General features: G+C 63.7%; 50 protein-coding genes and 2 pseudogenes (1 of these 52 running past the window's edge). 32 read left to right on the forward strand and 20 right to left on the reverse strand.

Annotation, left to right across the window (positions count from 1 at the left end):
- Positions 1 to 143: transposase (locus tag AB4074_RS11915; RefSeq protein WP_441413636.1), on the forward strand; the 143-nt coding region annotated here is incomplete at its 5' end.
- On the opposite strand, the gene AB4074_RS11920 is transcribed toward AB4074_RS11915, so the two are convergent.
- Positions 131 to 883: an acyltransferase family protein gene (locus tag AB4074_RS11920; protein WP_441413553.1), complete on the reverse strand. Its 753-nt coding sequence runs from the start codon at positions 881 to 883 to the stop codon at positions 131 to 133. The genes AB4074_RS11915 and AB4074_RS11920 overlap by 13 nt on opposite strands.
- Before the next feature lie 420 nt (positions 884 to 1303).
- Between AB4074_RS11920 and AB4074_RS11925 the strand changes: the two are divergent.
- A pseudogene (locus tag AB4074_RS11925) lies at positions 1304 to 2405 on the forward strand (ISL3 family transposase).
- A gap of 454 nt (positions 2406 to 2859) precedes the next feature.
- Here AB4074_RS11925 and AB4074_RS11930 read toward each other — a convergent pair.
- Positions 2860 to 3324 carry an Lrp/AsnC family transcriptional regulator gene (locus AB4074_RS11930; RefSeq protein WP_441413554.1) on the reverse strand — a complete coding sequence of 155 codons (465 nt, stop codon included), beginning with the start codon at positions 3322 to 3324 and terminating at the stop codon, positions 2860 to 2862.
- 171 nt (positions 3325 to 3495) lie between these two features.
- On the opposite strand from AB4074_RS11930, the gene AB4074_RS11935 reads away from it, so the two are divergent.
- The 4 genes from AB4074_RS11935 (at position 3496) to AB4074_RS11950 (ending at position 8409) form a co-directional block, all read left to right on the forward strand.
- Positions 3496 to 4728, forward strand: coding sequence for a thiamine pyrophosphate-dependent dehydrogenase E1 component subunit alpha (locus tag AB4074_RS11935; protein ID WP_441413555.1), 1233 nt, complete (start codon positions 3496 to 3498; stop codon positions 4726 to 4728).
- Entirely contained in the window at positions 4725 to 5852 is a 1128-nt protein-coding gene (locus AB4074_RS11940) for an alpha-ketoacid dehydrogenase subunit beta (protein ID WP_441413556.1), read from the forward strand. The genes AB4074_RS11935 and AB4074_RS11940 overlap by 4 nt, the downstream gene beginning before the upstream one ends.
- A 2-nt stretch (positions 5853 to 5854) precedes the next feature.
- Positions 5855 to 7285: a dihydrolipoamide acetyltransferase family protein gene (locus tag AB4074_RS11945; RefSeq protein WP_441413557.1), complete on the forward strand. Its 1431-nt coding sequence runs from the start codon at positions 5855 to 5857 to the stop codon at positions 7283 to 7285.
- 599 nt (positions 7286 to 7884) lie between these two features.
- Positions 7885 to 8409 (forward strand): phosphatase PAP2 family protein, encoded by a 525-nt coding sequence (locus AB4074_RS11950; RefSeq protein WP_441413558.1) that lies wholly within the window; start codon positions 7885 to 7887, stop codon positions 8407 to 8409.
- A gap of 78 nt (positions 8410 to 8487) precedes the next feature.
- On the opposite strand, the gene AB4074_RS11955 is transcribed toward AB4074_RS11950, so the two are convergent.
- Positions 8488 to 10272 carry a hypothetical protein gene (locus AB4074_RS11955; RefSeq protein ID WP_441413559.1) on the reverse strand — a complete coding sequence of 595 codons (1785 nt, stop codon included), beginning with the start codon at positions 10270 to 10272 and terminating at the stop codon, positions 8488 to 8490.
- Positions 10269 to 10928 (reverse strand): response regulator, encoded by a 660-nt coding sequence (locus AB4074_RS11960; protein ID WP_441413560.1) that lies wholly within the window; start codon positions 10926 to 10928, stop codon positions 10269 to 10271. The genes AB4074_RS11955 and AB4074_RS11960 overlap by 4 nt, the downstream gene beginning before the upstream one ends.
- 1054 nt (positions 10929 to 11982) lie before the next feature.
- Here AB4074_RS11960 and AB4074_RS11965 point away from each other — a divergent pair.
- Genes AB4074_RS11965 through AB4074_RS11985 form a run of 5 tightly spaced genes read left to right on the forward strand, consistent with a single transcriptional unit; the run spans position 11983 to position 19089 of the window.
- A complete protein-coding gene (locus AB4074_RS11965; RefSeq protein ID WP_441413561.1) occupies positions 11983 to 12411 on the forward strand; it encodes a hypothetical protein in 429 nt (142 codons plus the stop codon).
- 2 nt (positions 12412 to 12413) lie between these two features.
- Entirely contained in the window at positions 12414 to 13754 is a 1341-nt protein-coding gene (locus tag AB4074_RS11970) for a glycosyltransferase family 2 protein (protein WP_441413562.1), read from the forward strand.
- Positions 13744 to 15552 (forward strand): polysaccharide deacetylase family protein, encoded by a 1809-nt coding sequence (locus AB4074_RS11975; protein WP_441413563.1) that lies wholly within the window; start codon positions 13744 to 13746, stop codon positions 15550 to 15552. The genes AB4074_RS11970 and AB4074_RS11975 overlap by 11 nt, the downstream gene beginning before the upstream one ends.
- A gap of 58 nt (positions 15553 to 15610) precedes the next feature.
- Complete coding sequence (locus tag AB4074_RS11980) at positions 15611 to 17398, forward strand: polysaccharide deacetylase family protein (RefSeq protein ID WP_441413564.1); 1788 nt, start codon at positions 15611 to 15613, stop codon at positions 17396 to 17398.
- Positions 17398 to 19089, forward strand: a complete 1692-nt coding sequence (locus AB4074_RS11985; protein ID WP_441413565.1) for an endo-1,4-beta-xylanase — start codon at positions 17398 to 17400, stop codon at positions 19087 to 19089. Before AB4074_RS11980 ends, AB4074_RS11985 begins: the two co-directional genes overlap by 1 nt.
- 9 nt (positions 19090 to 19098) lie before the next feature.
- On the opposite strand, the gene AB4074_RS11990 is transcribed toward AB4074_RS11985, so the two are convergent.
- From AB4074_RS11990 to AB4074_RS12000, 3 genes are all read right to left on the reverse strand, one after another.
- Positions 19099 to 19305 carry a hypothetical protein gene (locus tag AB4074_RS11990; protein WP_441413566.1) on the reverse strand — a complete coding sequence of 69 codons (207 nt, stop codon included), beginning with the start codon at positions 19303 to 19305 and terminating at the stop codon, positions 19099 to 19101.
- Positions 19306 to 19535: 230 nt separating this feature from the next.
- Positions 19536 to 19829 (reverse strand): hypothetical protein, encoded by a 294-nt coding sequence (locus tag AB4074_RS11995; RefSeq protein WP_441413567.1) that lies wholly within the window; start codon positions 19827 to 19829, stop codon positions 19536 to 19538.
- Between the two features lie 587 nt (positions 19830 to 20416).
- On the reverse strand, positions 20417 to 21922 hold the full coding sequence (locus AB4074_RS12000; RefSeq protein ID WP_441413568.1) for an FAD-dependent oxidoreductase: 1506 nt from the start codon (positions 21920 to 21922) through the stop codon (positions 20417 to 20419).
- 245 nt (positions 21923 to 22167) lie between these two features.
- Between AB4074_RS12000 and AB4074_RS12005 the strand changes: the two genes are divergently transcribed.
- Positions 22168 to 22761, forward strand: a complete 594-nt coding sequence (locus AB4074_RS12005; RefSeq protein WP_441413637.1) for a TetR/AcrR family transcriptional regulator — start codon at positions 22168 to 22170, stop codon at positions 22759 to 22761.
- Between the two features lie 20 nt (positions 22762 to 22781).
- On the opposite strand, the gene AB4074_RS12010 is transcribed toward AB4074_RS12005, so the two are convergent.
- The 4 genes from AB4074_RS12010 to AB4074_RS12025 all read right to left on the reverse strand — a co-directional run bounded on the left by AB4074_RS12010 (position 22782) and on the right by AB4074_RS12025 (position 26799).
- The gene (locus tag AB4074_RS12010; RefSeq protein WP_441413569.1) at positions 22782 to 23879 is read right to left on the reverse strand and encodes an EAL domain-containing protein; all 1098 of its coding nucleotides are present in this window, start codon (positions 23877 to 23879) and stop codon (positions 22782 to 22784) included.
- Between the two features lie 139 nt (positions 23880 to 24018).
- Positions 24019 to 24837 (reverse strand): class I SAM-dependent methyltransferase, encoded by an 819-nt coding sequence (locus AB4074_RS12015; protein ID WP_441413570.1) that lies wholly within the window; start codon positions 24835 to 24837, stop codon positions 24019 to 24021.
- Between the two features lie 9 nt (positions 24838 to 24846).
- Positions 24847 to 26415: a putative bifunctional diguanylate cyclase/phosphodiesterase gene (locus AB4074_RS12020; protein ID WP_441413571.1), complete on the reverse strand. Its 1569-nt coding sequence runs from the start codon at positions 26413 to 26415 to the stop codon at positions 24847 to 24849.
- A gap of 9 nt (positions 26416 to 26424) precedes the next feature.
- Positions 26425 to 26799 carry a DUF7793 family protein gene (locus AB4074_RS12025; protein WP_441413638.1) on the reverse strand — a complete coding sequence of 125 codons (375 nt, stop codon included), beginning with the start codon at positions 26797 to 26799 and terminating at the stop codon, positions 26425 to 26427.
- A gap of 239 nt (positions 26800 to 27038) precedes the next feature.
- On the opposite strand from AB4074_RS12025, the gene AB4074_RS12030 reads away from it, so the two are divergent.
- Complete coding sequence (locus AB4074_RS12030) at positions 27039 to 27854, forward strand: MBL fold metallo-hydrolase (RefSeq protein ID WP_441413572.1); 816 nt, start codon at positions 27039 to 27041, stop codon at positions 27852 to 27854.
- Here AB4074_RS12030 and AB4074_RS12035 read toward each other — a convergent pair.
- From AB4074_RS12035 to AB4074_RS12045, 3 genes are read right to left on the reverse strand one after another with little or no spacing between them, the layout of a single operon-like run.
- A complete protein-coding gene (locus AB4074_RS12035) occupies positions 27851 to 28453 on the reverse strand; it encodes a cation transporter (protein ID WP_441413573.1) in 603 nt (200 codons plus the stop codon). The genes AB4074_RS12030 and AB4074_RS12035 overlap by 4 nt on opposite strands.
- Positions 28453 to 29406 (reverse strand): cation diffusion facilitator family transporter, encoded by a 954-nt coding sequence (locus AB4074_RS12040; RefSeq protein ID WP_441413574.1) that lies wholly within the window; start codon positions 29404 to 29406, stop codon positions 28453 to 28455. Before AB4074_RS12040 ends, AB4074_RS12035 begins: the two co-directional genes overlap by 1 nt.
- Positions 29403 to 29816: an ArsR/SmtB family transcription factor gene (locus AB4074_RS12045; protein ID WP_441413575.1), complete on the reverse strand. Its 414-nt coding sequence runs from the start codon at positions 29814 to 29816 to the stop codon at positions 29403 to 29405. Before AB4074_RS12045 ends, AB4074_RS12040 begins: the two co-directional genes overlap by 4 nt.
- 421 nt (positions 29817 to 30237) lie before the next feature.
- On the opposite strand from AB4074_RS12045, the gene AB4074_RS12050 reads away from it, so the two are divergent.
- Both AB4074_RS12050 and AB4074_RS12055 read left to right on the forward strand, forming a co-directional pair.
- The gene (locus AB4074_RS12050; RefSeq protein ID WP_441413576.1) at positions 30238 to 30495 is read left to right on the forward strand and encodes a hypothetical protein; all 258 of its coding nucleotides are present in this window, start codon (positions 30238 to 30240) and stop codon (positions 30493 to 30495) included.
- 497 nt (positions 30496 to 30992) lie between these two features.
- Positions 30993 to 31331, forward strand: a pseudogene (locus AB4074_RS12055) (GNAT family N-acetyltransferase); the annotation flags it as partial.
- Positions 31332 to 31434: 103 nt separating this feature from the next.
- On the opposite strand, the gene AB4074_RS12060 reads toward AB4074_RS12055, so the two are convergent.
- The gene (locus tag AB4074_RS12060; protein WP_441413577.1) at positions 31435 to 33000 is read right to left on the reverse strand and encodes a chitinase; all 1566 of its coding nucleotides are present in this window, start codon (positions 32998 to 33000) and stop codon (positions 31435 to 31437) included.
- Between the two features lie 217 nt (positions 33001 to 33217).
- Here AB4074_RS12060 and AB4074_RS12065 point away from each other — a divergent pair, with 217 nt between their 5' ends.
- The 12 genes from AB4074_RS12065 (at position 33218) to AB4074_RS12120 (ending at position 45750) form a co-directional block, all read left to right on the forward strand.
- Entirely contained in the window at positions 33218 to 35548 is a 2331-nt protein-coding gene (locus tag AB4074_RS12065; protein WP_441413578.1) for a glycosyltransferase family 2 protein, read from the forward strand.
- A gap of 75 nt (positions 35549 to 35623) precedes the next feature.
- The gene (locus tag AB4074_RS12070) at positions 35624 to 35974 is read left to right on the forward strand and encodes an ArsR/SmtB family transcription factor (RefSeq protein ID WP_437771197.1); all 351 of its coding nucleotides are present in this window, start codon (positions 35624 to 35626) and stop codon (positions 35972 to 35974) included.
- On the forward strand, positions 35971 to 36690 hold the full coding sequence (locus tag AB4074_RS12075; protein WP_441413579.1) for an aquaporin: 720 nt from the start codon (positions 35971 to 35973) through the stop codon (positions 36688 to 36690). Before AB4074_RS12070 ends, AB4074_RS12075 begins: the two co-directional genes overlap by 4 nt.
- Positions 36687 to 37106 carry an arsenate reductase ArsC gene (locus AB4074_RS12080; protein WP_441413580.1) on the forward strand — a complete coding sequence of 140 codons (420 nt, stop codon included), beginning with the start codon at positions 36687 to 36689 and terminating at the stop codon, positions 37104 to 37106. Before AB4074_RS12075 ends, AB4074_RS12080 begins: the two co-directional genes overlap by 4 nt.
- Positions 37107 to 37135: 29 nt before the next feature.
- Positions 37136 to 38512, forward strand: coding sequence for an NAD(P)-binding domain-containing protein (locus AB4074_RS12085; protein WP_441413581.1), 1377 nt, complete (start codon positions 37136 to 37138; stop codon positions 38510 to 38512).
- A gap of 49 nt (positions 38513 to 38561) precedes the next feature.
- A complete protein-coding gene (locus AB4074_RS12090; protein WP_441413582.1) occupies positions 38562 to 39239 on the forward strand; it encodes an arsenate reductase ArsC in 678 nt (225 codons plus the stop codon).
- The gene (locus AB4074_RS12095; protein WP_441413583.1) at positions 39236 to 39658 is read left to right on the forward strand and encodes an arsenate-mycothiol transferase ArsC; all 423 of its coding nucleotides are present in this window, start codon (positions 39236 to 39238) and stop codon (positions 39656 to 39658) included. Before AB4074_RS12090 ends, AB4074_RS12095 begins: the two co-directional genes overlap by 4 nt.
- A gap of 7 nt (positions 39659 to 39665) precedes the next feature.
- Positions 39666 to 40211, forward strand: coding sequence for a DinB family protein (locus AB4074_RS12100; protein ID WP_441413584.1), 546 nt, complete (start codon positions 39666 to 39668; stop codon positions 40209 to 40211).
- A 311-nt stretch (positions 40212 to 40522) separates the two neighbouring features.
- The gene (locus tag AB4074_RS12105; RefSeq protein WP_441413585.1) at positions 40523 to 41836 is read left to right on the forward strand and encodes a MinD/ParA family ATP-binding protein; all 1314 of its coding nucleotides are present in this window, start codon (positions 40523 to 40525) and stop codon (positions 41834 to 41836) included.
- Positions 41837 to 42204: 368 nt separating this feature from the next.
- On the forward strand, positions 42205 to 43077 hold the full coding sequence (locus AB4074_RS12110) for a hypothetical protein (RefSeq protein ID WP_441413586.1): 873 nt from the start codon (positions 42205 to 42207) through the stop codon (positions 43075 to 43077).
- Positions 43078 to 43121: 44 nt separating this feature from the next.
- On the forward strand, positions 43122 to 44342 hold the full coding sequence (locus tag AB4074_RS12115) for an MFS transporter (protein ID WP_441413587.1): 1221 nt from the start codon (positions 43122 to 43124) through the stop codon (positions 44340 to 44342).
- A 130-nt stretch (positions 44343 to 44472) separates the two neighbouring features.
- Entirely contained in the window at positions 44473 to 45750 is a 1278-nt protein-coding gene (locus AB4074_RS12120; protein ID WP_441413588.1) for an acyltransferase family protein, read from the forward strand.
- Positions 45751 to 45765: 15 nt separating this feature from the next.
- Here the strand turns inward: AB4074_RS12120 and AB4074_RS12125 are convergent, their stop codons facing one another.
- Positions 45766 to 46560 (reverse strand): alpha/beta fold hydrolase, encoded by a 795-nt coding sequence (locus tag AB4074_RS12125; RefSeq protein ID WP_441413589.1) that lies wholly within the window; start codon positions 46558 to 46560, stop codon positions 45766 to 45768.
- A 266-nt stretch (positions 46561 to 46826) separates the two neighbouring features.
- Here AB4074_RS12125 and AB4074_RS12130 point away from each other — a divergent pair, with 266 nt between their 5' ends.
- On the forward strand, positions 46827 to 47609 hold the full coding sequence (locus tag AB4074_RS12130) for a hypothetical protein (RefSeq protein ID WP_441413590.1): 783 nt from the start codon (positions 46827 to 46829) through the stop codon (positions 47607 to 47609).
- A 30-nt stretch (positions 47610 to 47639) separates the two neighbouring features.
- Here the strand turns inward: AB4074_RS12130 and AB4074_RS12135 are convergent, their stop codons facing one another.
- Genes AB4074_RS12135 through AB4074_RS12145 form a run of 3 tightly spaced genes read right to left on the reverse strand, consistent with a single transcriptional unit; the run spans position 47640 to position 51784 of the window.
- Positions 47640 to 48557, reverse strand: a complete 918-nt coding sequence (locus AB4074_RS12135; RefSeq protein ID WP_441413591.1) for a phosphatase PAP2 family protein — start codon at positions 48555 to 48557, stop codon at positions 47640 to 47642.
- 32 nt (positions 48558 to 48589) lie between these two features.
- Positions 48590 to 49612, reverse strand: a complete 1023-nt coding sequence (locus AB4074_RS12140; RefSeq protein ID WP_441413592.1) for a glycosyltransferase family 4 protein — start codon at positions 49610 to 49612, stop codon at positions 48590 to 48592.
- Positions 49613 to 51784 (reverse strand): amylo-alpha-1,6-glucosidase, encoded by a 2172-nt coding sequence (locus tag AB4074_RS12145; protein WP_441413593.1) that lies wholly within the window; start codon positions 51782 to 51784, stop codon positions 49613 to 49615.
- 293 nt (positions 51785 to 52077) lie between these two features.
- Here AB4074_RS12145 and AB4074_RS12150 point away from each other — a divergent pair, with 293 nt between their 5' ends.
- From AB4074_RS12150 to AB4074_RS12165, 4 genes are read left to right on the forward strand one after another with little or no spacing between them, the layout of a single operon-like run.
- Positions 52078 to 53496 (forward strand): ABC transporter substrate-binding protein, encoded by a 1419-nt coding sequence (locus tag AB4074_RS12150; RefSeq protein ID WP_441413594.1) that lies wholly within the window; start codon positions 52078 to 52080, stop codon positions 53494 to 53496.
- Positions 53493 to 54458, forward strand: a complete 966-nt coding sequence (locus AB4074_RS12155; protein WP_441413595.1) for a carbohydrate ABC transporter permease — start codon at positions 53493 to 53495, stop codon at positions 54456 to 54458. Before AB4074_RS12150 ends, AB4074_RS12155 begins: the two co-directional genes overlap by 4 nt.
- 8 nt (positions 54459 to 54466) lie before the next feature.
- A complete protein-coding gene (locus AB4074_RS12160; RefSeq protein WP_441413596.1) occupies positions 54467 to 55354 on the forward strand; it encodes a carbohydrate ABC transporter permease in 888 nt (295 codons plus the stop codon).
- 25 nt (positions 55355 to 55379) lie between these two features.
- Entirely contained in the window at positions 55380 to 56774 is a 1395-nt protein-coding gene (locus AB4074_RS12165; protein ID WP_441413597.1) for a glycoside hydrolase family 32 protein, read from the forward strand.
- A 117-nt stretch (positions 56775 to 56891) separates the two neighbouring features.
- On the opposite strand, the gene AB4074_RS12170 is transcribed toward AB4074_RS12165, so the two are convergent.
- Positions 56892 to 57671, reverse strand: the 3' portion of a protein-coding gene (locus tag AB4074_RS12170) for a LacI family DNA-binding transcriptional regulator (protein ID WP_441413598.1). It continues 291 nt past the right edge of the window; only the last 780 of its 1071 coding nucleotides appear in the window; its start codon lies beyond the right edge, outside the window; it ends in the stop codon at positions 56892 to 56894.

The following is a 57671-nucleotide window of genomic DNA, read 5'->3' on the forward strand; positions in this document are numbered from 1 at the left end:
ACGGCCCCACGGAAGCGCTCAATGGCAGGCTCGAACACCTCCGCGGCTCCGCCCTCGGCTTCCGGAACCTTGCCAACTACATCGCCCGATCACTCCTCGAGACCGGCGGATTCAGACCCCGGCTACACCCTCAAATGCGATGAGCCGGTTTCCAGAACGCCGAAATGACGACGATCATTGCTGCTCCGATGACCACGACTGGGCGGCTGGTGGGCTCCAAGAGTTTGTTGGTTGTGATAGGAAGGATCAGCCAGTAGGAACAGAACGCGAGCACTGCGACTCCGCCGATGCCGATCATGGATGCGCTGCCGTGCTTGCTTTGCGCGATCCTGCTTGTAGTCGCCTTGATTCGCTCAAGTTCGCTGGCGATGAGGACCCCTATCGCAAACATCGGCATGTAGAAGATAGCCGGATTACCTGCAAACGCGCCGGCCGTTATCACCGCCATGATCGCAGCAAGCTTCACCCAGAACCCTGACCGCCATTGGACGGCGGCCAGGACGAAAACCGGTAGCAGCAGGGAAAACCAAACTTCCCAACGCAGGGACCAAAGGACACCGAGAACCGAAGATATACCGAAAATTAGCGTGGCATCTTTCATGAATCCAGTAACAGTCAGAGCTGCGGTTTGAGACGCCGCCCACTCACTGATTCCGGGAAAGCCGTGTTGTGGCACGATAGCGAAGATAGTCATGGCTATAAGCACGGCGGCAATCACCGGGACGTAGAGCCGAACGAGACGTTTCGGATAATACGAAATCCATCGAAACTTTGTAGCTCTCAACACGGGCAGGGTCAGGACGATGCCACTGAGAATGAAGAAAATGTAGACAGCTTCCGGCCCTCCCAGAGGGCATGGAGGGGCGTGTGGATGAAAAGCCATGGAACGATGGGATCCAGGGGGACTGCTGAGCCGGTCGCATATGGCTCTCGCATCACCGAGGAAATGGACAGGGCATGGTGCACCAGAACTATCGCGGCAGCGAGACCCCGCAGCCCGTCTAAGGAAGCAATCCTTCGTATTGGTTCTAATCTGGATGGCACAGCCTCATTCTTCAAATTTCCCCCAAAAGGTCGCTCGCAAATCTGGAACTGTCCCAGTACCCGCTCAGTCTAATTGCAAGATCAAGAATCCCAACTTCAGGTGTGCAATCACCGCTGGACGCCAAGTCGTCACAATGGCTCGGCTTCGGGCTCATCGCATTTTGAGGGTGTAGCCGGGGTGGGCGCGTCGGTGGCCGGGTAGGTGTCGAGGTCTTCCGATGATGGAGGTTCCTACACTGCCCATCCGAAAGACCTCGACGTGGCCCACGCTACCTTCCTGCCTCCTGACCTGACCACGTTCTGCCGGCTTGATGAGCTTGGGCTCGAAGCTGCCGTGCAGCTTCTCGCCCCCTGGCCGGTCGCTGTTGGAATGCCGTACTGTAGATCCGGATGACTGGTGCCGTTCCTGTGGTGCTCGCGGCACCGTCACGCGGCCCCTCGCGCACGAACCATTGGGCTGGCGGCCCACGACGCTGCTGGTGAGGGTCCGCCGCTACAAGTGCATCAGGTGCGGTCGCCTGTGGCCGCAGGACATCTCCAAAGCCGCGCAGCCCCGGGCGCTGGAGGGCACCGTGTGCCAGCACCTCACCGTCGCCCGTGTCGCCGAAGGCTTGCGCGTGTCCTGGCATACCGCGAACAGCGCGATCCTTGCCGAGGGCAAGCGCGTGTTGATCGAGGACCCGGCCCGGTTCAACGGGGTGGCCGTGATCGGCGTCGATGAGCATGTCTCGCGGCACACCCGGCGCGGGGACAAGTACGTCACCGTGATTATCGACCTCACCCCGGTCCGCGACAGGACCGGCCCGGCACGGTTGCTGGACATGATCGAGGGCCGCTCGAAACAGGTCTTCAAAGCTTGGCTCGCCGGGAGGCCCAAGGCCTGGCGGGACGGGATCGAGGTCGTCGCGATGGACGGGTTCACCGGGTTCAAGACTGCAGCCGCCGAAGAGCTCCCGGACGCGGTCGAGGTCATGGACCCGTCTCGCGTCGTCTGGCTTGGGGGCGATGCCCTGGACAGGTGTCGTCGGCGCGTTCAGCAGCAGACCATTGGTCACCGTGGACCGTCCGGGGACCCGCTCTGCGCAGCCCGCCGGACCCTGCACACCGGGCACGATCTGCTCACCGACAAGCAGAAGGACAGGTTGGAAGCCCTGTTCGTTGCCGGCAAACAGGCAGAAGTCGAAGTGGCCTTGGGTATGCACCGGCACGGCACCAGCAACGGGCCCACAAAACCACTCAATGGCCGGCTCGAGCATCTCCGCGGCTCCGCCCTCGGCTTTAGGAACCTTGCCAACTTCATTGCCCGATCACTCTTCGAGACCGGCGGATTCCGACGCCGGCCAATCCCTCAAATGCGATGACCCGGCTTTCAATCGTCACGGACAGCCTCCCCCCGAATCGGGGGCGGCACGCGGGGAGACTGGCGTCATCAATTCCTCATAGCTGCTACCAAGGGCTTATTGCCTGCATGAGAAGTTCCGTGACATCGCCGTAGTCGCCACCCGATGGACTCATATAAGGCTCGTGGTCCAGTTCCGGGGTTGGATGCTTAGCGGGCAGCCTGCCCCGCACTCTGAGCACCGAAAATCACTCGACGAAAGACACTTAGATGCGCCGCAGTTAGTGCGAGGACACGCCGGCGGTGACCGCGAAGCAGCGGCCAGCCACGTCAATGTGCAGGGCTTCGGGAGCAAACCTCAATAGGCTGAGTGCTCGCGTCAGGAATGTGGCTGTGCAGTGACCATGAGGCCAGCCTACGATTTCAGTTCGACCTGGATAAGATTCACAGCCGCGCTGAACTTAGTGAGCCTTGCGTTACCGCGTATCCAGATCCTCGAACACCAGAAACGTCTGCGTGTCCTGCACACCTGGCATCGACTGCAGTTGATCGAAAATGACCCTGCGCAGGTGAATATTGTCGGTGGCGCGGACGAGTAGGATGACGTCGAAATCGCCACCCACCAGCGCAATGTGCTGCACCTCCGGAATGAGCCGAAGCTCTTCACGGAGCTCGCGCCAGGAATGCTGTTGCACCTTGAGCGTGACGTAGGCCGATGACTTCAAGCCGGCCTTGATGGGGTCCACCAGCGCAGTGAACTTGGTGAGCACCCCTTCGCCCGTCAGCCGAGAGATTCTCGAGTACGCGTGCGCCCGGCTGATGTGGACGTTTTCCGCCACCTGGGTCACCGACATCCGGCCGTCCCGCGTCAGCTCGGCAATGATGTCCCTGTCCACTTTGTCAAGAGGAACCTCTGCCTGATCCGCTTCGACTTCGGCCATTGCATCTCCAATTCGTCCACAGCGTGGGTCCGTTATCCAGCTCACATTTGCAATCTGTCTTCCAGACTAGAGGTTTCTGGCAAGCTTTTCCATGATTCTGGCCAGAGCTGGATACGAAACTTCTCCAGGGAACATACTGGTGACAAATAGTGGATACAGAAGGACGGACCAATGACGATCTCCGCGGACCATGAGGCCCAGGGTCTGGCTGACGCTCGGCCGGACGACACTGACGCAAACAACCAAGCTTCCGAAGTGCGGCGCAAGTTCGGGATCAGCGTGGAAGACTACATGCTGCCTGCCCGCCACCAGATCCAGATGATTGATCCCTCTGGCGTGCTCAAGCCCGAAGCTGAACAGGGTACTGAGCCCGGCCACGAATATCCCATCCCCGGCGATGCCGAACTCATGGCTGCTTACGAGCAGCTCGTTGTCGGGCGCCGCGTCAATGACCAGAACTCCGCCCTCGTCCGGCAGGGCCGCATGGCCGTTTACCCCTCCAGCCACGGCCAGGAAGCTTGCCAGGTAGCGGCCGCGCTGTGCCTGCGCGAAGGCGACTGGCTGTTCCCCACTTACCGCGACGCCGTAGCAGTCATGTCCCGGGGCGTCGACCCGGTAGAGACCATGACCATCTTCCGCGGCGACTGGCACGGCGGCTACGACCCCACCAAGCACAAGGTCGGTATCCAGTGCACGCCGCTGACCACCCAGCTGCTCCATGGCGTCGGAGTTGCCCATGCGGCCAAACTCCGCGGCGAAGACACCGTGGTGCTGGCCATGTGCGGCGACGGTGCCACGAGCGAAGGGGACTTCCACGAAGCCCTCAACTTCGCGGCTGTCTTCCACCTGCCAGTCATCTTCTTCGTACAGAACAACAAATACGCCATCTCGGTACCCCTGAGCCAACAGTCCGTGGCGCCGTCGCTGGCGCACAAGGCCGTCGGCTACGGCATGGCCGGCGAACGCGTTGATGGCAACGATCTGGTCGCTTTGCTCGCCGTGCTGGACCGCGCCGTGAAATTGGCCCGCGAAGGCTCCGGCCCGCTCCTCATCGAGGCCCACACTTACCGCATGCAGGCCCACACCAACGCCGACGACGCCACTCGCTACCGTGAGGACAGCGAAGTGGCCGAATGGACCGCCAAGGACCCCATCAGCCGCATGACGTCTTATCTCACGGGCCGTGGACTCCTCGACGACGACGGTTCCACACGAATCGCCGCAAAGGCTGAAGCCGTTGCGTCGCAGCTTCGCGAAGGCCTGGGTGAGGACGTCCCGGTAGATCCGCAGAATCTCTTCCGTTACGTCTTCTCCACACCCACGCCGCAACTGAAGGAGCAGTCCGCCCTGCTCGCCGACGAACTCGCCCGTGAGGCATCCAACCAGAAGGAGGCAGGCAAATGAGCCCCGCCGTTACCACATCCTCTGAGGCCACCGAGCGCGCCGCAACCGGTGACGTCAGCTCCGCCACCGCCAGTGCGGCAGCCAGCGCAGCAGCAGTCGCTGAAGCCTCCGGTCCGCAGACCATCACCATGGCCAAGGCGCTCAACACCGCGATGGCGGACGCCATGGAGGCCGATTCTTCCGTTCTGGTATTCGGCGAAGACGTTGGCCGCCTGGGTGGCGTCTTCCGGATCACCGACGGCCTCATGGCCAAATTCGGAGAGCAGCGGTGCTTCGACACCCCGTTGGCCGAGTCCGGCATCGTGGGCATGGCCGTCGGCATGGCGATGAATGGAATGCGTCCCGTGATTGAGATGCAGTTCGACGCCTTCGCTTACCCGGCCTTCGAACAGATCGTCAGCCACGTCGCCAAGATGCACAACCGGACCAAGGGTGCCGTCAAGCTGCCCATGGTCATCCGCGTCCCGTATGCCGGCGGGATCGGCGGCGTAGAGCACCACTGCGACTCGTCCGAGTCCTACTACGCCCACACCGCAGGCCTAAAGGTCTTCACGCCGGCGACCGTAGCGGACGGCTACCGCATGCTCCGCGAGGCCATCGATTCCGACGATCCCGTCATGTTCATGGAACCCAAGAAGCTCTACTGGTCAAAAGACCAAGTGGACCTGGGCGCCCTGCGGGCCGAGCACGCTACGAACGCTGCGACAGGATCCAGCAGCGAGGGGCGCGCCGCCGTCGCGCGCCCCGGCACCGACGCAACGCTCATCGCCTACGGCCCCTCGGTCCCGACCGCCCTAGCCGCCGCGGCCGCGGCCGCTGAAGAGGGTCGCAGCCTTGAGGTGATTGATGTCCGTTCGATCGTGCCCTTCGATGACGAGACCGTCTGCGCGTCAGTGCGCAAGACGGGGCGAGCGGTCGTCATTGCCGAGGCTCACGGATTCGCCTCCGTATCCTCCGAAATCGTGGCCCGGGTGCAGGAGCGCTGCTTCCATTACCTGGCCGCGCCCATCCGCCGCGTGACCGGCTTCGACGTCCCATACCCGGCTCCGAAGCTGGAGCACTACTACTTGCCAAGCGTTGACCGCATCCTCGACGCCGTTGACGACCTTCAATGGGAGAACTGACCATGAGCGCAGAAATGCAAGTGTTCCTGCTTCCGGACCTGGGCGAGGGCCTCACCGAGGCCGAACTCGTCAACTGGCTTGTTGCCGTGGGCGACGAGATCCGCGTGGACCAGCCGATCGCCGAGGTTGAGACCGCCAAGTCCATGGTGGAGGTGCCCTCGCCGTACGCGGGCATCGTCGCAGTGCTGCACGGCGAAGCCGGCCAGACACTCGACGTCGGGAAGCCGCTGATCTCAGTGGCCCCTGTTGGTGCTCCAGCTACTGCTGAGCCCGAGCCTTTGGAAGAAGAGGTCTCCGAGGCACCCGCGGTCGCCGCAGCTGCCGAGACCTACCGGACCGAAGAGAAAGCCGGATCCGGGAACGTCCTCATTGGCTACGGCACATCCGGCGGCGGCGAAGCTCGCCGCACCCGGCCGCGGAAGGTGTCTGCTGGTTCTGCCGTTGCTGTGACCTCGGAGCCCGACTTTGCCGAACTCTCCTTGTCCCGTACTCGGATTCCAGGGAAGCTCTCTGCCGTGATTTCCCCCTTGGTGCGGAAGATGGCCCGGGACCATGGGGTCTCGCTGGACGCCGTGCCTGGTTCGGGGGAGAGCGGGCTCATCCTTCGTCGCGATATTGAGGCCGCCATCGGAGGAGCCACACTCGAGACCGCCCCCGTTGAAGTGCCCGCCGTTGTCCAGCCTTCCACCGGAGTCCAGGATGCTCGTACAGGCTTGACCGTGGCTTCGCGCACTCCCGTCCGCGGAATACGGAAGGCTGTTGCGGCCAACATGACCCGCAGCCGGTCCGAGATCCCAGAGGCAACGGTCTGGGTAGACGTTGACGCCACCGCGCTGCTTGAGATGCGTGCAGAACTCAAGAAGCGCGATCCGCACGGCGCTCCCGGGCTGCTCGCGTTCATCGCTCGTTTTGTCACAAGCGGTCTGAAGAAATTCCCCGAGCTGAACACCCGGTTTGTCACAGCCGAGGATACGGCCGGCGGTGAAATGCAGGAAATCATCGCATTCGACGGCATCAACCTTGGCTTCGCCGCACAGACGGACCGCGGGCTCGTGGTTCCCTCAGTCCGCAATGCCCACCGGTTGAGCGCGCGCGAACTCGATGCCGAAATCCGCCGGCTGACCGCGGTTGCACGTGACGGCAAGGCAACACCGACCGAGTTGGCAAGCGGCACCTTCACCCTGAACAACTACGGTGTCTTCGGCGTCGACGGCTCCGCAGCGATCATCAACTACCCCGAGGTAGCGATGCTTGGCGTGGGCCGCATCATCGACAAGCCTTGGGTGGTGGATGGGCAACTTGCTGTCCGCAAAGTCACCGAGCTGACACTGGCGTTCGATCACCGGGTTTGTGATGGCGAAACGGCTGCCGGGTTCCTACGGTATGTTGCGGATGCGATCGAGAACCCTGGGACGGTACTGGCGGATTTGTAGGCCGATTCTCGTTGAGATGGTCTCAAACGCGACATCAAACGAAGCACAGAACAAGTACTCACCACTCTTAAGAAGCCTCTGGGAACGCCTCTAGCCTGACGTCATGAACAATGGGGGATACCCTTCGGGCTGGCGACGTAAGCGGCATCGGAGAACACGTCGGGATCTGTTCGTCTATCTGGGGCTCGCGGCGCTTTTCGCGCTCGCGGTCGTAGTGTCTACTATCGCGCTCACTCATTGACCTCGCGCCAGCCAAAAGGTAGCCTTCAACGGCTTAGCTGTGCGGGTGCTTCTAGAGACGCCGCGGTGTAACCAGCACTCTGGGTTCGCGCGGCAACCCTGGCGTAGCGGTTGACTTTTGCGCGACGCCTCGTTTCGCGTAATCGCCCGCAGTTGGGATGATGAACGATATGCAAACAGAGGCTCGCGCGGAGGGCACACTCGAACGGGGCACTGCGATAGCAGCTGTTGGACCGGGTTTTGTGTTGCGTCCCCAGCCGCGGCGCTGGATAGTCGGGCCCTTAGTCTGCGCCCTCGTCGTCCTGGCATTCGGATTGATGGTGAGGGAGTGGCCACAGTTCACGGCAACTGAGTATCGAGTGGATCATTTTCTTGCCCAGCGCCGTAGCGGTTTCCTCGACTGGCTCGCCTTGCTACTGAACGACCTCTTCGGCATCGCCTCCGGAACTTGGCTAGCGACGGGTGCGGGCTTGTTTTTGTTGGCCAGCCGGAAGGTCATGAGCGCCTTTGCCCTGGCGGCGAGTCTTCTTGCCGGTTGTGGGAGTTGCTGGGTGATGAAGCTGCTGGTTGCTCGACACAGCCCCACCACTGAGCCTCTTTGGATCAGTTACCCCAGTGGGCATGTCGCATTCGTGGCTTCGTTAGGGGTCGCGGCTTACTGGCTCTCCAACGAGACTCGGTGGCGCGGCCTCGTCTTGCTTGGAGGCGTGCTGATGGTTGCCGTAGTCGGTTGGTCGCGGCTCTATCTCGGGGTGCACTATCCGACAGATGTGCTCTCTGCTTCCGTATTGACTCTGGCGGCTACGGGTTTCGCGGCTGGCATGTGGAATAAGTACCTGCCGAAGCTGCTGCACCTGGTTCCGTGGCTCCGGCAGAGCCTTTAGTCGGATCGCATCGCTCCCGCCCAACTCCGGGGCAGCGTTCCCTCCAAAGTTCCAGCGCGGATGCCGCAGCGAGCCGGCTCATGCAAGCCTCACCCGGAGGACGACGTTGTCGCCATCCTCGCTGAGTGTTACTTCCTTCGACAGGGCCTGAAGCGTCGTCATCCCGAGGCTGGGGTGGATCTGGCGTCGGAGCCGGCCAGGGGAACTGATGGATATGTGAATAGCTCCGCTCCCCACCGCTCGTGCTGGGTGCGGCTCTTGGACAGACATTGTGACGCGGACATGATTTCGTTCGCCGTGGCGGATGGCGTTGGTGAAGCCTTCTGAGAGGACCTCGATGACTGCCTCGGCCCTGGCGGGATCCTCGTCGCATAGGGCCCACACTCCAGGGTCAATGTCGCATGCCAGCTCCAGCACGCGGCCCCAGGTACTCAGCAGGTCCTCGATACTCGATGCTGCGCTCCCTGTCCGCCCGGGCGGCTCCTCCAAGATCTCACTCTCCGCCGCAGCCACTGCACTCGTCAGGATATCCCTGACATGTTGCGGGGCCAGATCCTCGGCTGGGCGGTTCCCTCCGTGGGCAGTCAAGGCAAGGGCACTGGAGACCAGGTTTCCCTGGAGGCCGGTGTGCAGGATCCTGGCGACCCTACGGCGGGTGTGGAGCAGCTTTTGGTGCGCGCGGCCGGCAAGCTTGAGTTGCTCGTTGAGCGAGCGTGCCAGCCTGACTTCGTGCCGCCGTCGTTGGCGCTCGGCAGCTCGAAGAACCGCCACAGTGAGCGCAGTCAGCGGATAGGCCCAGATGGCGGCCCAATAGAAATACGGGACGTAGCCGAACGCCTCCTGCAGTAGGCAAGCCATCGACGCGCCAATTGCGGCCGTGCCCGCGTAGCAGAGGGCCATGGCGGAAATTCGCCATAGGGGACTGGCGATCCTCCGTACCGTACGGGCCGTCGCGGCGTTCCCCACGAGCAGGACGGCTCCGCCTGCAACCCATTGAACCAGCAGGAAGAGAACGTCGTATTCCGTCAGCAGACGCACTGAGATGAGTGATTCGAAGAGCAGCACAGACAATGCGAGCGGCGCAGCACGGATCAAATCCGTGAGTCGCTCCGTGCGTTCTGCACGGGAAGGCGGCCGCGGAGGGGCTGTCTCAGGCGGCAAAGGTGTGCGGTCGTGGAAGAGCTGGTGGCTCATCGGGCGGACGACGTCATCGGAGATCGTCCGCAGTAGGCGTGAGGCCTCGGCTCTGTCGAGGGCTGTCACCATCCGGGCAGAGAGGACTGTGTCAAGACGCTCGGACAGTTCGGTGACATAGTCGGAACGGATCGAGCGCAGACGGTTCTCATCGAATCCGAGCTGCGCCTCAATCGCAGACTGAGCAGCGCGGAGCCGGCGTTCGAGTACGGCGTGCCCGCGGATGGAGTCCGTCAGCATCGCGATCGCCGAGAGGAAGACCAGGGCCGCCCCGATGTTGATGAGGACGCGGGCCCAGAGATCTTCGCTGAGGTCCGCGATATTCAGGGCCTGCGCGGACCAGGCTACGAGGAGCGGGCGGCAGGCGCCCAGGAACGCGAAGGTGCCGAACGCCGTCGTGATTCTGCCCTTGAGGCCCGGCCGTGCCGTGATCAAGGGGCGAAGTAGTATCCCCAAAAGACCAAGGATGACGTGCACCAGAAACACGATCGCCGTGCCGGAACTTTCCGCAGCCGGCGTGATCGATACCGTCCCGGCGAGCGTGATCGATCCGGCGAACATGTTCATGACCGTCAGCGCCAAGGGCAAGGTCAGAAGCCACGACCAGAGGCTCAAGGCGTTGCTGCCGCCGATACCCCGCGCCCAGAGCTCAGGGGAGCGGCCGCTCATTGATCGCTATCGGCAGGGGCCGGCAATCCAAACGTGCGCACGTACAGCGTTGCCGCGGCAACCCGCGGATTGACGCCCGGATTGCGGTTCAGGCCAAGGGCCTCGAACGTGCGCGAAACGGCCTTCTCCACGGAGCGCATGCTGCTTCCCCGTTGTTTGGCGATTTCGGCGTTCGACCAGCCCTCCGCGATCATGCGCAGGATATCCAGCTGTACGCGGGTCAGGGCGCCGATCTTCGCTTCGTCCGATGCCACAGGGGGAGTCACGGTGACGGGAAGCTCCACGAGGGCCGAGTTGACCGCACTGATGAGGGCGTCCACCGAGTCAAGGGACGACTTGTTGACGAAGGTTGATCCCGGCGGCAACTCTGAAAAGGGAGCTTCCGACGGATAGTTGGTGAGGAAAACGATGGCGCACCCGGGGGAGAGCGATTTCACGACGTGCGCTAGTTCGACGCCGTTGGGCCGCATTCCCAGATCGATGTCAGTCACAAGAACATCGGGATCGACGGCGGCGAACATCGACAGCGCCTCGGACGCCGACGCGCAGTCATGCACTTCGAAGTCCGCGCCCCTCAAGGCATCAGCGACCAGCCCCCGCATGAATGGCTGATCTTCGACAACCAGCACCCGCCGAACCCACCCCATAGCCCCCATGGTTGAAGGCTATCCGAGCGCACCCTTCGATCGACCGGCATTGCCAGTTGTTACGGCTCAAGATGGATTACGACGGCGGCGCGCTCGGTACTCTACGCGACGCCGCCTGCCGGAGTGCTCGCCTCAGTGGCGGAGGGCAATCGTGACAACGAAAATCGTGGCGGCAGCCAACACCCCTAATCCAACATAGGACAGCTTCCGCTGAATCCTTCTCCGACGCTCGCGTCGTTGATCCCTGGCCAGATATCCCGTGCTGTAGTTCCCCATGTCGGGAGGATATCGCTGCTCTATGTCCGGTTGTGACCTGGGGTTCGGGTATTGCGACCGGATTCGAAAAGGTTCGGGTAGTAGTTAAGCACCCCTGTTTTTTCCACCCTGAAAAGACCAGTATCCGGCACTCGCACGCCACGCTGGGCGCCGGTCGTACGCTGGCCGTGGTTGTTGCCCCCTCTGGGGTATGCGGGGCAAGACACGGAGCAGATAGCGAAATCCGGCAATCTATAGGGGGTAGACGTGAATGCGACAATCGCCGCATTCGGATTTTTGAGACCGTAGTCGTAGACACCTTGGTCATCCGCAACAATTTGATGATCTTTTTCTCATTTCGGCCGTCGACGCCGTTTTGTTCGACTAGTTTCTCACTCATCCGTTAGCGCCCCCACGAGGGATCCATGATCGGTGCGAAAGAGAACCAGCAGCAGATGCAGCTCTGCTTGACGCGATCCCTCGGACGCATCGCCAGGGCCTGGAACCCGGGCGCATGCCGGAATCCAGTACGCGCAGCTTGGCCCCCAAATCGAGATGTCCACGTGGCGCACCGCTGCCCTGACGAACCTCTCTCCTCCACGAAAGAACCAAACTTCTTTCGCCCGAACGCCCCCCGACGATCTCCCCCTGAACCGGAAATCGTCATCCCCGCGCAACGGAGCGGAAGCCACACCCCAAAGCCAATGACGACATCTTGCCCTAGAGAGGGGAATGCGATGATGCAGCATTCAACCGGAACCGAAGACTGGACGGGCGGCACCGCCTCCGCGTCAGCGGAGAGCCTCCGATGACGCACCACGAGAGCGTCGTCGCGGCGGCACAGGCGACTTTTGGCCGGGACGCCGCGATGTTCGAGAGTTTGCTCGGCTTCGTGGCGCAACTGAGCGTGGTGCTGTGGAGCCTCGTGGTCCTTACCGCAGTTTTCCGCTTCGTTTGCATCCGGATCTATCGGCGCGGCTCCTCCCGCACGGCTCCCGCGGAGACCGTGGCGTCAAGCGCCGCCGTTCCGGCCATTACCGTTCCGACCACTACCGCTCCGATCATCACCATGACGGAAACAACGGTTCCGACCACCACAGCCGTGATGGACCTGGTCCAGCCGACCGCCGTCGCCCCGTCCTTGAATGTGCAGCTCCGCGCGACTCGCGGCCGGCGCGCCGAGCACCGGCAAGCCGCGCACGCGCAGGCATTTGCCTCCAACTCCACCGAGTCATGAGCATGGACATCGCGCTCATGATCTTCTGGCTGTTCGCCAGCGTCAGCATCCTCTACGTCTTGCACTTCGGCTTGTACCTGGTGGGCGCCAACTTCTACGACGTCTGGCAGCAGAGACGGAAGGGGATGCGGGGTGTCCGGCTCCCGGTCGGGTACGCGGCGGAGTGCGCGGCGACGGCCACCTGGACCCGCCGTGCCCTCCCCGAGGTGCCCGGGCTGGTCTCCATCGCCATCGCCGCCCACAACGAGGAGCCGGTGATCGTCCGGACGCTCGACTCCATCCGGCGCAGCACGTATCGCTCCTTCGAGGTCCTCGTCGCGGACGACGCGTCCGCCGACCTCACCGGTCGGCTTGTCCGCGACTACCAGGTGCGGCACCCCGAGATGGACTTGCGCATCGTCCGGATGCGCAAAAACGTGGGCAAGGGCGCGGCGCTCAACTCGGCGATTAGCCGCCACGCGCGCGGCCAGTTCGTGATGACGCTCGACGCCGATTCGATCATCGAGCCGGACGCCATCTCGAACGCGCTGTCCTACTTCGACGACCCGTACGTGGCCGGCGTCGCCGCCAACGTACAGATCCTGGAGGAGACGACGGTGCTCGGCCTCCTGCAGCGGTTCGAGCACATGATTGGTTACCGCTCGAAGAAGCTCTACTCGCTGCTGAACTGCGAGTTCGTGGTGGGCGGGGTGGCCTCCACCTATCGGATGCGTGTGCTGCGCAAGGTCGGTTTTTACGACACGGATACCCAGACCGAGGATATCGGCCTGAGCGCGAAGATCACCAGCCTGGGCAACCGGCGCTTCCGCATGATCTATGCCAGCGACGTGGTCGCGAAGACGGAGGGCGTGCTCACGCTCCGGGCACTGGTGAGGCAACGCTACCGCTGGAAGTACGGAAGCATCCAAAACCTCATCAAATACCGCCACATGGTGCTCAACCCGAGCCGCCGGTACACCAGCACGTTGACCTGCTACCGGATGCCGATGGCGCTGCTCAGCGAGTTCACGCTGCTCGTCTCGCCCCTGGCCCTGACGTACGCGGTCTACTGGTCGCTCGTCACGCGGACTCCTGGCCTGGTGCTCGGCGCGTACGCGACCATCACCGCCTATACGCTCCTGACGATCTGGATGGATGAGAACCTGACCGAGCGTGAACGCGCCCGGCTGTCCATGTACGCGCCGACTGCGTACTTCCTCTTCTACGTCATGGACCTGGTGCAGCTGACGGCTGCTTTTCGCTGCATCGCGAGCTCGCGCGGCCTGTTCCGGCGTCCCGAGACCAACACATGGAAGTCTCCGCAGCGGGCCGGCAGCGTGGTGGTGGTAGCTCATGCCGCATAAGCGCCGGCGGGTTTCCCGCGTGCTGCTGAATCCGCTCGTGGTCACCTCGGTGGTGGTCGTCATGCTCGCCGCCGGGTGGCTGCTGTACACCGGTGGGACGGGCAGCATCGCCCAGCCGCGGCCCGGCGCCAACTTGCTTCCCACGCTCGATCGGACTGCGGCCGGAGCTCTCTCGGCAGCGTCCGGCACGTCGGGAGCCGCCGGCTCCACGGGCGGCTGGAACGCCAGCCATAGCGGGGATGCCGGGACGTCTCTGGAGTTGGTGGACGGGCAGGTCAGCAGCAACCAGGCACTGAAGCTCGACATCACCCACTACGCCTCGGGCGATGTGACTCTGACGAGCCCGCGGGCGGATGTCAAACCCGGCAAGACCTACCTGTTCAAGGCGTTCGCCGCCAGTGACGCGGACTTCACGTTGCTCGCGCGCCAGTACCACGCCGACGGCAGCACGACTCTGGAGCAGTTACGGAACCCTCTCCAGAAGCCCGGCAATTCCCCGTTCACGGTGAGCGACGCGTTCACCAGCGGAAACACGACGACCGCAGTGGAGTACGTCTTCCGGCTGGCCTCGACGGGAACCCTCCGGGTCGAGGGCGCATACCTCGAGGAGGCGGACGACGTCCGGCTACAGCCGGGCGCGACGACGGTCCCCAACCTCGTCCCCAACCCGGGGCTCGCCGGTCCCCAGCCGGGCGCACCCGACTCATGGTCCCCGTACGCCTCCGGAGCCTTGGCCGCGGAGTCCGGGCGCGGAGCAGACAAGAACGGCAGCTTCCTCTGGACCCGTATCGCGAATTACCAGAGCGGCGAGGCGAAATGGCAGTACCCGCCGGTTCCTGTGACCACCGACCAGTCCTTCGAGTTCGGTGCGAGCTACCAGTCCGAGCGCGAAGTGGACGTCGTGGCCGAGTTCGAGCTCGCGGACGGCGGGCGCTTGTTCCACAACCTTGCGACCGTGCCCCCGGCGGGGGAATGGACGAACATAGGCGAGGCATTCCAGGTCCCTGGCGGTGCGAAGTCGGCAATGGTAACCCTGGTGTCCCACGGGAACGGCACGACGCGTGTCCGCGACTATTCACTCACCGACGTCACCAAGCCCGGCCCCCTCCGCTGGGCCCAGCCCATGGTCTCGATTACGTTCGACGACGGCTGGCAGTCGGTATATGACCGTGCCCTGCCTTTGTTGAACAAGCACCACTTCACGTCCACCCAGTACGTCAATGCCAGCACCATCGAGACGCCGAACTTCATGACGGCCGCCGAGGTTCAGCAGATGCACGAGGCCGGACATGAGATCGCCGCACACAGCTACGAACACGTCGATCTCACCTCGATCGGCGTCGACAAGCTGGACGAAGAGTTGCGCAAGAGTAAAGAGGCGCTGGCGGCTGCCGGCCTCAGTACCGCCGACCTGGCGCTCCCATACGGACGGCACGACCCGCAGGTTGACTGGTACGCGAACAAGTACTTCGACAGCGTGCGGGGGACGGACGATGGGATCAACACCCGGCAGAACCTCGAACCGCAAGACCTGAAGGTCTTCTACGTGACCGACGAGACCACCCCGAATCAGCTGGCGGAAGCGCTCGCCGAGACGTCCCGGGTGAACGGCTGGCTCATCCTCGTCTACCACCAGATCGCGGCCCCCGGATCGACGGTCACCGGGGGAGACACCATCGCGGGGGACCGGAGCACCATCACTAGCGCCGCCCTCGCCGCCCAGCTGCAGCTCGTCGACGAAAGCGGCATCAAAGTCCAACCGGTAGCGCAGGCGTTCGAGCAATTGCAGGGCCCATGACAACCGTTCGACGGTGTAACCCGGCACCGCCAGCCACCAGAAAAGAAATGAGAAACTCATGACCAGAACCAGATCCAGCTTGGCGCGGGGGCGCACCGGGCTCGCCACGATCGCGGTGGCAGCGGGGGCCATGGTTGCCGCGCTGCTGTCCCCTACGGCAGCGTACGCCGCCGTGATCAACCCCGCCGCAACTCCGCTGGTGTCCTTCACCTTCGACGATGGCCAGCAGAGCGCGCTGACGCAGGCTGCTCCCACGCTGCAGAAATACGGGCTCACGGGCACCAGCTACATCATCACCAACTGCGTCGGCATGACTACGGTGCCGAACACCTGCCGCGCCAACACTGATGTCCCGTACCTGACGTGGCCCCAGGTCACCCAGCTGCAGAACACTTACGGTTGGGAGATCGGCTCGCACACCGTCGATCATCAGTGCCTCGTGAGCGTCGGAGGCGATTGCCAGAACAACAAGCTGACGGCCGCTCAGGTGGATGCGGAGCTGGCCAACAGCAAGGCCGCGCTGGCGGCGAACGGCTTCAACGCGACCGCTTTCGCCCCGCCATACGGCGACTACGACATGTCGGCGCTCGCCCAGATCGCCAAGTACTACACCTCGATGCGCGGCTTCGCCGACACCGGGAACAACATCTGGCCGCTCGGTGACCTTCTCCTCCGGGACACCCCGGCCCAGGAGGTCACCACCCCTGTCGCTACTCTGAAGGCAAAGGTCGACGAGGCGATCGCCAACAAGACGTGGGCGGTGTTCACGTTCCACGACATCAGGCCGGCGCCGAGCCAGGTCCCCGACGATTACGAGTACGGCACCGCGGAGCTGGATCAGCTGGCAGCTTACGTGCAGACCAAGGTGGCGGCCGGCCAGATCAAGAACGTCAACATCAGCAATGGCCTCGTTACCGGCAGCCCCAACAAGCTCGCGAATCCGACGTTCAACAACGGAATCGGCGACGGATGGCGTACCGACGCCCCGACGACGATCACGGCCGACGCCGCGAACAACGGGAGCTTCCCCGACTCCGCCAAGTCGGTAAAGCTGGTTTCGGGCGCCACGACGGGCCACCTGTTTTCGCCGACAGTTCCCGTGTCGCCGGCGACGAACTACATGTTCAAGGCCTTCCTCAACGTGGCCGCAATCACAAGCGGTGAGGTCGGGTTCTACGTCGACGAGTACAACTCGGCCGGGCAGTGGATCTCCGGACAATACCGCAAGCGTGAGAATTCGCATTGGGTGGAGTCGATGAACTTCACCTACATGCCGAGCTCGAGCAGCGTGGCCTCGGCGAGCCTGCAGATCTGGGTGGTCGGCACCGGCATCACGGCCTACGTGGACAACGTGCAGATGCTGGCGCTCGGCGCGGAGACCCTCCCGCCGCCGCCGTCCAACCTCGTCGCCAACGGCACGTTCGACGCCGGCATCAGCTCGGGCTGGACCACCGACTCGGCAGCCACCATCGTGGCCGACGCCGCGAACCACGGGAGCCCGGCCAACCCGGTGAACTCGGTCAAGCTGACGGCCACCACGGCGAACAAGCACCTGTTCTCCCCGCAGATCGCGGTAACGGCCGGCACTTACGCTATCGCCAGCTACCTCAACGTCACGGCGCGAACCAGCGGTGAGGTGGGTTTCTACATCGACGAATACAACGCCGCCGGGCAATGGATCTCCGGGCAGTACAAACTTGGGGTAACGGCCGCCGGCGTGAGCAACGTCAATCTGACATACTCGCCCAGCACCACTGCGGTCGCCAAGGCGAGCCTGCAGGTCATCGTCCAAGGGAACTCGGGAATACAGGCGTACTTCGACGACGTCCGTTGGTGGCGGCCCTGATGGCCGGACGCCCGCGCCTACTGATCGTGCAGGCGTCCGCCCTCCTGCTCGCCCTCGCAGGCTGCTCCTCGAACGCCCCGCCGCCCGCACCCGACGTGGTGGTCGACCTGATCCATCAGGACTGGCAGAACACGCAGGGAGTGACGGTCCACGGCGACGGGCTTCAGGTCGCGACGACCGCGCGGAGCATCGTCAAGAAGGACGGCGGGGGAGGCCAGCCGAACCCGCCGCTCAACTTGGCCGGCACACACCTGGTGGTCGGCAGCGACTTCACACTGAGCGCGACCTTCGCCGATGTGACTGCGGACGCGTCCTTGGCGCTGTACGACCGGCCCCCGGTCATCGCGGATGAGTTCCGCCTTGAGCCGGCGGGCCTGCGGCTCACCCTCCAGGGCGCCAACCTGGAGATCGCCGTGTTCGACGGCGTGCAGAAGAGCGACGTGACGCAGCCAGTCCCTGTGCACGACGAGCATGTAACGGTGAGCGACCCGAGAGCTATGCTCACGGTGCACCGGTCCGGCGACACGCTGAAGATCGCCAGCGGCCCGGACACGCTCTCCTCGCTGCCCCTCGGGAAGGTGTTCTCGTCCGGGAAGCTTTGGCTCGGGTTGTCGAGTAACTCCGGAGCCTTCGACGTCACCTCCCTCAAGGCGGCGGCGCCGCAGGGCGCGGGCTTGAGCACGTCAGGGGCCGCGGTCATCGACGTCCAGCCGTCGGCCGATGGCCTTCAGAAACTGGCCGCCAGGACCCGTCCGGACTTCCGGGTCGGCACCGCCGTCGCGCTCGGCCCTCTGACCGGCGACCAGGACTACGCGCGGGAAGTGGCGTCCAACTTCGGCTCCGTCACGCCGGAGAACGCCATGAAGCCGCAGTCCCTCTCCCCGAAGCAGGGCGTCTACACCTTCGAAGAGGCGGACGCGATCATCGCCATCGCGAAGAGCAAGGGAATGGTTGTGCACGGCCACACGATCGCATTCAGCGAGGCCATGCCGCGCTGGATGCAGGACCTGCCCAGCGGCACGGACGCGGAACGCCAGTCCAGCGGCACCGCGCTGCTCGACTACGTCCGCACGGTGGTGACTCACTTCGAGGGAAAGCTCGATTCGCTGGACGTCGTCAACGAGCCGTTCGACGTCGACCAAGGGATCAGCTTCCAGCAGAACATCTGGTACCGCGTCTTCGGGCCCGGCTACCCGGCGGTCGTCTCCAAGGCCGTTCACGACGCCGATCCGGACGTCAAACAGTTCATCAACGAGAACGGGGCCGACGTGCCGGGGCCCCGCCAGGACGCCCTGCTCAAGCTCGCGCTCGACACCAACGCCCTGGGGGGCCACATCTACGGCGTTGGACTCCAGGCCCACGTCTACGACCTCAAGACCGACGCCATTCCGCAGGAAGAACTGACCAAGACCCTTGCCACCTTCGACGCGGCCGGTCTCCATGTGCGCATCTCGGAGAACGACGTCACCGACGGTCAGGGGACGGGCGCCCAGGCAGAGCAGTACGCCACGGTGCTGGCGACCTGCCTGCGCTCGGCTGCCTGCGTCTCCTACACGACGTGGGGTGTGGACGACCGCTACGACTGGTTCATCGACAATGATGGCAAGCTGCAGCAGGGCCACGACCTCCTCTTCAACAATGGGCAGCCGACGCCCGCCTACGACGCAATGAGGCGTGCACTGGGCGGCTGACCACCTACTTCAGCCGTCCTTCCCATGGTTGTTGAGGAGGTCCGGGATCTGGTTTCGGAAGATGTGTACTGCGATGCCGAGAGCTACGAGTGATGCTCCGAGCGGGGCAAGCCCGAAGCGAACGACTGAACCGATGAAGCCCGTCAGCCATAGGCCGACGCCCCCGCCAGCCCCTCCCTGGAGAGAGAAAAGCAGCGAAAGTAAGTTTGTGGCCAACGTTTCGAAGATGACTCCGCCCGCGCAGATAATCACGCCGATAATGAGTAGTCGGTTTCTTACGTGGGCAAAAATATGTGGTGTTTGCAATTGAAGGTTCTATTCATAGCGCAGGATTCCATTCCGTGGGTTCTAGACCGCAAGCGGAAGTGTTAATTGTCGAAACGGCGAAGGGTGGGCCGCGCAATCCGAGCCGCCCACCCTTCTAAACAGTCTCCTTCATTCGACCCTTAGCTAATTTTCACGGCAGGGAGAGGATCGGGAACCGATGTTCCAACAGATAGTGACGTGAGCAGAATTACAATGTTCATCACCAGAGCGGCCAGACTGACTAAGAGCGCTATGCGGTACGCGTGCTGACCGGTGCCGCGCTGACCGGCAATAGCCCACACCAACGCAAGCACGGACAGCGCAGTCCCCAGAAGCGGGTGCAGGACTGCCAAGACGCCCCCAATGACCCCGACAATTACGCACAGTCGGGAAAACAGGATGCCGCTTTCGGTGCCGTTTACGTTCGCGGTCATTGTGAAACTCCTGTCCTAATAGATCTCACTAGAGTTCAGGAATGTGGCTCCCGGTAAGCGTGCACCGAGCGATCGAGTTCGGCCGCACATGCACGAGCGGCCTTCTTCCTCCGGTGAAGAACTACTTCATTGATCACGTAGGAAACCAGGACCACAGATGGCAAGAGGATTTGAATATAGGTGCCCCCGCGACCCACAGCTTGCAGAAATCTTACGACATTATCGCTTTTGTTGGAAGGGATTTTCGAGCAACCTCATCTTACTTGAGTTCTTAATTTGGCATTTTAAAAGGAGGATTATCGTAATCGACTGTGGCAAGTTTTCTCGATCTACGCCTCGCTGGTCACTCGCAGTTCCCCGGAAGGACACGGGCTGCGAAGCCTTCCGGGGGCCCGCGCGGGGGACTAGGATGCCGGAATGAAAGTTACGTTGCTCCGTGGGGAGGGCGAGGGCGGCCCCGATTGCCCGCATCAATTCGTTGGTCGCTGTGATGATTGCCAGCATGCTGACCGAAATTCGAGCGGTGAATCCGGTGGCCATGAGCCCGTAGGCCCCAGCGAATAATCGGCGTGGAGCCTCCGAACCACCTACTGCAGCTTGAACAAATTGTGCGTCGCCGGACCCTCCAACAACTTGCCCGCGGGCGAGAAGCGCGAGCCGTGCAGAGGGCAGTCCCAGGACTTCTCGGCGTCGTTCCAGTGCAGGATTCCGCCCAAGTGCGCGCATTCTGCGGACACCCTGCACACCACGCCATCCACCTTGCAGATAGCCGCAGGCTTCCCGTGGAAAAGTCCCGTGACGCCCGTGCCCTCTGCGGGGTCGGTTTCCTCGGTGATGGCCGGCTTCCCCTTCAGGGCTGCCTTGTCCCGGAAGTTCTGCTGCTGTGTCTCTACATTCAACGAAATCGTCGACGCTGCACCGCGGGGACCGGTGACCCGGTGGTGGATGGTGTGGGCCCAGTCAAGCTTTTCGCCACGGATATCGGCGGTGATATCAAGCGCCGCCGCAACACCATTTGTCATGCCCCACTTGTTGTAGCCCGTGCCAAAGAAGATCTTCCCGTGCCCCCGGGGGAACCTGCCGAAGAACGGCATGAGATTGCCGGCCTGGTAGTCCTGGGCGGCCCACGTGTGCGTCACCTCGGCACCCGGATAGTGCTGTTGGGCCCAGCCGAGCAGCTCATTCACGTGCACCTGCGTGGACGGCGCCCGGCCGCCAGCGTGCCCGAACCCGCCCACCAGAAGCAACGACCCGCCGTCGGGCATTGGATAGTCCCTCAAGGAGCGGGTTGGCGGCTCGGCGGAAAGGTACATTCCCGGAGGCGGGCTGACCCCGGCCGGCAGCCGCAGCGCGGCGGCGTACGAGCGGTTCGGCCGCAGCTTCGCGAAGTAAAGCCCGCGGTTCAGGATGGGTGTCCCGGTGGCGAGCACCACGTAACGGGCGCGGACCTCGCCCTTCCTGGTGACCACCGTCAGGGGATCGCCGTTGCGGACGTTCATGACGCGGATACCCTCAACGATGTTGCCGCCGGCCGCCCGAACATCGGTGGCGAGCGCATCCAAGACGTCCATCGGGTTGAACTGCGCCTGCTTCGCAAGACGCAAGGCGTCGTCGACGTCGAACGGCAGCCCCGTCTCCCGGGTGGACTTGACGTTGAGTCCCGCAGCCCGGGCCACAAAGGCTTCCGCGCGGAGCCGATCCGCGCCGGCCGGGGTGGTGGCGAAGGTGTAGGCATCCCGATACTGGAAAGGCACACTCCGCTCCTCGAGATAGGTGAGCAACCACTTCTGGCCCGCCCTGTTCGCATCAACGTAGGCACGGACCACGTCCACGGGATACTGGTTTCGCAGCGCGGACAAGGCTGTGCCCTGCAACAGGCTCAACTTGGCCGTGGTGTTTCCGGTGTTGACCGCCCCGATATGTCGGGCCTCGAGGACCAGTACGCTGCTCCCGGTCCGTGCCAGCATGAGCGCCGTCGCCATGCCCGTGATTCCCGCGCCGACCACGACGACGTCGTAACTGTTCCCGGGCGTGAATTCATCGGGGCTCGCGGCTGCGGAAGCCTCGCGCGCGTCTAGCCACAAAGAAGTCATAGCGGTCCCACGTCCCTTCAGCCGGGCGCGGTCCACACCGGAAGTAGCGCGGTGGCGGCCCGGTAGTGCCAGAGAAGCAGAAGGCCACCAGAGATGCAATAGGGGAGCGCCGACGTCGCGGGTTGCTCAGTGCCGAGTTCACGCAAAAAGGGTCCGACAGGCCCGGTCTGTCTTGTGGGGGTGGGAGTAGCATTGCTTTCACCATGAGTTCGCCAGATGCCTCCGAAGCACCCGGTTCGTCTTCCATGCCAACCGGACAAACGACCACCCGTGATGACGCGGTGGATCGGATCTTGGACGCCGGCTACGAACTGTTCTCGCGACGCGGGATCGGTGCCGTGGGGGTCGATCAGCTCATGGAGCGTTCGGGAGTGGCCAAGGCCACCTTTTACCGCTATTTTCCGTCCAAGGATGATCTAGTTCTTGCCTTCCTCGCGCTTCGTGAACAGTTCTCGACCGTCGACTTGATCATCTCCGATGCCAAGAGCCGGGGAAACACCGCCGACGAGCAGTTGCTTGCCATGTTCGACGTATTCGGCGACTGGTTCGAGCGCGAGGATTTTGAGGCGTGCTCGTTCATCAACGTCCTGCTTGAAATGGGGCGTGAACATCCGCTGGGGAAAACGAGCATCGGTTACCTCGCCAGGATCAGGGGACACATCCAGGAGTTGGCCGAAGAAGCCGGGCTGGAGCGCACCGACGAGTTCGCACGCTCCTGGCACATCCTGATGAAGGGCTCCATCATCTCGGCCACAGAGGGAGACGTCCTCGCGTCGAAGCGCGCCCAGCAGATGGCCGCGTGGCTGATAGAACAACATCGAGGCCCGGACGCGCTGTAACTGCCTGAGGCGCCCGTTCGTCAGCTCCGCGTGGTCCGGCCGCGACCGCCCGGGGAGGCAAGATGCCGGGCACGGCCGCCCCACTTGACCCATTCTCTGGGCTGGACCGATGGCCGCCCAAGGTGATAGCCCTGTCCGAGGGTTACGCCCAGGCCAGCAAGAGTGGCGAGTTCGTCCTTGGTTTCGATGCGTTGCGCAGTCAAGGCCGCCCCGATCTCCCGCGCGAACGCGACCTCCGCCTCGACGAGTTCCTGCCGGAGGGAATCCAGTTCGAGGCCTGCAGTCAGATTCCGCTCCAGCTTGATCATCTCCGGCTTGAGCCGAAGAATATGGCTGGCCCCGGCGAAGAAGGAACCGGTGTTTTCAATGGACAAGCGCACGCCGGCATTGCGCAGCGGAGCCAGCGCCGCATCGAGCGACGCAGTCTGTTCCTGAGGGAACCTCCCGGAGACTTCAAGGATCACCCGCGCAGGCGCCACCGGAGTTTGCGCGAAAAGCCCAGGAAGGCGCGGATCCAAGCAGACCTCGTCGGAAAGTTTCAACGCCACGAAAAGTTGGGGCGGCAGCTTCAGCGCGGCCTCGAGCCCGGACTCCAACGCCGCGAATTCAAGATCCGTTCGGAGCCCCGAGTCCTCGGCCTCTGCGAACCAGTAATCGGCAGGGTCCCCGCTATCGCTGACGAAGCGGGTCAAAGCCTCGGCGCCGACGACGGTGGACGTGGTCAGGTCGAAAACGGGCTGGAAGGCGGTCATCAGCATCCGGTCCCTGAGGACCGCCTCAAGGCGTGCACTGCTGGGGTGCTGGCTGCTTGGGTGCTGTACGTCCGGGTCGCCTTGCGGGGCCGGGGCGTCCGGTTCGCCCTGCGAGGTCGGCTGTCGCGAGCGGAGCGAAGACAAGTGTTCCAGCAGCGCTTCTTCCGGACGCCCGGGGTGGGCAGCGATGTGTTGGCGAAGTTGTTCGCGCACCGCATCCGTTGCCTGCGAAGAGTCCGACAAGACTTCCTCGATGATTTCCAGGACCTGCAGGCGTAGCCCGCGAAGCTGCTCTAGGGGCAGCTCCATAGTCTCCGGACTGGCCCGCATCCCGGCGTCGGTCAAAGGCGGTTTCCGCGTCGACATGAAATCATTCCTTTGCGTTTAGCTCCGGCTGAGTCCGGGACCTGCAAGCTAAGGGAATACTACCGCCGAACAAACCGGTCGGCCCGGATTGAAATGAAATCTTCATTGGGATGTAACGCGCGGAGCGCACCGGGTCAAATTACACCCGTTCTTTTTCTGTTTCGGAATCCTCCGCGCCGGACAGGAGTGCGTAATATCCCGGAACCCACTGCGGAAGACCGCTGGCGTTCATCGGGACCACTTCGATGTTAACCGGGCCGTCAGCAATCAACTGCCAGTCTGCATCCGAAAATACCTCGTGCCGTTCCCTGGAGCCGAAATGCCCGGGCCGGGGAAGGTTCTCCAAAGCGCGCCGCAGCTGCAGGGGCATGCTTTGCCGGGTGGCGCCGAGCTCGGTCAGGTAACCGAGGCTATTTCCGCGGAAGTTGGTTTCGGCCAGTAACACCCGGCCCCTGTCCCCGATGACGGTTCGGAGGTTGGCAGCCATAGCGGCCTGCTTGCCGGGTTTCAGGACGTGGAAGACTCCGCGGACAAAGACATTAGCAGGCCCAAGGCGCTCCAACAGGAGCTCTCCAGAACGTGCCCCCGAAGCATCCAGAACCATGAAGTCGGCATTTTGGACGCCTTCTGCTTCTTTGCTCGCCATCTCGATCGCTCCCTTGGAGACGTCGATTCCGAGAACCCGTGGAAATAGACCTGCAAGCCAGCGGGTGTGGGTACCATTGCCGCACCCCACGTCAACTACCGGAAGAGCCGGATCAAAGTGGGCCGCAATCGCGTCGGTGTACTGTGCACGCTCGGCCGCCGAGTCCGAGTCCCAAAGCACGTCTCCGGAACGGCCAGTGGTGCGGATTCCGCGCCAGTATCCTTCCCACGCGGTGTCCGGATTTCTCGGTGCCCGGGAAGCGAGGCGCACAACTGTGGGGACAAGCAACATCTGGTCCCAAAGCTTCGACATGCGCTAACTCTACAGACGCCGTGCGGGCCGGCGGAGCTGATCCGGTATTTCTGCGGCTGGTACCGGATATCCGTAGAAGTAGCCTTGCCCGTAGAGGCAACCCATGGCCTCCAGCTGGGCCGCCTGCTCTGCGGTTTCGATGCCTTCCACGGTCGCGTTGAGCCCCGCAGCGAAAATCAGCTGCAGAATGGCCGAGACGAACTTTTGTTGCCGAGGGTCAGACTCCATGTCCTTTATGAGGGACTGATCGACCTTCACAGTGTCTGCCGGAAGCGACCTGAGGTAGCTGATGGACGAATAGCCGGTGCCGAAGTCGTCAATCTGCAGCCCCACACCGAGCTCCCGGAGGCCGCTAAGGACCTGTTCCTGTCCGGTTTCACGCGACATCAATACAGTCTCGGTGATCTCCAAGATCAGACGCCGAGGATCCAGGCAATACCTGGCCAGCGTGTCCCGGATATCGTCAAGCAAGTCGGTTCGAAGCAGTTCGGCGGCAGAGAGATTGATGTGCAGACAATAGTCCGGCAGGTCCGGATCGGTCTGGCTCCAGCGCCTCATTTGGGCGAGACCTTCATGCAGCACCCAACGTCCCAGCTCAAAGATCAAGCCGGTTTCTTCTGCGATGCCAATGAAGCTGCCCGGCATGATGGTGCCGCGGACAGGGTGATGCCATCGGAGGAGGGCTTCGACGCCGATGACGCGGCTGGAAGCCAATTCGACCACCGGCTGATACACCAGCGCCAGCTCTCCTCCGGCAACGGCGGTGCGCAGTTCGGCGGTTATACGCGACCGTTCCTGAACGGCGTCGAGCATGTCCGGGTGGAAGAGCTGGACATTGTTGCGGCCCCGCGCCTTTGCCTGGTACATGGCAATGTCGGCATCGCGCATCAGTGTTTCAGCCCGATACCCCGGCGTGCCGATGCAAACGCCGATGCTCGCCATCGCCCAAACCGTCTCCATGCCGATAGACATGCTGTCCTGCAGATACTCCGATGCGCGGTGCGCAATTCGAAGGATCTCTCCCTGGGTAGCGGACGCAATGAGGATGGCAAACTCATCCCCGCCCAGACGGGCCACAGTATCCTGTTCCCTGACGGCGGAGCGGAGACGTTTGGCAACTTCCACCAGCACGGCGTCACCGGCGCTGTGGCCCAGGATGTCATTGATGGCCTTGAATGAGTCCAGATCCAGCAGCAACACGGCCGGGGCTTTTCCGCCGTCGGTGCTGGACAGGATCGCTCCCTGGATCCGCTCGGTAAGCAGCGTCCTGTTTGCAAGGCCGGTTAGGGCATCTGTCTTGGCCATCTGTTCAAGCTCAACCTGTGTTCGCCGCAACATGGCCGTGCGGGCGGCCACCCGCTGTTCCAAATCCGCATGAATGTGGCCCAGTTCTTCTGCGAGCAGGTTGACTCCCGTGATGACGGCATCAATGTCATCCCGATGCTTCGAAGGTTCAATGCGTGCGTCCAGATCGCCGGCAGCCAATCGGACAACCCCGTCAACCAACAGCTGCAGGCGCGGGTCCTCGACGCTCTCCCTCGAGGTCATGTAGTCCCAGTGGGCAGCAGCAGGAAGCACATCCGGGGCTTACGCACCCGCATTAAGCCAGTCCAGCGCATCGCGGCGCGATGTAAAAAAACGGGTCGGGCAAGGCGGGACATGCACTCCGAGGAAGAAGTTCGCCAGGACCCGGTCTACAGGTGACGTACCTAACAAAGCGATGCGCGAAGCGCCGCAGGGAATGGACCACACACCCCGGGCCTCCCGGCTAACGGAAGAGACCGCGGCCATGTCTACGAGCATTGGGTGCTGCGCCTGCTGGCATAGCTCGTTGACTTTCGCCATGGCCGCCCGGGCATCCTCAACCTGAATGTCGACTCCGGGCCGCCAGCGCAGATGGAGATATCCGTCGACGCTTAAATCGACACTGGCCTTTTCACCGTCCGCCGTATCCGGTATCACGATCACGTCCTCCCCCGATCAGGCCGCCGAACCTGGCTGCAGCTGCCGCTAGTTAACAAGTAGCAATCGCCAATCTCGATAGCGTAGCTTCCCGAGCATTGGTCCTCAAGCCCTTCTCCTGCGCATTGACCAAATTCGAACGGCCCGGGTCTCAACTGGGGGTTTGTCCCGATCCTCCCGGCTCCACGTGGGTAGAATCGAGGCCTGAACACTGCCGGAACGCATCAGACGGAGAAACAATGTCAGCATGGCTCGAAGTCGGCCCTAACAACTACGTGTTGGAGACCGAAGGGTGCCTGCTAAATACGGGCCTCGTCGTAGGCACGGAACGAGCCATGGTGATCGACACTGGTTGCGGCCCCCGCCAAGGCCGGCAGATCCTCGCCGCAGTCCGCGAAAAGACCCAGCTGCCTCTCGTCGTCGTAAATACCCACGCCCACTACGACCACTACTTCGGCAACGCCGTTTTTGCCGACGACGGCGTCACCGAGTTCTGGGGGCACGTCAACTGTGCGGCGACAATCGACGACGACGGCGACCACCAGCGCCGCTTCGTCGCCGCCACCGAACCGGAGATGGCCGCGGGCAAGGGCGACGCCGTCGAACTCGTCATTCCCAACGCGATCGTCAAGGATCAGCCCGTCCTGGTCGACCTCGGCGGCCTCACGGCCACCCTGTTCTACCTGGGCCGCGGCCACACCGACGGCGACCTCCTGGTAGGCACGCCCAGTACCCTCTTCGCCGGTGACCTCGTAGAACAAGGCGCACATCCCTCGTTCGAGGACTCCTACCCGGAAGATTGGGCAGACGTCCTGCGCCACATCTCGGCCCTGCGCCACCGCTACGAGTTCCTCATCCCCGGCCACGGCAAGCCCTGCAGCGACCAGTTCGTGAAGACCATGGCCAACACCATGTCCACAGCGGTAAGGCAAGCAAGGCAGTCGATCCGGGACACGCCGTCGGACGCTACCAAGGCGATTCCGGTGCTTCCCTACGGACCCGAGCAATCACGCTGGTTCATCAAGCGGCTCCAGGAGACGCAGGCACACCACTAAGGGGTGTGCCTGAAGGCGTGGACGGCCTCCGTTGCTGCGTAGTAGATGATGACCACCCCCGCCAGGGGATCGGCCCACCACCACCCGAAAAGGGCATTCAGAACCAGGCCTGCCAGGACCGCGCCAGCCAGGTAGGCGTCCACGAGAGTCACTTTTCCTTCTGCACGGAGCACCGGATTGCCCAAAGCGCTTCCGGTGCGGATCTTGCCCCACGCGAGGGCGAGCATGACCACAAAGGTCAAAGCCGTCCAGGCGATGCCCGCACCTGAGGTGGCAGGGCGGACTCCGGTGGCAAACACAACGGCCACCTGGATGAGCAGGTAGGCGCCGAGAACGGCGAAGGCCGTCCCAATCAGGCGCATCGCTGGGGCTTCGCGCTCCTTATGGGCACCTTTGAGCTGCCACACCACCACGATCGAAGCGAAGATCTCGATCAGGGAATCCAAGCCGAAACCGGCAAGAGCCGGGGAACCGGCTTGAATGGCGGCGGCTGCCAGAACGCCGAGGCCCACCACGTTCCAGCCCAGGGTTGCGTATTCCAGCCGCAGCCCACGACGCAACAACCTCCCGGAGTCTGTGGTTGGGGCAGGGGAGGTCATCAATGGGTTCCGGTTTCGTGGACGGCGTGGCCGGCGGGTTCGAGCTGGAAGGTGGAGTGTTCGACGTCGAAATGCCCGGTAAGGCAGTTCTGCAGCTGGTCAAGGATGAGCGGGGCATGTCCGTCGTGGAAGCAGCTCTCGTCCAGGACGACATGCGCGGACAGGGCGGGAAGGTCCGAGGTGACTGTCCAGACGTGCAGGTCGTGGACGTCGTGCACGTGCCCGGTTTCGAGGAGGTGTTCCCTGACCTGGTCCAGGTCTACACCTTCCGGTGCGCCCTCCAAGAGGATCCTCCCGGAGTCCCGCAGCAGCCCCCACGCGGCGTGCAGCATCAGGGCGACGACGATAAGCGAAGCTATCGCGTCCGCACGTGTAAAACCGGTGGTCAGGACGACGAGCCCGGCGACCGCCGTCGCAATGAATCCGTACAGGTCGGTCAGGATGTGCTGGAAGGATCCCTCGACGTTCAGGCTGGACCGGTTGGCTTTGGCCAGCACCCACACCGCAATGAGGTTCACGATGATCCCGAGGAGCGCGACCACCAGGACCGGTCCACCCTCGACCGGTGGCGGATCAAGGAGGCGGTGGATGGCCTCCACGGCCACGAGGGCGCTGATGACCAGCAAGGTGATTCCGTTGGCGGCCGCGGAGAGGATTTCCGCGCGCTTGAATCCGAACGTCCAGATTCCCCGCGCCGGACGGGCCGCGAGGTTGATCGCCCACAGCGACGCGGCGATCGCCCCGGCGTCGGTCAGCATGTGCCCGGCGTCGGAGAGCAGCGCCAGCGAGCCGGAAACGACGGCGACAATCACCTCGACGATCATGAACCCGACAATCAGCGCCAACGCGATAACCAGATAGCGCCGGTCTGCGTTCGCTGCTATCGCGTGGCTGTGGCTGTGGCCGTGGTGCTTGGCTGGGTTGCCTGGCGCGTCGTGGTGGTGGGTGCTCATTGGCCTTTGGCCTCCTTGGCCGTGCGCTCGGGGTGAACGGCGACGGTGTGGCCGGTGTGGGTCAGCCCCAGGTCCAGCAGCATCCGTACGTGCGCATCATCGAGACGGTAATAAGCCATCCGGCCGCGCCTCGAAACGGAAACCACCCGGTGGGCGCGCAGCAGCCGCAGCGCATGGCTGACCGCACTCTCGCTCATCGCCGTCGTCGCGGCAAGGTCGCACACGCACAGTTCCCCGCCTTCCAGCAGCGACGTCAACAGGCGCAAGCGCCCAGGATCGCCGAGCAGCGAGAACACGTCCGCCAGCTCGGCAATGTCATGATCCGAGGGCAGGGCCGCACGGACGAGTTCGACCCTGTCGGGGTCGACAAGTTTCACGCCGCACTCATCGACAGCTTCACTGGCAACCACGGGACCTCCAACATCTGAACAAGTATTCAGATGTCAGTATAGGGGACACGGTTCTTGGCCAGGGGTTGCCAGCTGGGAACTTCGTAACAGTAATCCCTTTTGTTGCCCGAGCGAAACAATCGCGGCGTACGCTCCCCATATGGGGAACAAGATGATTGGGCTGTCGGCTCGTGAATCGAAGCGGGAAATTCGGAAGCAGCGCCTTCAGGTGCTTGCATACGTGGGGTTGGCGATCCTCGCTGTGGCGACCGTCGCCGTCGTCGTAATAGCGCTCCGACGCTAAGGGTTTGGGCTGCGGCCAATACGAAAGTTTCGCCGATGGTGCACTCAAGTTTCTCTATTTGGAGGTACTCAGGGGCTATCGGGGCTGATATTTTATGCGCACTCCTTCGGAGCAAACACAAAAATTGGGGGCACGAACATGTCCAAAGCGACGAAACTACTCTTAATAGTCGCCGTAGTGCTTGGAGCTATCGCCATTCTGGTCGTCAACTACATCTGGATCGGCTCCCAGATATTTGGCCTCAACACTTCGCGGCTCGATCCCGAGCAAGGACCATCCTGGCCATTCGCGGTCGTTTCCCTCTCCGTCGTCGGCGCGCTTCTTGCCTTGATGGGAGGAATCGTCTTGGCGGTGGTCAACGCGCATCGGACACCCCATTCTCCGGACCGCCGGTAACTCCATCACGAACACTCACGTTCGTTCCTCCACCTAGCGCGAACTGGCAGCAGATGCCCTCTGGAAGCGATTTTGAGGGCATCTGCTGCCAGTTCGCGCTTATCAGTTGACACTACTCGGTTCCACTACTTGGATGCTGAGGCACCCGCCTGCCACCACTCGAAAACTACTTGATTGAATATTTAACTAATTTTCGAGAAAAGCTTGCGGGATCCTTGCGGCCTCCACCACCGGCAAAGTCATTGCATCCCTGGCCACCTCGGCCCAGTAACACCAACCCCCCACCCCCAGCCAGCCCTCCGCCGTCGGGCCCCCCTGAAAAACGACGGCGGAGGGCCTCCCCCATCGCGAACAGGCAGCAGATGCCCTTAGAAGGCAATGGAGAGGGCATCTGCTGCCAGTTCGCGCTTAATTTGATTGGATCCACCGCACCCCGTGACCAACGGCGCTCCTAAAGTTCGTCTCGGTTCCAAGTTCCTTCGAGCCACCCACGCTGTCGGGATCGTGTGCTGTGGGAGCTTTCTCCCGGGTGGGACATACGGGTTGCCGAATCGGAGGGCGAGCCAGTGGGATTCGCACTTGCCGGGCCGGCCAGTGAAGAGTCCCCGCGCGCGCGCGAGCTACACCTGATCTATGTGCTGCGCGCCCACCAGGGCACAGGATTGGGGCAACGCCTTCTGGATTCCACCCTTGGCGCCGACCCTGGAATTCTCTGGGTCGAGAAGACGAACGAACGGGCCCAGGCCTTCTACCGGCGCAATGGCTTTGAACTTGACGGCACCGAGGAAACCGACGAGCACAACCCTGTCTTCGTCGATGTGAGGATGGTGCGGTAGCCGATCGCTGGATGCGATGAGGAAAGCGTCCAGACCCCGCCACGAACTGGCAGCTGATGCCCTCTGGAAGCGATTTTGAGGGCATCAGCTGCCAGTTCGCGCTTCAGGAAGCTGACGCGGTGGGGGATGGGGTCAGGATTTGGGCAGGGGTCAGTCTTGCCCAAGGCGAGTCCGGGGAACCTTGGACTGCGGCTTCCGGGCTATCTCCCTGGGTCCACCACTTGGCCTCGAACGCGGATCCTTCAAAGAGAATACGGTCGCCCTTGTGATAGATGGTCTCCGGCGCCCATGCCGGGAAGGTTCCCGCGGGCACTGTTGCTTTGGGGCTTGGCCTGTCTCCGGGCAGCACCGGACCCACGAGTTTCCACGGGGTGGCACCGCCCTGCAGGACCGGGTTGTCCGGGACGTCAGCGCGGGTCCACCACTTTGCCTCGTACACGCTGCCGTGCCAGACCACCCTGTCCGCCGCGGTATAGGCGGAGTTGGTATTCCAGATCGGATAGGGGCTCGTTGCCGGGTCATCTGTGGTGGCGGTTGCACTACTTGAGGCAGTGACTGTAGGCGATGGAGTAATAGTCGGCGTAGGCAGTGCCACGTCATGGGCAAGAGTGGCGGAGAATAGTTGGGAACCCTGGACCACGCCGCTGCAGCTGTCCGAGACCTTGCTCAAGTCGGGGTAGTTGGAGCTACACGTCCTATCCCTGTTCATGGACCACATCGACAATCTGCCAAGACCCTTGTCTTTCACGAAGCTGTTCACGGTGGCGGCGTCATCGAGGGTGAATATTTCGCCGGGGATATCGTTCTGGCCGACCATGACGGTCAGGCCAAGCTTGCGCCAGAGGGTTTCGCTGCCAAAGTCAGTTCCGGCGTTGCGGTAGAGGGCGGCCAGTTGATCGTGGGTGGCATCCGCAGCTGACTCTGCGGCCCGGGACATGCTCCAAGGTGCAGGCTTACTGGCGCTGAAATCCATCGTCATGATGTTTACACCCTCCAGATCGACTCCGCCGGACAGGGTATGCGCCACGATGCCCTGGCCTTGGCTTGTGAGGCCGTTCGGGTCGGCGGCAAGGGTCAGCCAGACGGCAAGGGACTTGCCGCTGGCTTTGCGTTCCTGCTGGAGGGCGGCGATGGCTTGGGCCCGTCGGTCGGCAGCGGCCACGTCGCCCAAGGCGACGCCTTCGACGTCGAGATCTACCGTCCCGACGTCGTAGCGATCCACAATCTGCCGGTAGGCGTCAGTCAGGGCCTTCGTGTCTTTGCAGGAAACGGCGAGTTCGTTGTTGTTCATCCCGCCGAAGGAAACCGCAGTGGCACCTCCAAGCTGGCGGAGCCGGGCAATCCTCCGGTCCAGATCGAGGTCGGAAGCTGCCTGGTCAGGGCTGTACGCCGCACCCCAGGACGGGGCACAGTCCTGCTTCGGATCGGCGACGACGAAGGACAGCACCACGGCTTTCGCGCTGGGCACGGCTGGATCTTCGAAGGCGAATCGCGGCGTCGCCGTCACGTCCACGTAGCCGGAGAACACCGAAGGCATGGATGCCGCGGCACTGACATCCTGGACATTGCGGAGGCCGAGGTAGCCGGCCGTGACCGCCGCGACCACGATGACGCACAGGATGCCCAAACGCAGGATGGACAGCCGGCGGCCGGGAAAGCGTTTAGACACAGAAATACCCCCAGAGCTTCTGAATAGGACTTCACGGATGTCTGGGAAAGATCTCACTCCCCGGGAAGCGCCGCAGCTCGCGTAGCATTTCCATGAGTTCTGTCGGAACTCCGCGTTGTTCGCCTATCATAGGGGCGCACTGAAGTGCGGTCCGTTACATTACGCCCGCATTGTGCCGTGCGCCCGCTGGGGGTGCGCGGACAGCGAATGGGGATTCATGTCGGATCAGATTGTGCTGCTTCGCCCCGATGACCAGGGACCGGCGGACGGGCAGTCTTCAAAGGCCCGAAAGCGTCAGTGGGGAGCGGAAAAACGCTCCGAACCGCTCTCGATCGTCCACCCGGCACCATCGCGGCGGAAAATAGTCCTCGGCCGCGTCGGCGTCCTCACCACCGTGCTCGGCTGGGTCGGCTATGTGGTCACAACGGTGCTCAAGCAGCTGGTGGACAACCCCGGCGCTGGATTCCGCTTCGGCGCCGAAACCCTCTCCTACTTGGTAGTGGTGACCTTCCTGACGTTCTCGGCGTTGATGTACCTCACCGCCCGCCAGGGCGCCCTGACCCGCTTTCGGGCCCACCGACGTGTTCCCCGAGGGGAACTGGACCGTCACTTCTTCGACTACTCCGAGGGCATCACCGTGCTGATTCCTTCCTACGCAGAAGAACCGGAAGTCGTCCGCGGCACCATGTGGTCCGCGGTCCTGCAGGAATTCCCGGACCTGAGCGTTGTGCTGCTTCTCGATGACCCACCCTTCCCGAAGGACCCCGAGGTGCTCCGGCGCCTCGAAGCCACCCGTGCCCTTGCCGGCCAGATCACGGAAACCCTCGAAGAACCAGCCGCGAGGGTCAACGCCGCCTACGCGAGGTACCGCCGTCGTGATCAAGAACCTGAACTAGACCCCGGCACCGAGGTTGAGCGGCTCATCGCCGAATACCAATACGCTGCCGAATGGCTCGAAGCTATGGCCGAGACCGAGTCCGTCGAGGACCACGTGGATGAGTTCTTCGTCGATCTGGTCCTCATGGGCCTGGCCCGGGAACTACGACTCGTGATCCTGGCCCTTACGGCCGCCAGCGCACAGCGGACCTCTCCCGGCCCGGAACGCATCGCTGAACTGTACGCACGGCTAACCTGGATCTTCAACGGCCGGGTGTCAACGTTCGAGCGGAAGCGGTTCGCCAGCCTTTCCCACGAGGCCAACAAGGCCATGAACCTGAACGCCTACCTCTCACTCATGGGCGGGACCTGGCACCCGGAACAGACCGCGGACGGGACCGTGTTGCGGCCCGCAGGGGTCGACGACGGCGATGTGCTGTCGATCCCGGACACCACCTACGTCCTGACTCTGGATGCGGACTCGATGCTGCTGCGCGACTACTGCCTCCGCTTGGTTCATCTCCTCGAATCCCCGGGAAATGAGCAGGTAGCCGTCACCCAGACCCCGTATTCCTCCTTCCGCGGCGCCCCGACCCGGATCGAGCGCATCGCCGGGGCCACCACGGACATCCAGCACATCCAGCACCAGGGCATGACCCAATACGGCGCCACGTTCTGGGTGGGCGCGAACGCCGTGATCCGCAAACGCGCCCTGGAGGACATCGTAGAGATCTCCACCGTGGGCGGCTTCGAGGTCAGAACCTACATCCAGGACCGCACTGTCATCGAAGACACCGAGTCCAGCGTGGACCTCGGTAAGCATGGCTGGACCTTGGCCAACTACCCGGAGCGCCTCAGCTACAGTGCCACCCCGCCGGACTTCGGATCGCTCGTGGTGCAGAGACGGCGCTGGGCCAACGGCGGCCTGCTGATCCTGCCCAAACTCTGGGAACAGATCCGCAAGCGCCGAGGCCAATCCCGGCCGGTCCTCTTCCGCGAAATCCTGCTGCGGGTCAACTACATGGCCTCCATCACCTGGGCGAGCTTCGGGTTGCTGTTCCTCCTCGCATACCCCTACGACAGCCGTCTCCTCAGCCCCTTGGTCTTCCTTGCGGCCCTGCCCTACTTCCTGGCCATGGGAAGCGACCTGCGGGACTGCGGCCACAGGTTCAGCGACATCTTCAGGATCTACGGATTCAACCTCGTTCTCCTTCCGGTCAATCTCGCCGGCGTCCTGAAGTCTCTCCAGCAAGCGCTCACGGGAGACAAGATCCCGTTCGTCCGAACCCCGAAGGTCAAGGACCGTACCGCCGCACCGGCCCTCTACGTCCTCGCTCCGTACTTGATCGTCGCGTTCTCGTTATTGACTGTCTGGCGCAACTGGGAACTGGGAAACTGGGGCAACGCCGCATTCGCCGCGTTCAACGCCGTGATGGCCGCCGGTGCGATCCGGGCCTACATCGGACTGGCCAACTCCGGAGTGGACATGTACCTGGGCGTGCTGAACTGGCTGTATGTCGAGCCCAAAAAGCCGAAAGCACAGCCGCCGGCCTTCATTCCCAAAACACCGGAACAGGTCGACTGGGAGTCGCTGCTCTACCACGGTGACCGCCGCCTGAACCGCGACCTCCGCGGCAAGAACGACCGCCGGAAACGGGCCGGATCGGCGTAGGGCCGCGGCGTCGAAGGCTGACGATGATCCGGCCTTGCCTTAAACATCGACAAGTGTGAATATTTACGTGTGTCTATGTCGCTGGAGTTAACGCCCGTCCAGACGGTGGCGTGTTGTTCGCCACTGTCAAGGGAGCCCTTGTCCGAATCCGAAGCCGAAGGGATCGTGCCGCTGCTGAAGGCGCTGGGCGATCCGGTGCGGCTGCGGCTGATGTCGCTCGTGGCGTCCCACGAGGGCGGCGAAGCCTGCGTGTGCGACCTCAACGACGCCTTCGAGCTGTCACAGCCGACCATCAGCCACCACCTGAAAGTCCTGCACGAAGCGGGCCTCCTCGAACGCGAAAAGCGCGGCGTCTGGGTTTATTACCGCGCCCGCACCGACGCCTTGTCCGGCCTGGCGGCCCTAATCGGTGGACAGGGCCAATGAGCGCGCTCAAGCGGCAGGCCGTGGCGGAGTTCGCCGGCACCGCCTTCCTGGTCATGGCCGTGGTGGGCTCAGGGGTCATGGCCTCGCGACTGTCCCCGAACGACGTCGGACTGCAGCTTCTCCAGAACAGCGTCGCCACCGGCGCCGCCCTCGTCGCGTTGATTCTTGCATTGCAGCCGGTCTCGGCATCCTTCAATCCCGTGGTCACTTTGGTGGAACGGGCATTGGGGATCCTGGACACGCCCACGGCCCTGGCGCTGGTCGCCGCCCAATTCGCTGGAGGCCTGGCCGGGACAGTACTCGCCAACCTGATGTTCGGCCTCGACGCCGTGACGCTCTCCACGCATCAGCGTGGCGGGGGAGGGCTGTGGCTCGGCGAAGTGGTCGCCACCATCGGGCTTCTCGTGGTCATTTTCGGCACCATCCGCTCCGGCCGGACTGAGCTGGTGGCCTTCGCCGTCGGCGGCTACATCACTGCCGCCTACTGGTTCACCAGCTCCACGAGTTTCGCGAACCCCGCGGTGACCGTGGCCCGGACCATCACCGATACCTTCGCCGGCATTGCCCCTGCCTCAGCCCCGGCATTCATCCTCGCCCAGTTGTTGGGCGGCGCCGCCGGGTTCTTCCTGATCCGCGCGCTGTACCCGCGCGTTGCCGCGTTGCCTTTGCCGGCTCCCGCGCCCGGCCCCGAATCCGATCGAAAGGTCCTCTCATGAGCACTGAAACCGCCAAGAAACCCTCCGTCCTCTTCGTATGTGTACACAACGCCGGCCGTTCCCAGATGGCAGCCGCCTTCCTCACGACCCTGGCCGAGGGCCGGATTGAGGTCCGGTCCGCGGGCTCCCAGCCCGCGGACAAGGTCAACCCGGCCGCCGTCGAAGCCATGGCCGAACTTGGCATCGACATGTCCGCCGAAATCCCCAAGATCCTCACCACCGAGGCCGTGAAGGAATCCGACGTCGTCATCACCATGGGATGCGGCGACGAATGCCCGTACTTCCCGGGCAAGCGCTACGAGGATTGGGTCCTCGAAGATCCCGCCGGCCAGGGCCTGGACGCCGTCCGCCCCATCCGGGACGAGATCAAGAGCCGCATCGAGGGCCTGATCGAGTCCCTCACCCCCGCCGCGTGATGCCCCGCCCGCTGAAACAGGAGGACTGCATGGATGCACGGAATACCCTTCCCATTGCCGTGATTGGCGCCGGACCCATCGGCCTGGCCGCCGCCGTGCACCTGCTTGAACGCGGCTTGGAACCGGTGATCTTCGAAGCAGGCCCGACGGCGGGCGCCGCGATCGAACGATGGCGGCACATCCGCCTGTTCTCACCCTGGCGGTTCAACCTCGACGCCGCCGCCGTCCGACTGCTTGATCCAACTGGCTGGGAACCTCCGCGCCTGACCGCGCTGCCGTATGGCGGAGAACTCATCGACGAATACCTTGCACCCTTGGCCGCCCTTCCGGCAATCGGCTCCCGCCTCAAGACCGGTGCCCGTGTCGTCGCGGTCACCCGTGCCGGTCTGGACAAAACCCACGTCCGGGGCCGCGACACAACCCCGTTCATCGTCCGGGTCGAGCACAACGGCGGGGAGGTCCGGGATCACACCGTGGCAGCGGTGATCGATGCCTCGGGGACCTGGTCCGCCCGGAACCCGCTTGGCACCTCGGGCCTGCCGGCCATCGGCGAGGACACTGCCGTTGACCGGATATCCTCGCCCCTGCCCGACGTTTTGGGCCGGGAACGGGAGTCGTTTGCCGGTCGCCGCGTCCTGGTGGTCGGAGCCGGGCACTCGGCAGTGAACACCCTGATCAACCTCGCAGAGCTTGCCAAGGATGAACCCGGAATCCGGATCCTGTGGGCTGTCCGGGGCGCCTCCGCGGAGAAGGCCTATGGCGGCGGGGACGCTGACGGCCTGCCCGCCCGTGGCCAGCTCGGCGGAAAGCTGCGCCGCCTCGTCGAGGCCGGAACCGTCGAACTGCACACCGGATTCGGCATCAGCACCCTGAAATCCCTGGACACCCATGTGAGCGTCGAAGCCGCCGACGGCCGCACGCTCGAGGCCGACGTCGTCGTACCCTGCACAGGCTTCCGCCCGGACCTGGAGATCCTGCGCGAGCTCCGGCTCAACCTTGACCCCGCCGTCGAAGCGCCCGTCGAGCTGGGCCCACTGATCGACCCGGAATTCCACTCCTGCGGCACCGTGCCCCCGCATGGGGCTCGTGTTTTGGCGCACCCGGAGAAGGACTTCTACATTGTCGGCATGAAGTCCTACGGACGGGCGCCGACCTTCCTGCTGGCCACCGGCTACGAACAGGTCCGCTCCGTTGCTGCAGCCCTCGCCGGCGACCAGGCCGCAGCCGACGTGGTCCAGCTTGAACTGCCCGAAACCGGAGTCTGCTCCACGGACGCCGGCACCAGCTGCGACACACCCGCCGCGGACACCACCGCATCCGTGGAAATCGGCTGCTGTGCTGCCCCCGAACCGGTCCTCGTCGGTTTCCCCACCGGGCTGTCCCACGGACGATCCGGCGCACTCTGACCACCCACCCACAGAGCCATCCAATCGCCAAGCCGGGAAGAGAACTGCCATGACCGAAGACCAGGAAACGACGCTGGGACTGCAGGACAACACCGAGCTCCTGCACCGGATCAGCAACCGCCTCTCCGACCGTTTCGCCGGAGTCTTTGCCGCCGAAACGGTCGAACGCTACGTCTTCGAGTCCTACACCGCCCTGGCCCGGACAGCGAAGATTAGCGCCTACCTGCCCGCCACCACCGAACACTTCGCCAACGACCGGCTGGCCGCTCTGGCCAAATCCAAAGGCTCCATCGTCTCCGAGGACCCCGAAGTGCTGTTCGTCTGGGTGCAGAACGCTGGCCGTTCCCAGATGGCCGCCGCCCTGCTGAACGTCGAAGCCAAGGGCAGGATCCGGGTCCGCTCCGCTGGGTCCATGCCGGCCGCCCAACTGGATCCCGCCGTCTTGACGGCAATGTCCGAAATGGGACTGGACCTGTCCACGGACTACCCCAAGCCCCTCACCGACGACGTCGTGCGCGCCTCCGACGTCGTGATCACCATGGGCTGCGGAGACTCCTGCCCGATCTACCCTGGCAAGCGTTACGAAGACTGGGACCTCACCGACCCCGCCGGCCAATCTCTGGAGACCGTCCGGGCGATCCGGGACGAAATCCACGACCGGGTCAGAACACTGGTCGCCTCGCTCCTGAACAAGCCCGAACAGACGAAAGAAGAAACCAACGCATGACCGAAAGCAGCAAGACCCCGAGTGTCCTGTTCGTCTGCAGCAAGAATGGCGGAAAATCCCAACTCGCCGCCGGCCTGATGAACCAACTGGCCCACGGGACCGTCACCGTCCATTCCGCCGGCACCAAACCCGGGGTCTCTTTGAACCCCGAATCCGTCGAGTCCTTGAATGAGCTCGGCATCGACATCAGCGGCGAGCACCCCAAACCCGTCACGGACGAGGTGCTCGAGTCCGTCGACGTCGTCGTTATCCTGGGCACCGAAGCCAAACTTGAACCCCACGGCACGGCGCGCTTCGAGATCTGGGAAACCGACGAGCCTTCCACTCGCGGGATCGAAGGCATGGACCGCATGCGCCTGGTCCGCGACGACATCAAGGCCCGGATCCAAAAGCTTTATGCCGAACTCGCTGAGAACTAGAAACCCGATGGATCCGGCCCGGGAAGCATGCCTCGCAGGATACAGCCGGGCCCTTCGGGAGTTGCTCAGTTGGCTGGAGAACGCGACGAGCCCGGAGCTGCAACGCAAGAGCAACGGGACCCGCTGGACCAACGAGGAACTGCTCTTCCACATGGTCTTCGGATACATGATCGTCCGGTCCCTTTTGCCCTTGGTCCGCATCATGAGCCGCCTGCCCCGATCCTGGGGTAGGCGATTTGCCGCCGGATTAAATGCGGCTGCCGGCCCGTTCGACGTCGTGAACTATTGGGGTTCCAGGGTGGCCGCAGCTGTCTACAACCGGCGCCGGATGAGCCGGAAACTCGAAAAGACGATCACGGCCCTGGCGCACCGCCTCGAACGCGAAACTCCAGTCACCCTGGCAAGGTCGATGCCCTTCCCGACCCGCTGGGATCCTTTCTTCACGGCCGACATGACACTCGCGGACGTCTACTCCTACGCGACATTGCATTTCGACTTCCACGCCAAGCAGTTGAGCCTCCGGTCACCGGATTCCTCAACTGGGTCGTCCTGATGCCTGCGATGCGTGACACATTCTGCTGGATCACCGCCGAGATATCGGAGGAAGACCCGCGGGTTTCCGGGGTATAAGCACCGGGCGAGTCCGAGTGATCCAGCAGAATCCGTCGCCCCTGCCACCTCAACCGCTGCCGACGCCGGCCCAGCCACAAAACCGGACCCACACGAAGGCCCAAAACCCCTGTCCAAACTGCGCCGCGCGGTCCACATGTCAGGTTTGAGGCCGTCGCCACCTAGAATTGCTGGTTGAAGCAATCTAAACGAGAGCCGCGGCGCACAACGCTGCGAGTCCTAGGGGACAAGACCATGCCGGATTCTGTGGACAACGAAGCCAGCGCCGCTGCATCTAACGAAGGGCAGCCCGAGCTTCGTCGACGCCGCGATCGACGCCGCGAAGAGGGTGACGCCTGGACAGGAACCATGCCGATCATTACGCCGAACGATTCCGACGCGCCCGCATCCGCTCCTGCCCCGCTCCAAAGCAGATCCTGGGCCGAAGCGGCAGCCGCCGCCGATGCGTCCGCCGGAACGGTAACGGACCGCGCGGAAACAGGCCGCGAAGACTCGACCAGCGGTGACGCGAGCCCTGAGGAACCACGCCGCGAGATCCCGGTGGCGGCAGCACCGGCGTCGGGCGCTGTTCCCCCGGCACCCGCACGGGCGGGACGCGCCGCAGCCGCCAACGCACCGATTTCCGATTTCATCTCCTCCCCGGGTTCCTTTGTGCGGGAACAGAAGCCGCGGCCCATCGGTGGCTTCCGGGGCATGCTCTACCGGCTGACCGGCGGCGCCTGGAACCTCGGGCCCAGCGCCAAGCAGCGTGAAGAGGACGAGCTGGCGCGGCGCATTTCCCGGCAGCTTCAGGGCAGCTACAACACGGCCGTCCTAAGCCTCAAGGGCGGAATCGGCAAGACCTCCACCACGGTGGGCGTCGGCCTCACCTTGGCGGAATTCCGCGGCGACCCTCCCTGCGCCATCGACGCCAACCCTGATTCCGGCGACCTCGTGGAGCGCGCCCTGGGCGAGGGCATCTACCAGAAGGCCACGCCGCGCACCATTACGGACCTGCTCAAAAACGTCGACAACGTCGATTCGCTCACGGCACTCGCCCGGTACATGCATCATGCCGGCCGACTGCACCTGATCGCCGGCGAGCAGGACCCGGAAGTTTCGGATTCACTGACCGCCGAGGAATACCTGCGGATCCGCCAGTTGATCTCGGGTTACTATTCCATCGCGCTGACCGACTGCGGGACGGGCGTCACGCACAATGCGATGAGCGGCATCCTGCAATCGGCCGACAACCTCATCATCGCCGCCGGATATGCCGTGAGCGGTGCCAAGCGTGCCCGCAGCACCCTTCAATGGCTCGCGAGCCACGGCTATGAGGAACTCGCCCGCAACGCCATCGTGGTCATCACGGACAAGGACGAGGTGTCGTCCCGCGTGGACAAGGATGCCATCGAGGAACACCTCGCCGGGATCTGCCGCCAGTTGATTGCCGTGCCGCACGACAGGGGAGTGGCTGACGGCGACCTGGTCACCCTGGACGTCCTGCGCCCCGACACCCGCCGTGCGTACAAGGAGATCGCGGCCGCGATCGTGGACGGGTACGTGTAGCGCCTCACCTTTTCGGTGCCCCGCCCAACTAACTCGCATTAGATGTCGTTTACAAGGCTCATAACGACATTAACTGCGAGTCAGTTGGGGTGGGGCTACTTAGTTATTGCCTAGAGTGACGCTGCCGACACTCTATTCATTACTTGGTTTACGCGGGCAAGAGCGGGTTATTACTCGACTACTAAGCGGATTGCAAATTGTCGCTTCCGCCGGGATTTCCCTACAGTTGCACCTGGACGTCATTCGCTTTGCGGGGCGACCTCGCCATGACCGGGAACTGGGCCCGGGCATGGTGCACCCAATTCTGTGCCTTTATGACACCCTGCTGCGCCCGTTTCTGAACCCGAGGCCAGCACCCAGGAGCCTCCTTGATTCCCAAAAAACTTGCCTTGATGTTCGCTGCCGTGCTTCTCCTCGGACTGACGGGTGCCACTAGCGCCCGCCCCTCCGCCAAGACAGCGCCCGACGCCGCCCCGGCACCCATCGCGAACGCCGCACCCGCCGCTGAGGTGGCCCCGCTCGCGACGCCGACTCCAGCACCACCCGCCGTTCCGCAACCTGCCGCCGCACCCGCGCCCGCCGTCGTCGTACCCCAGGCTGCAGCCGTACCCCAAGCTGCAGCCGTACCCCAAGATGCTCAGGGCGGCTCGGTGAAGGTGCTCGACACCACCGCGGCCATCACCGACCCCAACTGGTTCCGCCAGGCCTACGCCGAGGGCTTCCGTCTCTACGTGATGCACTCCACCGCTTGGGGCACGTGCACTCCGTGGCAACAGACCCAAGCCCAATTGAAGATGGCGCTCGACGCCGGCCTCAAGATCGCGGTCTACACGCGTGACGCGTCGTGCTGGGAGAACGGGATCAAAGCCGCCGGCCCGTACATGTCCCAACTGCAGTTCTTCGCCCTGGACATCGAGCCCGGTGGATCCTTGGTAACGCGGGCCATGGTCGATGGCGTGCGGAGCCTGGGTGTGCGGCCCGTGATCTACAGCGGCAGCGGCATGTGGCCAGGCTTGATGGGCAACAGCACCGCATTCTCGGACGTGCCCCTCTGGGATACCGACACGAGCAACCTCAACTACTCCAGCTGGATCGCGAACTACCTGGCGCCGGCACCTGTGCAGTACGGCGGTTGGAACACAGCAAGCACCATGCGCGTGGGGATCCAGCAGAAGTTCGAACACACCCTGAACGGGATCAACGTTGACCTGAACTCGTTCAACGCGAGCTTCCTGAAGTAGTCACGAAAGTAGTGTCCTAGGGCAATAGTTCTAGGATGAAGGGGATGACCACCACCAGCACCCTTCAGCCCTTCAATCTCCGCAGCATAGCGTTGCCCGCATTTGGGCCCGCCCTGCTGTTCTGTATCGGCGAAGGCGCGGTCCTTCCGGTGGTGGCGTTGTCCGCCCGCGACCTTGGTGCTTCCGTGGCCGTTTCCGCGTTGGTGGTTACCCTGATCGGGCTGGGATCGTGGTTCTTCAACCTGCCCGCTTCGCTCATCACCATCAAGTTCGGCGAACGATGGGCCATCGTCGCCGCGGGCGCGGCCGGAGCCTTGGCCCTGCTGGCGGCCGGATTCGCGCCGCTCCTTGCGCACAACGGCATCTGGCTGCTCGCCGCGGCGATGACCGTCGTCGGGATGTCCACGAGCGTCTTCAACCTCGCGCGACAGAAGTACCTCACGGAAGCCGTCCCGGTCATCTACCGGGCACGTGCCCTCTCGACGCTGGGCGGCGTCACCCGGATCGGCGTGTTCATCGGCCCGTTCGTCGGCGCGGCCTTGATGCAGTTCGCCGGCATCAGCGGCGCATATTGGGTTGGCGTGGCGGGCATGGCGGCAGCCGCGGTGCTTTCCCTCACCATTCCGGACCTTGTGTTGCCGGACGACGGCGACGGCGGGCGGAAGGGTCCCGAGCCCACCCTCCGTGGCGTCGCGGTTTCGCACGCGGGCGTGTTCCTGACGATAGGCACCGGGATCCTGCTGCTCAGCGCGCTGCGGGCGTCACGTCAGGTGGTCATCCCTTTGTGGGCGGACCACTTGGGATTGGACGCCACACACGCGTCACTGATTTACGGCTTGTCCGGCGCGATCGACATGCTGGTGTTCTATCCGGCCGGCAAGCTCATGGACCGCAAGGGGCGCATGTGGGTCGCTGTACCGTCCACCCTCATCATGGGCGCGGCGTTGTTCCTGATGCCGTCGTCCGCGGAGTTCGTGGGGCTGCTGCTGGCCTCGCTCCTGATCGGCTTCGGCAACGGCATCAGCTCAGGACTCATCATGACTCTCGGCGCCGACTTTTCCCCGGAGAAGGGTCGCGGGCAATTCCTCGGCTTGTGGAGGTTCATTTCCGACGCCGGTGCCACAGGCGGACCCGTTCTGCTCTCGGCCCTGACGGCTGCAATATCGCTCGCGGCGGGCGTCTGGGCCACCGGCTTCCTTGGCTTGGCCGCCGCGGCGGTGTTCGCCGTCGCACTCCCGAAACTCAAGCACCGCAGGAACTACTAGTCCCCGCCGGCGCGGGCCCAACTGGCTCGCAATAGATGTCGTTTTGGGCCCTCAAAACGACGTTAACTGCGAGCTAGTTGGGTATGCAGCTCCCAGACTCCGGTCAGGTGCATCCGGTATGGTGAATTGGATGTTCTCAGTCATCGCGCCTCCGCATCGTGCCCCCACTGCGAATCCGACCGCTGGGAAGCCCGTCACGGACAACGCACCGCCGCTTGGTTCCGGGGCGGAGAACCGCCTGCCGAAGAGCGAGGCAAAGCAGTCCCGGCCTGATCTCGCGACGCTGACCGCGCTGCGTTTTGTTGCCGCCCTGTGGGTGGTGTTCTTCCATCTTCAGGCCATGCAGCACACCTTCCTCGCCCCCGTCTATGAGCTGTTCCGGCCCATCATTGCCAACGGCGACCTGGGCGTGGACGTGTTCTTTGTGCTCAGCGGCTTCATCATCACCTACACGTACCTGGACCGGCTTGGCCCACGTTTCCGCTGGCGAGCTGCAGCCGACTTTGTCTGGGCCCGGTTCGCCCGCATGTGGCCCGCGTTCGCCCTGGTGGTGGGCGTGTTGGGCCTGTGGTTCGTATATGGGACCGCGCAGGAATCCGTGCGGGAATGGTCCCTCCAGACCCAGGCTCCGGACCTGTCGCCGTGGGGGCTGGCCAAGCAGCTGCTGATGATGCATCTCTGGTTCCAACCGGGTACCGACGGCGCCAGCTGGTTCGGCCCGGGATGGACGGTCAGTGCCGAGTGGCTGGCCTACTTGGCGTTTCCGCTGCTGGCGCTGGTCCTGTTCCGGCTGCGCCGGCTGCATCCGCTCACGGCGATGGCCGCCTCCGTGCTCGTCCTCCTGCCGACAGCCATCTGGGGTCCGGACCTGCCAATCGCCACGGATGAGGACCAGCCGTACCAATGGCTGCTGCGGATCGCGTGCTGCTTCATTGCGGGGGCTTTCGCCTGCATAGCAGCTCGGAACGCGGACCGTATGAAGTTCAATCCTGCCCTGGCCGGTCCCGGCGCCCTGCTGACCGGAACCGCCGTCGTGATCTTCCTGGCCACGGCCGGAAAACCTGGCCCGGGACGGCTGGCCGTGCTTGCCTTCCCGCTGCTCATTGCGCTGCTTAGCCTGACCCGCGGCTGGCTCCGCTCGGCGTTGTCGGCGCGGTGGCTGCAATATGGCGGCCACAGCTCCTACAGCCTGTACTTGGTCCACATGTTCTTCATCTACCTCTTCTACTGGCTCATCAAGGACTGGCCGCATGGGGCAAGTCCGGTGGCGGAGAACTTGCTCGGGGCGGCGTGCCTGCTCGGGATTGCCTTGGCCACCCATCTGTTGTTCAAGTACGTCGAGGAACCGGCCCGGCTCCGGCTGCGCGCACTGGTGCCGAAGGCGGGGGCCGCGAGGGCGGGTGTGTGATGCCGTCCCAGAACCTCAGTCGAGTGAACTGAGGAACGCGGTGGCATCCGCTGCCACTTGGTCCGGGCACTCCCACAAGACCAGGTGCCCTACCCCGGGATAAACCTTCAACGCGGCGCCGGGTATTCGAGCCGCCAAGGCTTCCTGGTGCCTTCGAGGCAGCACACCATCATGTGCGCCCCACAAGATCAGGGTGGGCGCGAGAATGGTTCCGGACTCCGTGGGCGGAGTTGCCGTACGCAAGCCATCGAGGATGAGCTTCCACGCATGCGCGGGCATCCTGACTCCGTCGCGCACCCGGTCCTCGATATACCAAGCAGGAATCGCATGCAGTAGTGGGAACCATGCCAGGGAATTCCGTACCCAGCTCTCGTCAACCGGGTCCTGGAGACTGGCGACTTCGTTGGCGAAAGCAGTCCGACCCCGCAGGCTTAGGGGAGAGCCCACCAGCACGAGCGCTGCGACACGATCGGGGTACCCGATGGCTAGCTGCTGGGCCACGTAGCCGCCGCTGGAGGAACCAAGGACGAAAGCCCTCTGGACACCGAGCGCATCCAGGATGGCTGCGGCGTCCTCGGCCTGTTCCGCCAACGAATAGCCGAGCTCCGGCTTCTCCGCGTCTCCCTGGCCGCGGAGGTCGGGTGCGTAGACCCTGAAGTCCGTCAGCAGAGGTACAAGGCGGTCAAAGCTACGACGGGATTCACCCCAGGCGTGCAACAGCAACAACGGCTTCGCATCGGCGTGGCCCTGGACGAGGCACGGAACCCGTATGCCCGTGGTGAGCCTGAGATCCAGGACTTCGGCGCCCATAGCATCAGGGTACGCCTCGCCGCGCGGCACTAAGGTGAGTGCCGCCGTCGGGCACCAGCGCTCAGCGGGCCGAGCCTCCAGATACGACCACCTTTGGCCCGGCTGCCTCCTACGAATCCGTGGAAATACGGGGGATCCGGACTGGAAGGTTGTTCAAAAGTGGTCGAATGTTGAGCCGCCCGGCGATCCCGGAATCGTTGACACCTGCGAGGCATTGGCGTTCGATGATCGCAGGGGGAACTGTCTCGGCGGGGAGGGAACAGTTCATGCGGGCAATCCGGTATGCGAAACCTGTATCCATCGTGGCGGGCAGCACCTTGATCCTTGAGGGCTGTGTCGGAATGTGGCTGGCCGCCACAGCACCCGCCGGACCGGAGAATGGCAAGATCGTTCTGCTTTCCTTCTTCTATGGCGCCGTCGCCCTGATCTGGGGTGTCATCATCCTGTCTTGGCGCTTCTGGTCCAAGCCGATGGTCCTGATGCGAAGACAAGTAGCGGATGTCCTTCCGGTCATCTTGCCTCTGGCCGTGGTTTCGTCGCCCTTGCTATCGGCGCCTGGATTCTCCGATCCCGCCAACCCGTCCTTGTGGATGGGTGGCCTGCTGCTGGCATCGGCTGCCATTTCAGTAGTGCCTGCGGAGAAGGCGGCGCTTTTGGAGATCCCACCACTACGCCCGGGACACTTCCTTGATTGGCTTAGATGGCAGAATTTCGGTGCCGGCTCGCTGTGGGTTTCGGGTTTCTTTACCGCGACGTACTTTTGCGATTCACGCCGGCTTGATGCCTTAACGCCACTGATCATCGTGCTGGCCCTCGCGCAAGCGACCGTGAGCGTTTGGCGCATTATCGAACAGCGACAATTTTCCAAGGTCGCGGTGCGCCTTTCCAGCCTGCAGATCAACTGGCTACGAGTCATCCACGTCAGCCGCGGACACGAGGCAGCCGTGAAGGAGCTCCGCACGATGTACCCCAAAATCGGCCCAACGCAGGCCGACATCATCATCGAAAACCTCTATCGGGCAGAAGCACTCAGCGCACTGAGCCTCTAGACCAGACCGGGCAGGAAGCCGCGCGCGGCACTAAGGTGACTGCCGCCGTCGGGCATTCAGACCGAAAAGCCAGGTGGCAGCGACCGTTGCCAGATAACCGGTGATGACAATCAGGGAGACGCCAGCCCAGAAATAGTTGGTGGTGCTTTCCTGCCCGAAATCGCTCGCGATTCCAATCAGCGAGTACACCGCAACGGCCGCGGCGACGACGCCCGCCAGAGTCGACAGCGAAAGCCAGACACGCGACGACGCCCAGTGCTCACCGCGGCCGTCCTGGACATTCCAGCGCTTTCCCGTTCGCAGCACCAACCAGCCAGCCGGCAGCATGACCGCTCCCACCACGAGGAACGCGGCGACGACGTCGGCGGGCCGGTGCCACTGGTTGATCAGCGTGGAAACCCCGGCCGCCACTGCGAAAGTGCCGCCGAGGAACCCCGCCAGAGGCCGCCACCGCGGCGATACCACCAAGAAGACCGCGGCGGCCGCTGAGGCCGCGAGCGTGGTGTGACCGGAGGGCAGCGAGTTCAGTTCAATGGTCTGGACGCCGCGGAACGGCCTGTTCGGGAACCAGTCCTTGAGGAGCTGGGTGGCCAGGTTCGCCGCGACACAAGCGGCCACCGCGATCCCGGCGGACTTCCAGCGGCGGCGCATGATCGTGACGAAAAGAACGACGACGGCGGCGATCGCCACCGAGATGACCGGCAACCAATCGAGGAACTGGGTGGTTGCCCGCTCGGTGGGACCGTTGATGGTCGCGGCTTCCACCAGGGCGGATTCGTCGATGTACTGTCCCGTGGTGGTGCGCACGAAAAAATAGTAGGTGGCAACGAATGCGACCATGCACGCCAAGGTGGAGACCACAAAAAGGAAGCCCATCCCAGCGCCCGCCCATCGCCTGCTGGCGGTACCACGTGTGGCCGGCATCCGGCTCGTCTTAGGAAAACTCATTACTTTCAGGGTGTCATATTTGGCTGGGAGGATCACTTTTGCTCGGCGAGGAGTTCCTCATAGAGCGCCAAATGTTCGGCAACCATCCTCTCGGCGCTGAAGTAGTTTTCCGCGGCGCGGCGGCACTCGCCGCGGTCCAGCGTCGCGGCGGCAATGACGGCTTCGGCCAGTTCCGGGGGACTGGAACGGAGATAGCCCGTGACGCCATCGGACACGATTTCCGGGGCTGATCCCCGGAAAGTTGCCACCACCGGTGTCCCCGTGGCGAGGGACTCGATCATCGCCATCCCGAAGGGTTCATCCCACTGCAGCGGATTCAACAGGGCCACGGACCCGCCCAGGAGGACGAACTTGTCCGCCGCGTTCAGCTCGCCGAGGTATTCGACGTCGGGCCCGAGCAGCGGTGCGATGACCTCGGCGTAGTACTCATGTTCTTCCGCGCTGTACATCTTGGCCGCAATTCGCAGCGGTACCTGGGCCAGTCGGGCGGTCTCGATTGCTTCCGGCAGGCCCTTGCCAGGATGCATCCGGCCGAGGAAGCAGGCGTAGCCGCCGTCGCCGGCTCCGAGCGGGACGGACTGCGTGTCTATCCCGTGGTGAATGACCCTCCGTATCTTGATGGCGGGGGCAGTGTCCGCTTGATGGTGCGAGATGGCAATGATCGCTGTGTCCGTGGCCATGGCCTGGTAGATGTCATGGTTTTCTGCCGAAAACGGGAGGTGCGCCGTTGCGACGATGGGCGTTCCCTTCGGCCGATGCCTGTACAGCGGCCCCGCCAGGGTGTTGTCGTGGATGAGGTCGACGTCGTCCATGGCCGCGAATGCGTACACGCTGTGGCGGAGTTCGTCCGTCCCGTTCCCTATCCTCGAGCCGTCCGCAAGCGGCGGGCCGGGGACTTTGTCCACTGGACATGTGCTTCCGGACGCCGCCGCCAGAAGCACATCGTGGCCCGAGGCGGCCAGACCGCGGGCCAGGATATCGATGATCGACTCCGTGCCGCCGTATGCAGGCGGCGGTACTGGAATCCAGGGCGGGGCAACCAGTCCGATGCGCACCTAGTGCCCCCGCCGCGGTCCGGCGGTGGCGTGGTGTACATCCAAGAGATCGGACAACGGTTTGCGGGCTTCGAGGTGGAGCGCGACATTCTCGGGCAGGTCCGTGACCCGTGTTTCTCCGTTGACCACCTCCACGGAGATCCGGGAGCCGGCGAGCGGGATGTTCCGCATTCGGATGTCGCCGAAGCCTTCGGGAACCACCGGCGCCAGCCAGAGGCCGCCGTGGGTGAGGCACGGATCGAAGCGGAGCAATACCCTCAGCAAGTGAACCGGCGTGGCAGCCGCCCATGCCTGTGGCGAACACGACGAAGGGTAGGGGACGGGCGTCCCGTAGGTTTTCCTGTCCAGTCCGCAGAACAACTCGGGGAGCCGTCCGCCGAACGCCTCGGCCGCATCGAGGAGGCCTGTGACGAGGCGCTGGGACTCCTCGACGAAGCCGTAGCGCATCAATCCGCCGGCAATGAGGGCATTGTCATGCGGCCACACCGAGCCATTGTGGTAGCTCGCCGGGTTGTATGCCGCCATGTCCGAGGCCAACGTCCGGACGCCCCAGCCCGAGAACATGGTGTCCGACATCAGCCGCTCCGCGACTAACGGAGCCTTGTCGTCGTCGACGATTCCGCTCCACAGGCAATGGCCCATATTGGACGCACAGGCGTCTACCGGCCGCTTGTCCCGATCGAGGGCGATGGCGAAATAGCCGCGTTCAGGAAGCCAGAATTGCTCGTTGAATTTTCGCTTGAGCTCGGCTGCCCGTGCGCCCCACACCGCGGCCAGCTTCAGGTCTCCGTCTTCTTGGGCCATCAGGGCCCTGCTGAGATAGGCGGTGTAGACATAGCCCTGGACTTCGCACAAGGCGATCGGCGGCTCCGCCAATGTGCCGTCGGCGAAGTTGATGCCGTCCCCTGAGTCCTTCCAGCCTTGATTGAGGAGGCCATGGTCCGTGGCCCGCGAGTACTCAACGAAGCCGTCGCCGTCGGCGTCTCCGTAGTCGCGGATCCAGTCCAGGGCGCGATCCACCGCCGGCAGAAGGAATTCCGAGACATCGGAATGGAACCCCCAGCGGGTGAGCTCACCGGCGAGCGTGACGAACAACGGGGTGGCGTCCACTGAACCGTAATAGGCACTCCCGCCGCCAAGCGCGAGGCCTGTGGTGGCGCCGAGACGCACCTCGTGCAGGATCCGGCCCGGCTCCTCTTCGCTGAGCGGATTGACGGTACGGCCCTGATGGTCGGCGAGGGTTTTGAGTGTTCCCAGCGCGAGCGAGGGATCCAGCGGAAGGGTCATGAAGGACGTCAGGAGCGAGTCCCGGCCGAAAAGGGCCATGAACCAAGGCGATCCTGCAGCCACCACCGTGCGTCCGGGATGGTCGGGGTCGAAGATCCTGAGGGAGCCGAGGTCTGCCCTGCTTTGGGCCAACGCTTTATCGAAGGCCTTGTTGGCAAGTTCCGTTGTAGGAACCTTGCCATGCCACTCCTGAAGCCTTTCTTCAGGGACATCGTAGGGGCGTTGGTTCCCCCAAACCTGGGCGTCCGCCTCGGGACCGACACCGTCGATGCGGGGCGTGGCCGTCACCCCCGTGGACCAATGGCCTTGGGGTTCAAGAGTGATGTCGTAGCTGATGACATCCCCGTCAACCACGCCATGCGGAGCGTCAACGGCGACCAGGACATGCCGGTCCTGCCGCTGGGACTCAAGGACCAACGAACCGTCGCTGCCCCGGGTCAAATGCACACTCTCGTGGCGTGCCCGGCCCTCCTTCACTTCGAAGATGTCGGCAAAGTCGGCATTGACCGTGAGCGAAACCGTGGCGCGGGTGGGCTTGCTGGAAAAATTCCTGACCGTGATCTCTTCGCGCACTCCGCCGAACAGGCTCCGCCGGCGTTCAATCAGCAGATGGCTGTCCGCCAAGCCATCGGTGCGAGACGCTCGGCCGACGAAATCGGCGCGATAGGGCTCCGGGACAGGAGAACCCAAGGCCTCGATGGGGTGGCCGTTCACCTCCAACGCCCAGTTTGAAACGAACCGCGTGTCACGGAAGAACATCCCGTGCGGTCGCAGTTGGTCCATGTCTCCGTTGGCCGCAGACACGCAAAACGATGTTCCTGCCAACAGTGTCACGGCACCCGCGCCGGCCGAACCTGCGAGGTTCTCGGCATTCCAACCTGTCATCAATGGGCTCCAAAGCTAGGGACGGGGGAATGGGGCAGCTTGTTTCAGCGTATTCGCCACGTCTTCGGAAGTGAACCCTCCTGCAGATATGGGGGCTTTTGGCTGGACGCTCGCTCGGATATGTCGGGTTGGACCCGGGGTTTGGGGCACGTATGTGAGCGAGCGTTCGGGGTTTGGGGCACGTATGTGAGCGAGGGTCGGGAGGGTGAGGGGCGCGTAACACGAATGTGACGCTTGACACGTGTTAAGTGATGGATTTACGCTACCTAACACGTGTTAGGGAGGAATTGGACATGGCAGGAAGCAATGGGAAGCTGCGTGACATCTCCCGCAGGACAGCCCTTGGTGCCTTGGGTGCGGGAATTGTCGGAGCAACAGTGGCGTCGTGGCCACGGTTGACCGGAATGGACATCCCGGGCCGCGGCGACAATAGCCTCAGCATCGCCATCATGGGAACCGCAGCGGACGCAGCCGCCCGCCAGCGGGTCATTGATGCGTTCGCGAAGGTGCACCCGGAAATCAAGGTGAAGGTCCAGGCAATCCAGGCCGCGGACTGGAAGGACTTCTTCACCAAGATCCTCACCATGGTGGCAGCAGGAACGCCACCGGATGTGGTCTACGTGGCCACCGAAGGCGCCCAGCTCTTCGCCGAGAAACTGGCGCACCCTTTGGACGAGTACCTTCGGCGTGATGCCGCGGACATGAAGGAGTACTTCGCGGACGTCCACCCGAGCCTCGTTGAAGCGTTCATGTACAAGGGAAGTCTGTTCCAGCTTCCCATCGACTGGAACGCCGCCAACATGTACTACAACACCTCGGCCTTGCAACAAGCCGGACTCGAACGTCCCGCGGATAACTGGACCCAGGTGGACTTCCGGAACAACCTTGCTGCGATGCGGAAAGCGAGGCCGCAGGACTTCACTCCGTACTACTGGACCAACAGGCTCTTTGGCGGCGTGGTGCCCTGGCTCTATGCGAACGACACCAGCTTCCTCAAGGAATCGAAGTCCACTGGCGGCGAATGGCTCTGGGACAGCTTCTACGCGCAGGATCCTTCACGCGGACTGCGCTCCGGCGGCTACCAGTGGCTTGAACCCAATGCCGATGACCCGCGGGTGTACGAGTCGTTCGACTACCTCCGGGGCCTCGTCAAAGATGGCTTGGGCGTTCGTCCCGAGGAAGGCGGCGGAAATTCCCTCGTGGGGCTGTTCGCTTCCAACAGGATCGGCATGACCCCGGCCGGCGGCTACTGGGTGGAAGGCCTCCACGAAGCAGGAATGAAGGAAGACGGCTTCGACGTCCAGTTCTTCCCGCGCTGGCGCACCCAACGGCACCAGTTCGGTACCGCGGGCTACGCCATCATGAAGACCGCCAAGGACAAGGACGCGGCCTGGGAGTGGCTCAAGTTCGCTTCCAGCCTGGAAGCCATGCGCTTGGTCTTCCCGACGCCGAACACCACCCCCGCGCGCCGCTCCATGGTCAACGAGCAGCTGTATGCGGGACGCGGACCCAAACACTGGAAAGTCTTCTACGACACCCTCGACAAATTCCCCACCACAGGTCCCATTCCGGCACCGCCCCAGCAGGCCGCCGTCGAGACCGCATTGATGAAAAACGTATCCCTGGCCGTCAGCGGTGACGAGCGCCAGCTCAAGCAGGCCCTCGACTCCATGCAGCGCGACCTTGAGATCGCCTTGAGGAGGCAGGCATGAGCACGGCAACAACGGGCATGTCCACCAAACGCCGAAACGGCGCGGGGCCCAAACGCCGAAACGGCGCCGCGAAGAGCGAGGCAAGCGGAAGACGGCGTCAGCGCTGGCTGCCGTGGGCGTTCCTGGCCCCGACCATCCTGGGCATGGGCCTGTTCACGCTCGTGCCGATCGTCGCTTCGGTGGTCCTCGCGTTCTTTCGCTGGGACATCATTTCAGCGCCAAGCTTCGTCGGGTTCGACAACTTCGCCGAAGTGGTCCAGGACCCCACAGTGCGTGTCTCGTTCCTGAACACCATACTGTTCGTGGTGGTCGCAGTCGCGCTTCAGCTCGGCCTCGCGTTAGCACTGGCGATCATGGTGCAGGAGAAGCTCCCGGCCTGGCTCCGCGTCTTCTTCCGCAGCGCTTTCTTCTTCCCGCTGATCCTGTCCGCCGCGTCGGTGTCCATCTTCATGCGCTACCTGTTCAACGAACAATTCGGCGTAGTCAACTGGCTCTTGTCCTTCGTAGGCATCCCCGCCGTCCCGTGGCTGACGACGCCGGCCGGTTCTGCCGCCGTCGTGATCCTCGTGTACGTGTGGCAGAACTTCGGGTTCTCGTTCCTGCTGTTCATCGGCGGGCTGGCGTCCATCCCTACCGAAACGTACGAGGCCGCGTCGATCGACGGTGCCACGGGCTGGCGCAAACACCTCCACGTGACGTTGCCGCTCCTGAGCCCCACCACGCTAGTGGCATCCGTCATGGCAATCATCAACGCCCTGCAAGTGTTCGACCAGCCCTACGTCCTGACCCGCGGCGGCCCCGGCGACTCCACGCGCACCGCGGTGATGGTGATCTTCGAGTCCGCGTTCCAGCGCCTCGAATTCGGCCAGGCATCGGCGATCGGCGTCATCCTCACGCTGATCATCATGGCCATCACAGCCGCCCAGTTCCGGCTCAGCAAACGATTCGTCTTCTACCAGTAAGGCCCGCCATGACTACAACCTCAACCCAGCGCGCCGTCGTCGATCGCTTGGCTGCCCAACGTCCCGCGGCCCGCAAGAAGCGGAACTGGAGCATGGCGGGACGAATCGTGCTGCTCCTGATCGCGTCCGTCTTCATCCTCGGCCCTGTGTTGTGGACCCTGTCCACCTCGCTGCGGCCACCGGCGGAATCGTTCCAGCTGCCGCCGTCGTTCCTTCCGCTCAACCCCGATTTCTCGTCGTATGACCAGGTCTTCAAGCAGCTCAACATTATGTTGCTGGTCCTCAACAGTGCCCTCGTGACGGGACTGATCGCCGTCGGGCAGATGTTCACGGCGGCGCTCGCCGGCTACGCGTTCGCGAACCTCAAGTTCCGGGGCCGCGGGGCGCTGTTCTCGATTGTGCTGGCCACCATGATGGTCCCGGCGCAGGTGACGATCGTTCCGGTCTTCATGCTGATCCGCGGCATCGGTCTGTCCGACACGCTCCTTGCGCTGATCCTTCCGGCGATCCCGACGGCGTTCGGCACCTTCCTGATGCGCCAGTACTTCCTGGGGCTGCCAAGTGATTTGGGCGAGGCCGCCGCGATCGACGGAGCCTCGCCGTGGCGCACGTTCCGCTCGGTGTATGCGCCGCTGGCGATGCCGGGCATGGCGATCGTGGGCATCCTGGCCTTCAACTACCACTGGAACGAGTTCTTCCGCCCGCTCATCCTGACCATCTCCGAGCAGAACTTCACGCTCCCGCTGGGCCTGGTGTCGCTGCAGGGCAACCTCGGCACGGGCAGCATCTCCGTGGTCCTGGCAGGCGTGATCCTCTCCATGATTCCCGCCCTGGTGGTGTTCATGTTCGGCCAGCGCGCTCTGCGTGACGGACTCACCGCCGGCACCGGCAAATAGCCTCTACTTCCCTGAAAGGACCTCGATGACGGACGTCATATCTTCCGCCCCTGCTCTAGTCGCGGCGGCCACCCACCCGGACCCGGCTTTCCCGCGCTTCCACCCCCGGCCGGCGCAAGGCTGGATCAACGACCCCAACGGCGTCAGCTACATTAACGGCCGCTACCACGTGTTCTTCCAGTTCAACCCGGAATCGGCCCGGCACCACCGGATCCAGTGGGGCCACGTCAGCTCCCCGGACCTGGTTCATTGGGATGAGCACCCTGTCGCGCTGCGCCCGCAGGACGGCGGCCCGGATGAGTTCGGTTGCTGGACCGGTGTGGTGACCGACGACGGCGGTGTCCCCACCGCCGCGTACTCGGGCGTGCGGGGCGACGGTGGTCACTCGCAAGTGGTGATTTCCCGGGGTTCCGCGGACTTGGTGACTTGGGAACAGGATGGTCACATTGCAGCTTCCATGCCGGACGACGGCCTGGTCACGGCCGTGCGCGACCCCTTCATCTTCCACTTCAACGGCAAGCGCTACGCCGTGCAGGGCGCCGGGCTGGCCAATGGACATGCTGCTTTGCTGCTGTACACGGTGGAGGACATGTCCGACTGGAAGTACCAAGGCATTTGGCTGACCACCGAAAACCCCGTGGCAGCTACGCACACCCCGGCCGAGATCTGGGAGTGCCCGCAACTGGTTCGTGTGCCGTCTGACGGGGCCGAAACCTGGGTCATGATGTTCTCCCTCTGGCTCTCCGGCGATGATCACGAGCACGCCAACGGGGTGGGCCACCTGATCGGCTCGCTCGCTGAGGACCCGTCTACGGGGCTGCCCGTGTTCGTCCCGCGTTCCGGCGGCAGATCCGACCTTGGCCGGGACTTCTATGCCCCGCAGATTGCTCAGCTGGGTTCTGCGTCGGGGGCGGAGCCGCGTGCCCTGCTGTGGGGATGGGCCAACGAAGGCCCGGGCCGTGATGGCCGACGTGGCCGTTCGCAAGACGAGATCGACGCCGCAGGCTGGGCCGGCGTATTAACCCACCCGCGCTTCCTCTCGGTTGAGGACGGTGCATTGGTGGTGGCTCCTGCGCCGGAGGTCGAGGCATACCGGGGTGCTGTGCTTGCGAGCGGAGCTTCCGGGATGGTTCCCTTGCCGCCGTTTGCCGAGGCGGCTGTGAAGACTGGGGCTGGCGGTGGAGCCGGTGAGGTTCGGCTGGTCCTGGCCTCGGGCGTGGAACGGCAAGTCGTGTTTGCGGGGCCGCTGTCCGCCAGCGAGGAACTCCGCATCTTCGTGGATGCTTCCTTGGTAGAGGTGTATCGGAAGGGCTCCGTTGCCACAACCCTCCGCGCCTATCCTGCCTTGGGCGAGGAATGGATCCTTGAGCTTCCCGAAGGTGCGGCGGCGGACGTCTGGGAACTGAAGCTGCCGGAATAGGCGGCAGGCCGCCGTCGTGGTTTCCCCACTTTTGACCAATTTTGGCCGGTGTCGCAGTCCGAGATCCCTGTATTTCCGCGGATTCCGGGGCGGCGGCCCAGCCAAAAGCGGGGAGATTCAGCGGGCGGGCACGGGGCCTGTTGACTCGCGGACCACCAAGCGGCAGGGAACCATGGTTTCCAAGCCGGCATTGTCCTCCAAACCGGTGCCGTCGCCCGACGTCGGCCGGTGGGCCGGATCCTCAATCTGCCCCAGCAACATGCTCATCGCGGCCGCACCCATTTCCCGCAGGGGGAGCGCCATGGTGGTGAGCGCGGGGACCATGGTGGCCGCGATGCGGAACTCGTCGTCGTAACCCATGATCGACAGGTCGCGCGGTACGGTCAGCCCCAGCCGCGCCGCAGCCAGTGCGACGCCGATGGCGAGTCGATCGTTCGCGCACACAATCGCCGTCGGCCGCTCGGTGGCGGAGAGCAGTCCCATGGCGCCGTGGAAACCGTCGTTGATGTCCCAACCTGCCATGAACACGCGGTCCTCGCGAACGGGGATGGCGGCCTTGGCCATTGCTTCCCGATGCCCCCTGATGCGCAAGGGCACGGCCGGTGAGGTGGCGGCGCCGGCGAGGAACGCGATATCGCGATGGCCCAGCTGAAGCAAGTGCTCAGTGGCTTCGCGACCCCCGGAAACTTCGTCCGGGATCACGTGGTGCAGCCGTGGGGCGGGACTGTTGTCGAAGCAATTGGCGAGCACGGAGGGGATCCGCAACATGCCCTGGGGCACGTCGAGCGGCTTCAAACCGACCGTGACGTACATCAGCCCGTCCACTTGCCGGTCCAGCAGGGTCTCGACGGCGCTCTCGTCACGGGAGGCGTCGCGCTCGGTGTCCATGACCACGGT

Source organism: Arthrobacter sp. 2MCAF14 (assembly GCF_052115645.1).
Lineage (GTDB): Bacteria > Actinomycetota > Actinomycetes > Actinomycetales > Micrococcaceae > Arthrobacter.

Excerpts from the sequence above, each read along its gene's own strand:
- AB4074_RS11920 (WP_441413553.1), bottom strand. The coding sequence starts at position 883 with ATGGCTTTTCATCCACACGCCCCTCCATGCCCTCTGGGAGGGCCGGAA.
- AB4074_RS11930 (WP_441413554.1), bottom strand. The coding sequence starts at position 3,324 with ATGGCCGAAGTCGAAGCGGATCAGGCAGAGGTTCCTCTTGACAAAGTG.
- AB4074_RS11935 (WP_441413555.1), top strand. The coding sequence starts at position 3,496 with ATGACGATCTCCGCGGACCATGAGGCCCAGGGTCTGGCTGACGCTCGG.
- AB4074_RS11940 (WP_441413556.1), top strand. The coding sequence starts at position 4,725 with ATGAGCCCCGCCGTTACCACATCCTCTGAGGCCACCGAGCGCGCCGCA.
- AB4074_RS11945 (WP_441413557.1), top strand. The coding sequence starts at position 5,855 with ATGAGCGCAGAAATGCAAGTGTTCCTGCTTCCGGACCTGGGCGAGGGC.
- AB4074_RS11955 (WP_441413559.1), bottom strand. The coding sequence starts at position 10,272 with ATGAGCGGCCGCTCCCCTGAGCTCTGGGCGCGGGGTATCGGCGGCAGC.
- AB4074_RS11960 (WP_441413560.1), bottom strand. The coding sequence starts at position 10,928 with ATGGGGGCTATGGGGTGGGTTCGGCGGGTGCTGGTTGTCGAAGATCAG.
- AB4074_RS11965 (WP_441413561.1), top strand. The coding sequence starts at position 11,983 with ATGACGCACCACGAGAGCGTCGTCGCGGCGGCACAGGCGACTTTTGGC.
- AB4074_RS11970 (WP_441413562.1), top strand. The coding sequence starts at position 12,414 with ATGGACATCGCGCTCATGATCTTCTGGCTGTTCGCCAGCGTCAGCATC.
- AB4074_RS11975 (WP_441413563.1), top strand. The coding sequence starts at position 13,744 with ATGCCGCATAAGCGCCGGCGGGTTTCCCGCGTGCTGCTGAATCCGCTC.
- AB4074_RS11980 (WP_441413564.1), top strand. The coding sequence starts at position 15,611 with ATGACCAGAACCAGATCCAGCTTGGCGCGGGGGCGCACCGGGCTCGCC.
- AB4074_RS11985 (WP_441413565.1), top strand. The coding sequence starts at position 17,398 with ATGGCCGGACGCCCGCGCCTACTGATCGTGCAGGCGTCCGCCCTCCTG.
- AB4074_RS11995 (WP_441413567.1), bottom strand. The coding sequence starts at position 19,829 with ATGACCGCGAACGTAAACGGCACCGAAAGCGGCATCCTGTTTTCCCGA.
- AB4074_RS12000 (WP_441413568.1), bottom strand. The coding sequence starts at position 21,922 with ATGACTTCTTTGTGGCTAGACGCGCGCGAGGCTTCCGCAGCCGCGAGC.
- AB4074_RS12005 (WP_441413637.1), top strand. The coding sequence starts at position 22,168 with ATGCCAACCGGACAAACGACCACCCGTGATGACGCGGTGGATCGGATC.
- AB4074_RS12010 (WP_441413569.1), bottom strand. The coding sequence starts at position 23,879 with ATGTCGACGCGGAAACCGCCTTTGACCGACGCCGGGATGCGGGCCAGT.
- AB4074_RS12015 (WP_441413570.1), bottom strand. The coding sequence starts at position 24,837 with ATGTCGAAGCTTTGGGACCAGATGTTGCTTGTCCCCACAGTTGTGCGC.
- AB4074_RS12030 (WP_441413572.1), top strand. The coding sequence starts at position 27,039 with ATGTCAGCATGGCTCGAAGTCGGCCCTAACAACTACGTGTTGGAGACC.
- AB4074_RS12035 (WP_441413573.1), bottom strand. The coding sequence starts at position 28,453 with ATGACCTCCCCTGCCCCAACCACAGACTCCGGGAGGTTGTTGCGTCGT.
- AB4074_RS12040 (WP_441413574.1), bottom strand. The coding sequence starts at position 29,406 with ATGAGCACCCACCACCACGACGCGCCAGGCAACCCAGCCAAGCACCAC.
- AB4074_RS12050 (WP_441413576.1), top strand. The coding sequence starts at position 30,238 with ATGTCCAAAGCGACGAAACTACTCTTAATAGTCGCCGTAGTGCTTGGA.
- AB4074_RS12065 (WP_441413578.1), top strand. The coding sequence starts at position 33,218 with ATGTCGGATCAGATTGTGCTGCTTCGCCCCGATGACCAGGGACCGGCG.
- AB4074_RS12070 (WP_437771197.1), top strand. The coding sequence starts at position 35,624 with ATGTCGCTGGAGTTAACGCCCGTCCAGACGGTGGCGTGTTGTTCGCCA.
- AB4074_RS12075 (WP_441413579.1), top strand. The coding sequence starts at position 35,971 with ATGAGCGCGCTCAAGCGGCAGGCCGTGGCGGAGTTCGCCGGCACCGCC.
- AB4074_RS12080 (WP_441413580.1), top strand. The coding sequence starts at position 36,687 with ATGAGCACTGAAACCGCCAAGAAACCCTCCGTCCTCTTCGTATGTGTA.
- AB4074_RS12085 (WP_441413581.1), top strand. The coding sequence starts at position 37,136 with ATGGATGCACGGAATACCCTTCCCATTGCCGTGATTGGCGCCGGACCC.
- AB4074_RS12090 (WP_441413582.1), top strand. The coding sequence starts at position 38,562 with ATGACCGAAGACCAGGAAACGACGCTGGGACTGCAGGACAACACCGAG.
- AB4074_RS12095 (WP_441413583.1), top strand. The coding sequence starts at position 39,236 with ATGACCGAAAGCAGCAAGACCCCGAGTGTCCTGTTCGTCTGCAGCAAG.
- AB4074_RS12100 (WP_441413584.1), top strand. The coding sequence starts at position 39,666 with ATGGATCCGGCCCGGGAAGCATGCCTCGCAGGATACAGCCGGGCCCTT.
- AB4074_RS12105 (WP_441413585.1), top strand. The coding sequence starts at position 40,523 with ATGCCGGATTCTGTGGACAACGAAGCCAGCGCCGCTGCATCTAACGAA.
- AB4074_RS12115 (WP_441413587.1), top strand. The coding sequence starts at position 43,122 with ATGACCACCACCAGCACCCTTCAGCCCTTCAATCTCCGCAGCATAGCG.
- AB4074_RS12120 (WP_441413588.1), top strand. The coding sequence starts at position 44,473 with ATGTTCTCAGTCATCGCGCCTCCGCATCGTGCCCCCACTGCGAATCCG.
- AB4074_RS12125 (WP_441413589.1), bottom strand. The coding sequence starts at position 46,560 with ATGGGCGCCGAAGTCCTGGATCTCAGGCTCACCACGGGCATACGGGTT.
- AB4074_RS12130 (WP_441413590.1), top strand. The coding sequence starts at position 46,827 with ATGCGGGCAATCCGGTATGCGAAACCTGTATCCATCGTGGCGGGCAGC.
- AB4074_RS12135 (WP_441413591.1), bottom strand. The coding sequence starts at position 48,557 with ATGAGTTTTCCTAAGACGAGCCGGATGCCGGCCACACGTGGTACCGCC.
- AB4074_RS12145 (WP_441413593.1), bottom strand. The coding sequence starts at position 51,784 with ATGACAGGTTGGAATGCCGAGAACCTCGCAGGTTCGGCCGGCGCGGGT.
- AB4074_RS12150 (WP_441413594.1), top strand. The coding sequence starts at position 52,078 with ATGGCAGGAAGCAATGGGAAGCTGCGTGACATCTCCCGCAGGACAGCC.
- AB4074_RS12155 (WP_441413595.1), top strand. The coding sequence starts at position 53,493 with ATGAGCACGGCAACAACGGGCATGTCCACCAAACGCCGAAACGGCGCG.
- AB4074_RS12160 (WP_441413596.1), top strand. The coding sequence starts at position 54,467 with ATGACTACAACCTCAACCCAGCGCGCCGTCGTCGATCGCTTGGCTGCC.
- AB4074_RS12165 (WP_441413597.1), top strand. The coding sequence starts at position 55,380 with ATGACGGACGTCATATCTTCCGCCCCTGCTCTAGTCGCGGCGGCCACC.